Origin of the sequence: Musicola keenii (assembly GCF_014855505.1) — a bacterium.
Taxonomy (GTDB): Bacteria; Pseudomonadota; Gammaproteobacteria; order Enterobacterales; family Enterobacteriaceae; genus Musicola; species Musicola paradisiaca.
Genome location: NZ_JAAWVW010000003.1, coordinates 57,672 through 115,342, shown reverse-complemented (window position 1 = coordinate 115,342; position 57,671 = coordinate 57,672). Strand labels below are relative to the sequence as shown.

General features: G+C 53.7%; 53 protein-coding genes, 1 pseudogene and 1 other annotated feature (2 of these 55 cut by a window edge). Of the genes and pseudogenes, 31 read left to right on the top strand and 23 right to left on the bottom strand.

The window, feature by feature from the left end; translation table 11 throughout:
- A protein-coding gene (gene tus / locus HEP82_RS04240; RefSeq protein WP_192456945.1) for a DNA replication terminus site-binding protein crosses the window boundary here: on the top strand, positions 1–81 show its 3' portion. Its footprint begins 843 nt before the window's first position; 81 of the gene's 924 nt are visible here — the last part of the coding sequence; its start codon lies beyond the left edge, outside the window; the stop codon is at positions 79–81.
- A 20-nt stretch (positions 82–101) separates the two neighbouring features.
- On the opposite strand, the gene fumC is transcribed toward tus, so the two are convergent.
- A complete protein-coding gene (gene fumC, locus HEP82_RS04235; RefSeq protein ID WP_192456944.1) occupies positions 102–1,505 on the bottom strand; it encodes a class II fumarate hydratase in 1,404 nt (467 codons plus the stop codon).
- Between the two features lie 178 nt (positions 1,506–1,683).
- Between fumC and manA the strand changes: the two genes are divergently transcribed.
- The 3 genes from manA to add all read left to right on the top strand — a co-directional run bounded on the left by manA (position 1,684) and on the right by add (position 5,667).
- Positions 1,684–2,868 (top strand): mannose-6-phosphate isomerase, encoded by a 1,185-nt coding sequence (manA, locus tag HEP82_RS04230; protein ID WP_192456943.1) that lies wholly within the window; start codon positions 1,684–1,686, stop codon positions 2,866–2,868.
- Between the two features lie 57 nt (positions 2,869–2,925).
- Positions 2,926–4,470 carry a YdgA family protein gene (locus HEP82_RS04225; RefSeq protein ID WP_192456942.1) on the top strand — a complete coding sequence of 515 codons (1,545 nt, stop codon included), beginning with the start codon at positions 2,926–2,928 and terminating at the stop codon, positions 4,468–4,470.
- 183 nt (positions 4,471–4,653) lie between these two features.
- Complete coding sequence (gene add, locus HEP82_RS04220; protein WP_192456941.1) at positions 4,654–5,667, top strand: adenosine deaminase; 1,014 nt, start codon at positions 4,654–4,656, stop codon at positions 5,665–5,667.
- 188 nt (positions 5,668–5,855) lie between these two features.
- Here add and HEP82_RS04215 read toward each other — a convergent pair whose 3' ends face one another.
- The 7 genes from HEP82_RS04215 to HEP82_RS04185 all read right to left on the bottom strand — a co-directional run bounded on the left by HEP82_RS04215 (position 5,856) and on the right by HEP82_RS04185 (position 13,883).
- Complete coding sequence (locus HEP82_RS04215) at positions 5,856–6,851, bottom strand: bile acid:sodium symporter family protein (protein WP_192456940.1); 996 nt, start codon at positions 6,849–6,851, stop codon at positions 5,856–5,858.
- 300 nt (positions 6,852–7,151) lie between these two features.
- On the bottom strand, positions 7,152–7,898 hold the full coding sequence (locus tag HEP82_RS04210) for a YnfC family lipoprotein (RefSeq protein ID WP_192456939.1): 747 nt from the start codon (positions 7,896–7,898) through the stop codon (positions 7,152–7,154).
- 106 nt (positions 7,899–8,004) lie between these two features.
- A complete protein-coding gene (locus HEP82_RS04205; protein WP_192456938.1) occupies positions 8,005–9,054 on the bottom strand; it encodes an oxidoreductase in 1,050 nt (349 codons plus the stop codon).
- 111 nt (positions 9,055–9,165) lie between these two features.
- The gene (araC, locus tag HEP82_RS04200; RefSeq protein ID WP_192456937.1) at positions 9,166–10,110 is read right to left on the bottom strand and encodes an arabinose operon transcriptional regulator AraC; all 945 of its coding nucleotides are present in this window, start codon (positions 10,108–10,110) and stop codon (positions 9,166–9,168) included.
- 100 nt (positions 10,111–10,210) lie between these two features.
- Entirely contained in the window at positions 10,211–11,197 is a 987-nt protein-coding gene (gene araH, locus HEP82_RS04195; protein WP_192456936.1) for an L-arabinose ABC transporter permease AraH, read from the bottom strand.
- A gap of 18 nt (positions 11,198–11,215) precedes the next feature.
- Positions 11,216–12,736 carry an L-arabinose ABC transporter ATP-binding protein AraG gene (araG, locus tag HEP82_RS04190; RefSeq protein WP_192456935.1) on the bottom strand — a complete coding sequence of 507 codons (1,521 nt, stop codon included), beginning with the start codon at positions 12,734–12,736 and terminating at the stop codon, positions 11,216–11,218.
- A 163-nt stretch (positions 12,737–12,899) separates the two neighbouring features.
- Positions 12,900–13,883, bottom strand: a complete 984-nt coding sequence (locus tag HEP82_RS04185) for an arabinose ABC transporter substrate-binding protein (protein ID WP_192456934.1) — start codon at positions 13,881–13,883, stop codon at positions 12,900–12,902.
- Between the two features lie 381 nt (positions 13,884–14,264).
- Here HEP82_RS04185 and HEP82_RS04180 point away from each other — a divergent pair, with 381 nt between their 5' ends.
- The 10 genes from HEP82_RS04180 to nth all read left to right on the top strand — a co-directional run bounded on the left by HEP82_RS04180 (position 14,265) and on the right by nth (position 24,913).
- Positions 14,265–15,956, top strand: a complete 1,692-nt coding sequence (locus tag HEP82_RS04180; RefSeq protein WP_192456933.1) for a ribulokinase — start codon at positions 14,265–14,267, stop codon at positions 15,954–15,956.
- 51 nt (positions 15,957–16,007) lie between these two features.
- Entirely contained in the window at positions 16,008–17,516 is a 1,509-nt protein-coding gene (gene araA / locus HEP82_RS04175; RefSeq protein ID WP_192456932.1) for an L-arabinose isomerase, read from the top strand.
- A gap of 774 nt (positions 17,517–18,290) precedes the next feature.
- Entirely contained in the window at positions 18,291–18,506 is a 216-nt protein-coding gene (ydgT, locus tag HEP82_RS04170; RefSeq protein WP_192456931.1) for a transcription modulator YdgT, read from the top strand.
- A 214-nt stretch (positions 18,507–18,720) separates the two neighbouring features.
- Positions 18,721–19,302 (top strand): electron transport complex subunit RsxA, encoded by a 582-nt coding sequence (rsxA, locus tag HEP82_RS04165; protein WP_012765523.1) that lies wholly within the window; start codon positions 18,721–18,723, stop codon positions 19,300–19,302.
- Positions 19,302–19,877: an electron transport complex subunit RsxB gene (rsxB, locus tag HEP82_RS04160; protein WP_192456930.1), complete on the top strand. Its 576-nt coding sequence runs from the start codon at positions 19,302–19,304 to the stop codon at positions 19,875–19,877. Before rsxA ends, rsxB begins: the two co-directional genes overlap by 1 nt.
- On the top strand, positions 19,870–21,891 hold the full coding sequence (gene rsxC / locus HEP82_RS04155) for an electron transport complex subunit RsxC (RefSeq protein WP_192456929.1): 2,022 nt from the start codon (positions 19,870–19,872) through the stop codon (positions 21,889–21,891). Before rsxB ends, rsxC begins: the two co-directional genes overlap by 8 nt.
- Positions 21,892–22,944, top strand: a complete 1,053-nt coding sequence (gene rsxD, locus HEP82_RS04150) for an electron transport complex subunit RsxD (RefSeq protein ID WP_192456928.1) — start codon at positions 21,892–21,894, stop codon at positions 22,942–22,944.
- Positions 22,945–22,953: 9 nt separating this feature from the next.
- Positions 22,954–23,589 (top strand): electron transport complex subunit RsxG, encoded by a 636-nt coding sequence (gene rsxG, locus HEP82_RS04145; RefSeq protein WP_192456927.1) that lies wholly within the window; start codon positions 22,954–22,956, stop codon positions 23,587–23,589.
- Complete coding sequence (locus tag HEP82_RS04140; RefSeq protein ID WP_225622312.1) at positions 23,586–24,281, top strand: electron transport complex subunit E; 696 nt, start codon at positions 23,586–23,588, stop codon at positions 24,279–24,281. The genes rsxG and HEP82_RS04140 overlap by 4 nt, the downstream gene beginning before the upstream one ends.
- The gene (gene nth, locus HEP82_RS04135; protein ID WP_192456926.1) at positions 24,278–24,913 is read left to right on the top strand and encodes an endonuclease III; all 636 of its coding nucleotides are present in this window, start codon (positions 24,278–24,280) and stop codon (positions 24,911–24,913) included. The genes HEP82_RS04140 and nth overlap by 4 nt, the downstream gene beginning before the upstream one ends.
- Before the next feature lie 114 nt (positions 24,914–25,027).
- Here nth and cysB read toward each other — a convergent pair whose 3' ends face one another.
- From cysB to topA, 3 genes are all read right to left on the bottom strand, one after another.
- Complete coding sequence (gene cysB, locus HEP82_RS04130) at positions 25,028–26,002, bottom strand: HTH-type transcriptional regulator CysB (RefSeq protein WP_192456925.1); 975 nt, start codon at positions 26,000–26,002, stop codon at positions 25,028–25,030.
- Positions 25,971–26,297 carry a hypothetical protein gene (locus tag HEP82_RS04125; protein ID WP_192456924.1) on the bottom strand — a complete coding sequence of 109 codons (327 nt, stop codon included), beginning with the start codon at positions 26,295–26,297 and terminating at the stop codon, positions 25,971–25,973. The genes cysB and HEP82_RS04125 overlap by 32 nt, the downstream gene beginning before the upstream one ends.
- A gap of 104 nt (positions 26,298–26,401) precedes the next feature.
- Positions 26,402–29,008: a type I DNA topoisomerase gene (gene topA / locus HEP82_RS04120; RefSeq protein ID WP_192456923.1), complete on the bottom strand. Its 2,607-nt coding sequence runs from the start codon at positions 29,006–29,008 to the stop codon at positions 26,402–26,404.
- A 428-nt stretch (positions 29,009–29,436) separates the two neighbouring features.
- Here topA and HEP82_RS04115 point away from each other — a divergent pair, with 428 nt between their 5' ends.
- On the top strand, positions 29,437–29,703 hold the full coding sequence (locus HEP82_RS04115) for a YciN family protein (protein ID WP_192456922.1): 267 nt from the start codon (positions 29,437–29,439) through the stop codon (positions 29,701–29,703).
- Between the two features lie 86 nt (positions 29,704–29,789).
- Here HEP82_RS04115 and sohB read toward each other — a convergent pair whose 3' ends face one another.
- A complete protein-coding gene (gene sohB / locus HEP82_RS04110; RefSeq protein WP_192456921.1) occupies positions 29,790–30,836 on the bottom strand; it encodes a protease SohB in 1,047 nt (348 codons plus the stop codon).
- Between the two features lie 290 nt (positions 30,837–31,126).
- Here sohB and HEP82_RS04105 point away from each other — a divergent pair, with 290 nt between their 5' ends.
- Together HEP82_RS04105 and cobO are read left to right on the top strand one after the other, a co-directional pair.
- Positions 31,127–31,888 carry a YciK family oxidoreductase gene (locus HEP82_RS04105; RefSeq protein ID WP_192456920.1) on the top strand — a complete coding sequence of 254 codons (762 nt, stop codon included), beginning with the start codon at positions 31,127–31,129 and terminating at the stop codon, positions 31,886–31,888.
- A gap of 30 nt (positions 31,889–31,918) precedes the next feature.
- Positions 31,919–32,509 (top strand): cob(I)yrinic acid a,c-diamide adenosyltransferase, encoded by a 591-nt coding sequence (cobO, locus tag HEP82_RS04100; RefSeq protein ID WP_192456919.1) that lies wholly within the window; start codon positions 31,919–31,921, stop codon positions 32,507–32,509.
- A gap of 45 nt (positions 32,510–32,554) precedes the next feature.
- On the opposite strand, the gene rluB is transcribed toward cobO, so the two are convergent.
- From rluB to rnm, 3 genes are all read right to left on the bottom strand, one after another.
- Positions 32,555–33,424, bottom strand: a complete 870-nt coding sequence (gene rluB, locus HEP82_RS04095; protein WP_192456918.1) for a 23S rRNA pseudouridine(2605) synthase RluB — start codon at positions 33,422–33,424, stop codon at positions 32,555–32,557.
- Between the two features lie 279 nt (positions 33,425–33,703).
- A complete protein-coding gene (locus tag HEP82_RS04090) occupies positions 33,704–34,324 on the bottom strand; it encodes an L-threonylcarbamoyladenylate synthase (RefSeq protein ID WP_192456917.1) in 621 nt (206 codons plus the stop codon).
- Positions 34,325–34,407: 83 nt separating this feature from the next.
- Positions 34,408–35,301 carry an RNase RNM gene (gene rnm, locus HEP82_RS04085; protein ID WP_192456916.1) on the bottom strand — a complete coding sequence of 298 codons (894 nt, stop codon included), beginning with the start codon at positions 35,299–35,301 and terminating at the stop codon, positions 34,408–34,410.
- A 269-nt stretch (positions 35,302–35,570) separates the two neighbouring features.
- Positions 35,571–35,672, top strand: a sequence feature (Trp leader region).
- A 22-nt stretch (positions 35,673–35,694) separates the two neighbouring features.
- Between rnm and HEP82_RS04080 the strand changes: the two genes are divergently transcribed.
- The 6 genes and pseudogenes from HEP82_RS04080 (at position 35,695) to HEP82_RS04050 (ending at position 43,517) form a co-directional block, all read left to right on the top strand.
- The gene (locus HEP82_RS04080) at positions 35,695–37,257 is read left to right on the top strand and encodes an anthranilate synthase component 1 (RefSeq protein WP_192456915.1); all 1,563 of its coding nucleotides are present in this window, start codon (positions 35,695–35,697) and stop codon (positions 37,255–37,257) included.
- A pseudogene (trpD, locus tag HEP82_RS19925) lies at positions 37,257–38,848 on the top strand (bifunctional anthranilate synthase glutamate amidotransferase component TrpG/anthranilate phosphoribosyltransferase TrpD). The gene HEP82_RS04080 and the pseudogene trpD overlap by 1 nt, the downstream one beginning before the upstream one ends.
- Before the next feature lie 7 nt (positions 38,849–38,855).
- Positions 38,856–40,241, top strand: coding sequence for a bifunctional indole-3-glycerol-phosphate synthase TrpC/phosphoribosylanthranilate isomerase TrpF (trpCF, locus tag HEP82_RS04065; RefSeq protein WP_192456913.1), 1,386 nt, complete (start codon positions 38,856–38,858; stop codon positions 40,239–40,241).
- 13 nt (positions 40,242–40,254) lie between these two features.
- A complete protein-coding gene (trpB, locus tag HEP82_RS04060; RefSeq protein WP_192457098.1) occupies positions 40,255–41,448 on the top strand; it encodes a tryptophan synthase subunit beta in 1,194 nt (397 codons plus the stop codon).
- Complete coding sequence (gene trpA / locus HEP82_RS04055; protein WP_192456912.1) at positions 41,448–42,257, top strand: tryptophan synthase subunit alpha; 810 nt, start codon at positions 41,448–41,450, stop codon at positions 42,255–42,257. The genes trpB and trpA overlap by 1 nt, the downstream gene beginning before the upstream one ends.
- Positions 42,258–42,788: 531 nt before the next feature.
- Entirely contained in the window at positions 42,789–43,517 is a 729-nt protein-coding gene (locus tag HEP82_RS04050) for an oligogalacturonate-specific porin KdgM family protein (protein WP_192456911.1), read from the top strand.
- A 219-nt stretch (positions 43,518–43,736) separates the two neighbouring features.
- Here the strand turns inward: HEP82_RS04050 and ompW are convergent, their stop codons facing one another.
- A complete protein-coding gene (ompW, locus tag HEP82_RS04045) occupies positions 43,737–44,369 on the bottom strand; it encodes an outer membrane protein OmpW (RefSeq protein WP_012765546.1) in 633 nt (210 codons plus the stop codon).
- Positions 44,370–44,652: 283 nt separating this feature from the next.
- Here ompW and HEP82_RS04040 point away from each other — a divergent pair, with 283 nt between their 5' ends.
- The 4 genes from HEP82_RS04040 (at position 44,653) to yciA (ending at position 47,064) form a co-directional block, all read left to right on the top strand.
- On the top strand, positions 44,653–44,988 hold the full coding sequence (locus HEP82_RS04040) for a YkgJ family cysteine cluster protein (protein ID WP_192456910.1): 336 nt from the start codon (positions 44,653–44,655) through the stop codon (positions 44,986–44,988).
- Positions 44,989–45,096: 108 nt separating this feature from the next.
- Positions 45,097–45,849, top strand: a complete 753-nt coding sequence (locus tag HEP82_RS04035) for a YciC family protein (RefSeq protein WP_192456909.1) — start codon at positions 45,097–45,099, stop codon at positions 45,847–45,849.
- 181 nt (positions 45,850–46,030) lie between these two features.
- Positions 46,031–46,591, top strand: coding sequence for a septation protein A (locus HEP82_RS04030; protein WP_192456908.1), 561 nt, complete (start codon positions 46,031–46,033; stop codon positions 46,589–46,591).
- Between the two features lie 53 nt (positions 46,592–46,644).
- Entirely contained in the window at positions 46,645–47,064 is a 420-nt protein-coding gene (gene yciA / locus HEP82_RS04025; RefSeq protein ID WP_012765550.1) for an acyl-CoA thioester hydrolase YciA, read from the top strand.
- A 65-nt stretch (positions 47,065–47,129) separates the two neighbouring features.
- On the opposite strand, the gene tonB is transcribed toward yciA, so the two are convergent.
- A complete protein-coding gene (tonB, locus tag HEP82_RS04020; RefSeq protein WP_192456907.1) occupies positions 47,130–47,840 on the bottom strand; it encodes a TonB system transport protein TonB in 711 nt (236 codons plus the stop codon).
- Positions 47,841–48,043: 203 nt separating this feature from the next.
- Here tonB and HEP82_RS04015 point away from each other — a divergent pair, with 203 nt between their 5' ends.
- Positions 48,044–48,340 (top strand): YciI family protein, encoded by a 297-nt coding sequence (locus tag HEP82_RS04015; protein ID WP_192456906.1) that lies wholly within the window; start codon positions 48,044–48,046, stop codon positions 48,338–48,340.
- 270 nt (positions 48,341–48,610) lie between these two features.
- A complete protein-coding gene (locus HEP82_RS04010; RefSeq protein WP_192456905.1) occupies positions 48,611–50,353 on the top strand; it encodes a methyl-accepting chemotaxis protein in 1,743 nt (580 codons plus the stop codon).
- A 66-nt stretch (positions 50,354–50,419) separates the two neighbouring features.
- Here HEP82_RS04010 and HEP82_RS04005 read toward each other — a convergent pair whose 3' ends face one another.
- Positions 50,420–50,596, bottom strand: a complete 177-nt coding sequence (locus tag HEP82_RS04005; RefSeq protein WP_012765554.1) for a YciY family protein — start codon at positions 50,594–50,596, stop codon at positions 50,420–50,422.
- A 206-nt stretch (positions 50,597–50,802) separates the two neighbouring features.
- Here HEP82_RS04005 and cls point away from each other — a divergent pair, with 206 nt between their 5' ends.
- Both cls and HEP82_RS03995 read left to right on the top strand, forming a co-directional pair.
- The gene (gene cls / locus HEP82_RS04000) at positions 50,803–52,263 is read left to right on the top strand and encodes a cardiolipin synthase (protein WP_192456904.1); all 1,461 of its coding nucleotides are present in this window, start codon (positions 50,803–50,805) and stop codon (positions 52,261–52,263) included.
- Between the two features lie 48 nt (positions 52,264–52,311).
- Positions 52,312–52,641, top strand: a complete 330-nt coding sequence (locus HEP82_RS03995; RefSeq protein WP_243061603.1) for an HI1450 family dsDNA-mimic protein — start codon at positions 52,312–52,314, stop codon at positions 52,639–52,641.
- 84 nt (positions 52,642–52,725) lie between these two features.
- Here HEP82_RS03995 and oppF read toward each other — a convergent pair whose 3' ends face one another.
- The 5 genes from oppF to oppA all read right to left on the bottom strand — a co-directional run.
- Positions 52,726–53,730 (bottom strand): murein tripeptide/oligopeptide ABC transporter ATP binding protein OppF, encoded by a 1,005-nt coding sequence (gene oppF, locus HEP82_RS03990; protein WP_192456902.1) that lies wholly within the window; start codon positions 53,728–53,730, stop codon positions 52,726–52,728.
- Positions 53,727–54,716: an ABC transporter ATP-binding protein gene (oppD, locus tag HEP82_RS03985; protein ID WP_192456901.1), complete on the bottom strand. Its 990-nt coding sequence runs from the start codon at positions 54,714–54,716 to the stop codon at positions 53,727–53,729. Before oppD ends, oppF begins: the two co-directional genes overlap by 4 nt.
- 15 nt (positions 54,717–54,731) lie before the next feature.
- A complete protein-coding gene (gene oppC / locus HEP82_RS03980; RefSeq protein WP_192456900.1) occupies positions 54,732–55,640 on the bottom strand; it encodes an oligopeptide ABC transporter permease OppC in 909 nt (302 codons plus the stop codon).
- Between the two features lie 12 nt (positions 55,641–55,652).
- Positions 55,653–56,573: an oligopeptide ABC transporter permease OppB gene (oppB, locus tag HEP82_RS03975; protein WP_012765560.1), complete on the bottom strand. Its 921-nt coding sequence runs from the start codon at positions 56,571–56,573 to the stop codon at positions 55,653–55,655.
- A 289-nt stretch (positions 56,574–56,862) separates the two neighbouring features.
- Positions 56,863–57,671, bottom strand: the end of a protein-coding gene (oppA, locus tag HEP82_RS03970) for an oligopeptide ABC transporter substrate-binding protein OppA (RefSeq protein WP_192456899.1). Its footprint extends 835 nt past the window's final position; 809 of the gene's 1,644 nt are visible here — the last part of the coding sequence; its start codon lies beyond the right edge, outside the window; its stop codon occupies positions 56,863–56,865.

The window sequence follows — 57,671 nt, the reverse complement described above, 5'->3', positions numbered from 1 at the left end:
ATCCGACATCGACATAAACCTCAGGCGAAACCGTTGCGGCTTATCATTCCCCGGCTGCATCTCTATGTTGACGAGAGCTAGTTAGGGCAGGCCTTCATCCTTTACTGTCCACGCTTCATGCTGCCGACCATATTTTCCGGCCGAACCCATTCATCAAACTGGGATTCCGTCAAATATCCCAGTTTCAGTGCCGCTGCTTTCAACGTCAGCCCTTCATGATGCGCGCGCTTGGCAATCTCCGCCGCTTTGTCGTACCCGATGTGCGGATTTAGCGCAGTCACCAGCATCAGGGAATCGTTCAACAAGTGTTCGATACGCACCAGATCCGGTTCAACCCCCACGGCGCAATGGACATTGAAACTGTTCATACCGTCGGCCAGCAGGCGGATTGATTGCAAAAAATTATGAATAATCATGGGCCGGTACACATTGAGCTCAAAATTACCGGAGGCCCCCCCCATGTTGATCGCGACATCATTCCCCATCACCTGGCAGCACACCATGGTCAACGCCTCGCACTGCGTCGGATTCACTTTGCCCGGCATAATTGAACTGCCGGGTTCATTTTCCGGAATACGCAACTCGCCGATACCGCATCGCGGCCCGGAAGCCAGCCAGCGCACATCATTCGCGATTTTCATCAATGAAGCGGCCAGCCCCTTCAACGCGCCATGTCCTTGCACCAGCGCATCGCACGTCGCCAGCGCTTCAAATTTATTGGGTGCCGAGACAAACGGATGCCCCGTCAATTCAGCCAGCGCCTCCGCTACGCGGCGCGCATATTCCGGATGCGTATTCAGGCCGGTACCCACCGCCGTTCCTCCTAACGCCAGCTCACATAAATGGGGAAGCGTGTTTTCGACATGCCTGCGGCTGTGTTCCAACATCGCGCACCATCCGGATATTTCCTGCCCCAGGGTTAATGGCGTGGCATCCTGTAAATGGGTACGGCCGATTTTCACAATATGCCGAAACTGCCCGGCCTTATTGGCCAACGTATGCTGCAAAGCCGTCAATTGCGGAATCAAATGTTCCCGCACGGCCGATACGGCGGCAACATGCATGGCCGTCGGGAAAACATCATTAGAACTCTGGCTCTTATTGACATCGTCATTGGGGTGAACCCGCCTGTCGCCGCCACGAACGCCCCCTAACAGTTCGCTGGCTCGGTTGGCCAGCACTTCATTCATATTCATATTGGTTTGCGTACCGGACCCAGTTTGCCAGATCGCCAGCGGGAACTCGGCACCGTGCGTCCCAGCTAAAACCTCGTCAGCGGCATGAATAATGGCGTCGGCCCGATCCGTCGGCAGTAATCCCAGGTCACAATTAACACGCGCAGCCGCCCGTTTGGTTAGCGCCAATGCGGCAATCAGAGCGGCAGGCATTTTCTCTTCAGAAATACGGAAGTGCTCCAGCGAGCGCTGGGTTTGTGCCCCCCACAATCTATCAGCGGGGACAGACACTTCGCCCATAGAATCTTTTTCCACTCGAGTTATAGACACGGTTTTCTCCTTCACAATAAACATCATTTCATCAGGCTGACGGATTTTATCCTTCTGGAATCATGGCTTATAAAGCATTACCATGGCCGTTATCGATAAATACGACACAATATTTCTCTGATTGAACCCTCGTATTCATGGCCAAATTTAACAGTTAATTTAACAATGAGAAGCCGTCATGCAAAAAATGCGCAACAACATCCAACACTATGCCTGGGGCAGCAAACACGCTTTGACCGAGCTCTATGGCATTGCGAATCCTGATGGGTTGCCGATGGCGGAGCTGTGGATGGGCGCACATCCTAAAAGCAGTTCTTTCGTCCTTGACGACAATGGCGCCGAACACAATCTACGCGATCGCATCACTGCGGATTTATCCGCGTCGCTGGGTGACGCCGTGGCGCGTCGCTTCGGCGAATTACCATTTCTTTTCAAGGTACTCTGCGCCGAACAGCCGCTCTCTATTCAGGTACATCCTTCCAAATCCGCAGCCGAAGAAGGTTATGCCCGTGAAAACGCCGCCGGCATTCCATTCGATTCACCTGAACGCAATTACAAAGATGCCAACCACAAACCCGAGTTGGTATTTGCACTGACGCCGTTTCTGGCCATGAATGGCTTCCGGGAGTCATCGGACATGATCAGCCAGTTCACCCCATTGGCCGACGCGCATCCGGCTATCGGCGCGTTTCTGCAACAGCCTGACAGTAATAATCTGTCCATTCTGTTCTCAAGCTTGCTGAATATGTCAGGCGAGGAAAAACGCCGGGCGCTTGACATGTTGTTTGATTCGCTGGAGAAAAACCGGGGTGAACCCTGGGATACGATACGTTTCATCGCACAGTTTTATCCCGACGACAGCGGGCTGTTTTCTCCATTGCTGCTGAATGTTGTCCAGCTCCAGCCAGGCGAAGCCATGTTCCTGCATGCGGAAACGCCGCATGCCTACCTCCATGGCGTTGGTCTGGAAGTGATGGCTAATTCCGACAATGTGCTACGCGCCGGGTTAACCCCCAAGTACATCGATATCCCCGAATTGGTTGCCAACGTTAAATTTGTCGGCAGAACGGCGGAAAGTTTGCTCACCCGACCGATAAAAAACGCCAGCGAATTGCGCTTCCCGATCCCGGTCGATGACTTTGCTTTTTCCCTGCACTCTCTGGATCAGCAAGCCCAAACCATCACGTTGTCCAGTGCGGCGATTATTTTCTGTATCAACGGGAAAGCGCTATTGGATAATGGCCACCAGACGGTAATGCTGTCGCCGGGCGAGTCCTGCTTTATTCCGGCTAATGATGCAGCAGTCAGCGTTCAGGGTGAGGGGCACATCGCCCGCGTTTATAATCAACCGTTAAGTGTATAACGGCTGCCTCTTTCTTCGCCGGAGTGCAGGCATCATTCATCAACAAGGAACTATACCGTGGCAAAAAAGACCGTAGTGGCAGTTGGCGTTATCATTGCACTTGGCGCTATCTGGACCGGTGCCTCTTGGATAACGGGGCAGCAAATTGAAAAGCACATTGGTGAAGCCACCGATAGCCTCAATAACGTATTAAAAACCAACTACCCCAATTCCCGCCTGAAAGTGGCCTACCGTGACTACCAGCGTGGCGTGTTCACCAGCCGGCTGGCTCTGGTGGTTCAGACAGAAGGCGAGCCGGCCGCAGATAAAGAGATCGTCGTCAACGCCGAGATATCCCACGGGCCATTCCCAATTCGGCCGTTCTCGCTGGCGCCGGTCATGGCATCGGTACATGCTGAACTGGCGAATACGGAAGCCGTAAAGCCGTTGTTTGAGATGACCAGCAACAAACCCTTTATCTCGGTTGATAGCCGCATCTCATATAACGGTGATACTCATTCCACGGTGATGCTGCTTGCGCTGGATACACAATCCCCCGATACAAAACTCAATTTCAGCGGCGCCAGTCTGCAACTGAATCTCTCCAGCGATCTACGCGCCGCCGAGATCTCCGGAACCCTCGGCAGCCTGCTCATGGAGAAAAATCGGATTGACGGGGTAACGGAAAAACTGTCTCTGCAGGACATGGCGCTGTCCAGCAATACCCACAAAGGGAAGTTCGATATTGATCTGGGCGACAACACACTGACGCTGAAAAAACTGGCGTTGGATATTCAGGAAGGTGACAGCGTCACTATTAACGATTTAGCGCTGACAAGCCAGGTATCGGAAGACACCACCAATCTGGCTGGCAAGTCCGCGCTGACGCTCGGTTCCATCATGTGGCGTGATCAAAATCTGGGTAGCCTGATGATGAATATCAACTTCTCAGGCTTCGACGGCAAGGGCACCAAGCAGTTTGCCACCGAGTACCATAAAACGTATCGCGAGATGCTGAGAAACATCGACGACAACACGACGGCGGATACCTATACCCAACAATTGTCATCCGTGGTATTGCACAATCTGCCCTTGCTGCTAAAAGGCAATCCGACCATCAGCGTCGCGCCGCTGAGCTGGAAAAACGCCAAGGGCGAAAGTACCTTCACTTTCGCGATCGATATGACGGATCCGCTGCAAAAAGCCGCGGCGACGTCAGCCGCCCCCGCCCAATCAGACGAAGAAACGCTGTTCCGCAATTCGGTGAAGAAGGTAGACGCCAAGCTGAACGTACCGCTGGATATGATCACGGAGCTTATGGTGCAAACCGCGCCCAAAGCCACATCCGACGAGCAGAAAAAACAGACGGAGACCATGGCCCGGCAACAAACACAGCTGATGGCCAATATCGGCCAGATGAGTCAAGTAACCGTTACCCAGAATAACGCCATCACCAGCTCACTGCAGTATGCGGACGGCTTCGTAACGTTCAACGCGCGTAAGATTCCGCTGGCGGAATTCCTCGCACCGTTCATCAGCGTACCGACGCAGGAAGGAACGGAAGAAGAAGGCGACGATGACACGCAGACTCCAGCGGAACCATCAACGCCGACAGCTAAATAATCAATGTAAGGCACCCAAATGGGTGCCTTTTCATAACCGCCATCAATGGTTAATACTTATCCCATCAAGCGTCGATTCCAAGGATTAACACTCTCTTTTCGGTTTATTCGATGGCAAACCGCAAGGTTTTATTCTTATACTTGACAGTAACTTAATTGATGGATTTTTTATAAAGAGCATAACATGATCGATCCGCGTATTCCTTTGACGGATATCCATCGCCACCTTGATGGCAACATCCGCCCTCAAACCATTCTTGATCTGGGCCGCCAATTTAACATTTCCCTCCCCGGAAAAAACGTCACTGCACTCTTGCCGCATATTCAGGTTGTCAACAATGAACCCGATCTGCTGCGTTTCCTGCAAAAACTTGACTGGGGCGTTGCCGTCCTCGGCTCGCTGGATGCCTGCCGACGCATCGCTTATGAAAACGTCGTGGACGCTATTCACGCCGGGCTGGACTATGCGGAGCTGCGCTTTTCCCCCTATTACATGGCGCGCAGCCACAATCTGCCGTTGCAGGGCGTAGTCGAAGCCGTGATTGACGGTATCGCTGCCGGTTGTCGCGACTACAACCACCATGTTGACATCAACCTGATCGGCATCATGAGCCGCACCTTTGGTACCGAGGCTTGTCAACAGGAACTGGATGCGTTGCTGGCGTATCGGGATCAGATTGTTGCGGTCGATCTGGCGGGCGATGAGCTGGGCTACCCTGGTTCGTTATTCACCCGTCATTTCAAGCAAGCGAAAGATGCAGGTTGGCATATTACCGTGCATGCCGGCGAAGCCGTCGGGCCGGAAAGTATCTGGCAGGCGATTGAACATCTGGGCGCCGAGCGCATCGGCCACGGCGTTACCGCCATTATTGACAGCACACTGATGGAATATATGGCGGAGTACCAAATCGGCATCGAATCCTGCCTGACCTCCAATCTGCAGACCAGTACCGTCAAAGAATTGGCTGAACATCCGTTGGTGCATTTTCTGCACCACGGCATTCCCGCCACCATCAACACTGACGACCCTGCGGTTCAGGGCATTGATATTGGCCATGAATATGAAGTGGCCGCGCCACTGGCCGGGCTGACACAAGAAAATATGCGACAGGCGCAGGAAAACGGTCTGAACGTTGCCTTCATTTCCGAAGAGGAAAAAGCGCGTATCCGCCAGCGAGTCCTCCAGCGCCAGGCCTAACGCCTCACGACGTAAACCAAAGCGGATACCTGGGGTATCCGCTTTGATTATTCTGTCTCAACAGCAAAAAAGTTATTCTGCAGGCAGCACCGACCAATGGTGGTGAGTGATCAGCCATTGGCTGCCATTCCAGGCATAAAATAAACTCAGCACAAGCGATTGCATCATTCGAACTGAGTAATGCAATCTCAACCGGTCTGCTTTTCGCTTTTCTGTGCCGAGGCCTTTTTCGCGTAACGCTGGGCTAGCGTCGCACATACCATCAATTGGATTTGATGAAAAATCATCAGTGGCAGCACCATGGTGCCCACCGCCGCAGCCGGAAACAACACATTCGCCATGGGGATACCGTTGGCCAGGCTCTTTTTGGAACCGCAAAACACAATGGTAATCTCATCCTCAGTATCGAATCCCAGCTTGCGGGCGGCCAGCGTCGTTGCACAAATCACTATCCCCAGCAGTACCAGCGATACCGCAACCACCGCCAACAGCGACCAGCCATTGATCTGATGCCATATCCCCTGCACCACCGCTTCGCTGAACGCCACATACACCACCAACAAAATGGATGACCGGTCAGTGATATTAATCAGTTTACGATGACGATCGACCCATTTGCCGATCAGCGGGCGGGACAGATGACCAATAACGAAAGGCACCATCAACTGCATGATAATAGCGCCGATAGCATGCAACGTGTCGGTCTGCGCCCCCTGGGTATTCATCAGCAGCCCCACCAAAATCGGCGATAAGAACACGCCAAGAATGCTGGAAGACGACGCGCTACAGATAGCTGCCGCCACATTGCCGCCCGCCATGGAGGTAAACGCAATGGCGGACTGAACAGTAGCGGGCATCGCACACAAATAAAGAAAACCAAGATACAGGCTCGGCGTCAGCACTTGCGGCGATAGAAAGGACATACCTATGCCGAGCAGAGGAAACAGAATGAAGGTACTGGCGAAAACCACCAGATGAAGCCGCCAGTGCCCCATCCCTGCGGTAATGGCATCGCGGGACAGCTTGGCGCCGTGCATAAAAAACAGCAGCGCGATGGCCGCCGTCGTCAGGTTTTCGAAAAAGACTTTGATAACCCCTTCACAGGGAAATATCGATGCGGTGATCACCACGCAAATCAAAACCAGCAAAAATTTGTCAATCTTCAAGCGCTGAAACCATGTCATAACGTACTTTCATCCTCTGCCACTAAAAATACAGGCGATCCTGGGATCGCCTGTCGAAAACATTCGGCTATTCGGGTGTATCCATTATTGCCGCAAAGCGTGCGGCAAAACATCAACATAAACACAACCTCTAGCGCTATCAACTTATTGTTGCTGCCCGGCTATTGTTGCCTGACGTTACGCGGCGCCTGAACGATCCATCTCGTGCAATACAGCTTACGCCTCAAAGACTGAACACTTATTCAACCGCCGCCTCTAAACCTGGCGAATCGGTAATGTCAGCGCGGACAATCCTTGGGTTTATATGATGTCGGTACGGGGATAATACGTCACCGTAGTGCTGACGCGCTGTTTGCGGAGTTTTTGCTTCTCACCGCGCCCCAACACAGAAAGCATGTTGCACTGATATGCCAGCCCATTATCATCGTAGTCGCAATTCATTTTGATGGTGGCAACCGTTATCCCCTGAACCCGCGTCATGGACAGGCAATCAAAGGGTTTATCCCCAGCAACATCGCACTGGAGCCGATTTTGCAGGAAAGTCTTCCCGTTCATGAACGTCTCAACCCCTGCCAGCATGCCGAACGTATCATACTGATATGTCATCACCGTCTGCCCGGTCTTCGCGGAAGAGACGGATGTGATCAACCCGTTTTCGCCATAGGTAAATTTGGCCGTTCCGGTGGAATCCGTTTTTGTGACGAACCGACACTTATCATCAAGAGTCAATGTCACCTCGCCACGCTCATCCTTGCCTTTCAATGCGTGATCTTTTCGGAATAACTCGGTGAACTTCTTGTCCGACACGTTCTTCGCGCCGAATGCCGTCACGCAGCCCTGACGATCCATCAGCAGATTCATTTCATAGTCCAGCGAGCCATCGTCATTGTAGATTCTGCTGGTCAGCGTCCGGATATCACCCCGTGCCGGATTGAAATCAAACAATACGGACATATTCGAAATAACCGGGTTGAACGCATCCAACGCATTGGCGCAAGGCGAGATGATGGCGGCGAGCGAGAATGCAATGCCGGTTTTTATATTCATGAACAGCGTCTCCTGGTGGATCGAAAAAACCGACGGAAAATACGTCGGCGGCCCCCCATAATGGCTGTAGCTCCCGCTAACGGCAACACCGTTAGCGGGCATCCGGTCAATGGTTCTTCAATGTCATGGCCTTTTTCTGCTCCCAAGACTCCAGCCCCAGTTCAATCAACTCCATCACTTTGATTGCCTGCTCAGCGGGTACCGGGTTTTCGCCATCACCTCGTATTGCATCGCGGATCCCCGCATAGTACGCCTGATACTGACCGGGGATAGTGGGTATCGTCTGCTGCGCGAGAACGCCGTTCTGGCACACCGTCAGCACACCGTCGCGTTGATCCTGGCCCCACTCGGCGTGGTCGTCCGGACGCTGCCCTTCTTTCAGTAGCCCCTCCTGCGGATCCAACCCGAACTTCACGTAGCTGCCCTGCGTGCCATGAACGACAAAACGCGCGCTTTCTGCCGCCGCCAGCATGGTGCTATGTAGCACCACTCGCCGCAACGGATAAAGCAGCGTGGCATGAAAATAGTCGATCGATTTGCTGCCCGGCCGCAGTTGCGCCATATCCACCTGGATAGATACCGGTTGACCGAACAGTTGCAGAACCTGGTCAATTAAATGAGGCGCGAGATCGTACCAGATGCCGCTGCCGACGCTGCCATCTTCGCGCCAGCGTTTTCTCACCTCCGGCCGGTAACGGTCAAAGTGTGATTCCATATACACCACATCGCCCAATACGCCGGTGCTCAACAATTGCCGCAACGTCAGGTAATCGCTATCCCAACGGCGACTATGGAAGACGGAGAGTAATTTTCCCCGGCTCTGCGCCAACCGGTTCAGCTCGTTAGCTTGTGACAACGTCACTGTGAATGGCTTATCCACCACCACATGTTTGCCGGCTTCCAGAGCCTGTTTCACCAGCGGGAAATGGGTATCGTTAGGCGTGGGGATCACAATCAGATCGATATCAGGATCGTTGAACAACACTTGCGGCTCGCGTTCGACGCGGACAGACGGCAAATCGGCATGAACCTTGTCGGCATCGCTGCTGGACACCGCCACCAGCATCAGGCCGGGAGTAGAAATGATCAGCGGTGCGTGAAACGTCTTACTGGCATAACCATAGCCTAGCAACCCGACTCGGAGAGTTTCTGCCATACATATTTCCCCTCAGTAACCGGGCCTGAATATCAGGCCCTCTATCGTCATGGAAAAATGAGTATAGCACCGCACCCGGTCAACTCTCAGTGGGCTTACCGTGAATCGTGCTCAGGAACCGACCACCAGCCGCGGGCTCTCCGCGGCATCCTCGCGCCATCTGCCATCCGACGACGGCTCCGTCGGCCGGTGGATTTCACTGTGCCGGCGCCGAAAATCGCTTGGGCTGACGCCAACACGCTTACGAAAGACGCGGGAAAAGTACAGTTGATCGTCATAGCCCACCACCCGGCCAATGGTGGCGATGGACTCCTGTGTCGTCTGCAGCAACAGCTTGGCACGTATCACCCGCTGATCTTCGCGCCAGCGCAGAATATTCACCCCGACTTGCTCCCGGAACAGATGCGCCAACCGCGACGGCGACAAACAGACATGGCGCGCCACCTCATCGATACGCAGTTCACCCGCCAGATTACCCGTTACATACTGACAAGCTTCAATAATGCGGGGATCCATAATGCGCTCCGGGCTTTGTGGATCCTCTTCCATCGCCCGAATCAGCAACCGCTCCAACAGATTCATCGCCAGCTCCTCAGAAAACCGGCGGCCGGATCGATGCGTCTGTTCAATATGGACAAACAGCCGATCGAACTCCTGCAACAAGGTGGTGCTTGACAGCGTTAGCCGGCCGACATCGCATCCCCGGCTGTGCCATTCCAGCCAGTCTGCCCAGTAGGCGCGCGGTCGGAAATAGACCCAGCGGTGATACCAACAATCACTGCCGGGGGCGCGACCGTAGTAGTGGCGGGAACGCGGCGGAAACAGCAACAGATCGCCTGGGTTGCAATAAAAAGTTTCATCGCCATCCAACACTTTCCCCTGCCCCTTGATAGTCAGATTGATGATGTACCCCTTCATGCCATCGGGACGGTCGATGAAAAAATCCAATGGCCCGCCCGCCAAAATAGGCGTCAATCCGGCGACCAGATAAGCGTTGAATGCATAGCCGGGCAACAGCGGGTTGGACTGGGTTTCATGCGCCATACGGTGATACATTCGGCCTCCTGAAAAGCAATACGCATCAAGGCAAATTCATCAAGATAATGTTCATCTGCCCATTATCATCCTTCGTCCCATTCCTGGGGACTTCCCCTGATCAGACGGTTTTCTTTGCCAGTTGTTTGTAGCGGTCGAAAATGACCGCCGCCAGCAGGATCAGACCGCGCACCACATACTGGGCGAAGGGTGAAATATTCAGCAGGTTCATAGCGTTTTCCACCGTCCCCAGAATCAACACCCCAGCCACCACATAGGATATCTTGCCGATACCGCCTTTCAGTGACACGCCGCCCAGTACGCAGGCTGAAATCACGATCAGCTCATAACCAATCGACGTCATCGGCTGGCCGCTGGTCATCCGTGACGCCAGGATGATGCCCGCCGCTGCGGAAACCAGCCCGGACAGGCCGAAAATAATAATTTTGGTTCGCACCACTGGCACCCCGGCCAACCGTGCGGCTTCCTCATTACCGCCGATCGCCAGCGTGTTACGGCCAAAGGTCGTCTTATTTAACAGCAACCCGAACAGCACCATGCAGATAGCGGTTAGCCAGATCGGCGCCGGTAGTCCCAACCAGTTAGCATAGCCCAGGGTGAAAAAACGCTCGTCTTCAATACCTACCGCTTTACCATCCGAGATGATGTACGCCAGACCGCGTACAATCTGCATCGTGGCCAACGTAGTGATCAGGGCGTTAATTTTCAGCTGGGCGATAACAAACCCGTTGAGCAGGCCGAACGCCATCCCCAGCAACAGCCCGGCGCCCACGCCGATCCACAGGCTTTCACTGACGTTGATCACCACTGCGGTGGTCACGCCGGCACAGGCAATCACCGAGGCGACCGACAAGTCGAAATCACCGGAAGCCAGGCAGAACAACATACCGCAGGCCACCATGCCCGACATGGATATCGCCAAACCCAAGCCTTTCATGTTGACGAAGGTAGCGAAATTCGGCACGAATAACATGCAAGCCAGAAACAGCGCAGCAAACACCACCAACATGCCGTAGTTATCCCAAATGCGGGACAGACTCAGGCCTTGTGATTTGCTGGCGTGGGCAGGAGAACTCACTGTAGACATTTATCGACTCCTTGGCGGTCAGGCAACCGCGGGTTCAGTGGCGGTCGTTTTCAACATCGCCAGACTCAGGACCTTCTGTTCGCTGGCCTCATCGTGCGGTAGCTCGCCGGAAACGGCGCCCTCACGCATGACCACAATGCGATCCGCCAACCCCAGCACCTCAGGCAGGTCGCTGGAGGCAAACAACACCGCAATACCCTGACGGGCCAGTTCATAAATCACATGGTAAATTTCGTGCTTGGCGCCCACGTCAATGCCGCGCGTCGGCTCGTCCAACATGATGACTTTCATCTCCTCCGACAACCAACGCCCCAGAATGGCCTTCTGCTGGTTGCCGCCGGACAGATTCATGATCAATTGCTCCGCCGAGGGCGTCTTGATATTCAATGACTGGATATGACGCTCGGCGTTCGCTTCTTCCCATGACTCATTAATGATGAAGCCACCTTTGATATGCTTGCGACGGGCGCTGATGTTGATATTGTCCTGTACCGAGTGCACCGGAATGATACCGTCGGCTTTGCGATCTTCCGGGCACAACATCAGCCCGGCCTGGATCGCGGCGCCAGGCGTGCGAGCATGGAAGGGATGTCCATCCAGCAACACCTCACCGCCGGTAATGGCGGTGGCGCCGAATAACGCTTTCATCAATTCGCTGCGCCCTGCGCCCACCAGCCCGAACAGGCCGACGATCTCCCCACTGCGCACGCTGAGCGATACGGGCGATTTCACGCCTGTGGCCTTGACCTCGCGCAGTACCAGACGTTCTTCGCCATGCGGCCGCGCCGCATAACCGTAAATATCGCCGATATTGCGGCCGACCATTGCCTGCACCAATTGCTCATGGCTCACCTGCGCCACATCGTCGAAAGTATTCACATAGCGGCCGTCTTTGAACACGGTAATCGCGTCGCTGAGGGTGAAAATCTCCTCCATGCGATGGGACACGTACAGGATGACCCGGCCTTCGGCCCGCAACTCCCGGATCACACGAAACAACTGTTCGATCTCACGGGCGGAAAGCGAACTGGTGGGTTCGTCGAAAGCAATAATTTTGGCGTTGCGCGCCAGCGCCTTGGCGATCTCCACCATCTGCCACTGGCCGATGGAGAGGTATTTCAACGGGGTGTCCGGGTCGATATCCAGCCCCAGATGCTCCAGTTGCAGACGGGATTCGTAACGCAACAACGAATAATTCACGATGCCGCTTTTGTGCGGCAACTGCCCCAGATAGATATTTTCGGCCACCGTCATTTCCGGTACCAGATGCAGTTCCTGGTAGATAATGGCGACACCGGCGTTGAGCGCTTCCATAGTATTGTTGAAGCGCACCGGTTGCCCTTGGATATGAATTACTCCCTGCGAAGGGGCATAGTTGCCGCTCAGAATTTTCAGCAACGTGGATTTTCCTGCCCCGTTTTCCCCCATCAACGCATGAATTTGCCCGGCCTGGCAGTCGAAACTGATGTCATCCAGCGCCTTTACGCCGGGAAATGTTTTGCCTATGCCGTGAAACGATAAATAGGGCGATGCGGTCATTTCGGCTTCCTCGTTTTAAAGGGCGCATACTGCATGTCATCTTTACCCTGGCTGTACACAGAAAATAGGCTTATTCGTCGTCATCCGTGTGACGGTGTGCGAGCCCCCCGCACACCGATTTTCCGCGCTTTCGCGCCGCCACCCGCCGGTGACGCGACGCACCTTACATCAGGCCTTTTTTCTGCAGTTCCGTCTTAAAGTTATCTCGGGTAATCAGCACCACATCGGTTACTTCGGTGAACTTCGGTGGTTCTGCGCCTTTCGTCACCCAATTGAACAGCATCTGGATGCTCTTATAACCGTGGATATCCGGGCTCGGCAGTAGCGAACCATAGAATCCGGTCGGTTGAGCCTTGGACAGTTCGCTCACCGCATCTACCCCGTTGATGCCGATACCGATAACGTTTTCCGCCTTGAAGCCCTGACCTTCGGTCGCGCGAACGCCGCCCAGTACCGTGTTGTCGTTCATGCCGACAATCAGCCAGTTTTTCACTTTAGGGTGTTGCACCAACATCGAATTACCCGCGTCAAAAGCGCCGGGGATATCATTGGATTTGGTGGGAACCGGGTAGATTTGTTTTTCCGGGAAGCCGGCGGCTTTCAGGGCATCCATAGAACCGGTCGTGCGGCGGCGCGCGGTATCCAGTTCGTTGGCGGTGATCGCCATCACGGCAGTCTCTTCCAGTTTCCAGCCGCGTTTTTTCATTTCCTTCCACAGTTCCTGGCCCTGACGCTCGCCGATTTTGGTCGCCGCCATCATCACCAACGGCACCGTTTCCATCGGTTGCCCTTTGGCGTTGACGAATTGGTCATCCACCGTCACCACTTTCAGGTTATAGCTGCGGGCCTTGGCGACAATCGCCGGCCCCAGTTTCGGGTCAGGGGTACAGATAACAAAACCTTTGGCGCCGCTGGCCGCCAGACTGTCGATGGCGTTGAGGGTTTTCTCGCCATCCGGCACGGCGATTTTGATCACATCAAACCCCAGGTCTTTACCGGCCTTGTCCGCGAATCGCCACTCCGTCTGGAACCAGGGTTCCTCCGGTTGTTTGACCAGGAACCCCAGCTTCATCGTCTCGGCGATAGCCGATTGTGACATAACTGCCGCCAGTCCGACCGCCGCCAGCACCTTAGTGAATTTATGCATGGTTTTCTCCGCTCGTTGTTATCCTGCATGGGCCGACATCCGGTTGCATCGGCCTGCATGTAAACGTTTTCGGTAAGATTGCTCTTTTAACAGTTTAGTAAAAACAATAAGTTATCATTTTCACTCACTCTGCGTCCTCAGACGCGGTAAGTTGTAGCCGTTATTTTGAGCAGGAATAGAGAGCGTTATCACATTCAGAAACTACAGCCGATTAATACATATATTCAGCGAATTTAACCTGCCATTAACCTATGACTGCCATCACAAAAACCCTCGCCATGGCAGAAAGATGCATACTTCCAGCTAACCCTTCCTCACGACCTCACCACGGCCTGTCTATCGTAAACAGCATTACCTCCCATGACTTACAGGAGCAGAACGATGAGTGCGGGTGCGATTACTCTGGGCCTCGACTTTGGCAGCGACTCTGTCCGTGCGTTGGCGGTGGATTGCCAGCAAGGGCGGGAACTGGAAACCGAAGTTGTCTACTATCCGCGCTGGCGTCAGGGAAAATACTGCCATCCCGCCAGCAACCAATTCCGTCATCATCCCCTGGACTATATAGAAGCTATGGAACAGGCGATGCGCGCGGTGATCACCCGTTTGTCGGCGACGCAACGGCAGCAGATTGTGGCCATCGGCGTCGATACCACCGGTTCCACGCCTGCGCCCATCGATGATCAGGGAACAGTGCTCGCCCTACGACCGGAGTTTGCCGACAACCCCAACGCGATGTTCGTGTTATGGAAGGATCACACCGCCATCGAAGAAGCCGAGGCCATCAACCAGCACTGCCACGACGGCTCGTTCCCCGACTACACCCGCTATATCGGTGGCGTTTATTCATCCGAATGGTTCTGGGCCAAGATCCTGCATGTGACCCGCGCGGATCAGGCGGTGCGTCAGACTGCAGTGGCCTGGGTTGAATTGTGTGACTGGATCCCCGCCCTGCTTTCCGGCACTACCGCGCCGGATACCCTGAGGCGCGGTCGTTGCAGCGCCGGGCACAAATCGTTGTGGCATCCTTCCTGGGGCGGACTGCCGCCGCAGAATTTTTTGCAGGCGCTGGATCCCTGCCTGACGGAAACGCTGCGTTATCCGATGTTCACCGACACCTGGACCGCCGACCATCCAGTCGGCAAGTTGACGTCGGCCTGGGCGCAACGTCTGGGGCTATCCGAGCAGGTGACGATAGCCGGCGGCGCGTTCGATTGCCATATGGGGGCCGTCGGTGCCGGCGCACAGCCCTATACCCTGGTGAAGGTGATCGGTACCTCAACGTGCGACATCCTGATCGCTGATGATGCGCGTGTCGGCGACCATACCATTGCCGGGATCTGCGGCCAGGTCAACGGCAGCGTTGTCCCGGATTTTATTGGGCTAGAGGCGGGGCAATCGGCATTCGGCGACATGTACGCCTGGTTCGGCCGCCTGCTCAGTTGGCCGTTGCAGCAAGCAGCCGTCACATATCCGGAACTGGCGCCGCGCCTCGACACAATACAGAGCGGACTGCTGGCGCAATTAACACAGAGCTGGGCCGACAACCCAACGCTGGATCACCTGCCCGTGGTGCTGGACTGGTTCAACGGCCGCCGCACGCCGTTCGCTAACCAGCGGCTGAAGGGCGTGATTACCGATCTCAATCTCGGTACTGATGCGCCGACGTTGTTCGGCGGCTTTATTGCCGCCACCGCGTTCGGTGCCCGCGCCATTATGGAGTGTTTCGAATCGCAGCATATCCCGGTGGACAATCTGCTGGCACTGGGGGGGATCGCCCGGAAATCCCCAGCCATCATGCAGGTTTGCACTGACGTGATGAACCGACCGCTGCAAATCGTCGCGTCCGATCAATGCTGCGCACTAGGCGCGGCGATTTTCGCCGCCGTCGCGGCAGGCGTTCACGCCGATATTCCGACAGCACAACAGCATATGGCCAGTCGCATCGAACGGACGCTGACGCCGGATCCCGCTCGCGTCGCCTGTTACCAACAACTGTATGAACGTTATCAGTCCTGGTGTCGTATCGCCGAACCGGCCTATGACGCGGTCGCAACGGCGCCACGGACACATTGACAGCGAAGAATCCCGTTTACTTTCTCCCTGGGAGCCTACACAGGAGTTATCATGGAACAATTCAAGCAGCTTGAAGTCTGGTTTGTGATTGGCAGCCAGCATCTCTACGGCCCGGAGTCGCTTCGGCAGGTCAAGGAAAATGCGGAAAAGGTCGTCAACGGGCTGAACCGGGATGCCGGGCTGCCCGTCCGTCTGGTGCTGAAACCATTGGCGAAAACCCCCGACGAAATCACCGCGCTGTGCCGCGACGCTAATCATCAGGATAGTTGCATCGGTCTGCTGACCTGGCTACATACTTTTTCGCCATCAAAAATGTGGATCGGCGGGTTACGCATCCTCAACAAACCCTTGCTGCAATTCCACACCCAGTTCAATGCCGATATTCCCTGGGAAACCATGGATATGGATTTTATGAACCTCAACCAGACCGCACACGGCGGCCGTGAGTTCGGGTTTATCGGCGCCCGTATGCGGCTGTCACATCAGGTGGTAGTCGGCCACTGGCAGGATAGTCGTTCCCATGCGCGCATCGCCAAATGGATGCGGGTGGCGGCCGCTCAGCAGGAAAGCCGCCAGCTTCGCATCGCACGCTTCGGCGATAACATGCGCGAAGTTGCCGTCACCGAGGGGGATAAAGTCAGCGCGCAGATCCAGTTCGGCTATTCCGTCAGCGCCTGGGGGCTGGGTGATCTGGTTGGCGTGGTGGATGACGTCGGTCAGGGTGATATCGACACGCTGGTAGAAGAGTATGAAGCCAGTTATACCCTGACGGATGCGCTCAGGTTAAACGGCGCTAAACGCCAGAACCTACTGGATGCCGCGCGCATCGAGATCGGCCTGCGGCGTTTTCTGGAACAGGGGCAATTTCATGCCTTCACGACCAATTTCGAAAACCTCTATGGTTTAAAGCAACTACCCGGTCTGGCGGTTCAACGTTTGATGCAGCAAGGGTACGGCTTCGGTGCCGAAGGCGACTGGAAAACCGCCGCGCTGCTGCGCATCATGAAAGTCATGGCTGGCGGTTTATCCGGCGGCACCTCGTTTATGGAGGATTACACCTATCACTTCGAGCCCGGCAACGAAATGGTGGTGGGTGCGCACATGCTGGAAGTGTGTCCCAGCATCGCGAAAGAAGAAAAACCCCTGCTGGATGCCCAATACCTGGGTATCGGCGGTAAAGCCGATCCCGCCCGGCTGATTTTCTCCACACCGGCGGGGGCCGCGCTCAATGCCTCGCTGATCGATATGGGCGACCGCTTCCGTCTGTTGGTTAATCAGGTGGATACCGTCGAACAGCCGCATCCGCTGCCCAAACTGCCGGTAGCGCGTGCGTTGTGGCGCGCCCAACCGTCTTTAGAGGTTGCCGCTGAAGCCTGGATCATCGCCGGCGGCGCACATCATACGGTCTTTACCCAGGCGCTGGATCTTGAGTATTTGCGCTTATACGCGGAAATGAATCAGATTGAATTAACCGTCATCGACAAGGACACCACACTGCCGGCATTGCGTGATGCGCTACGCTGGAACGACCTCTACTACCGGCTGAATAGCCATAGCTAATCCTCGATACGCAGCACGGTTCCCGTGCTGCGCCCCCGTGCGGTACCCATCCTGTCCATCCGCGCCATGCCATTCGTCTCCTGGCAACATCCTCCGCCATTTCAGTTTGCCGGCAATAATGGCAATACGCATCAATGATGTTAACTGACGACCGCAGTCGAAATCATCGCACCATCATTTCATTCGCGATTGTTGCAGCAACATCCGTAAAGTTATTAAACGTGAAAATCGTAACACGGAAATGAATCGCCCAATTAACAGCGTTAATTAATCGAAAAGAAATATTCCCGTTATCGTTAGCTTGCAGACATGTTGATTTTTCATACACGGACTGGCTCGGCCTTTGAAAACAGCCAATACAGGCTATCTTCCCCAAACGACTATGTTATTTCAGATATTAATTACCATTAACTGTCTCGCTGATAAATCATATTAACAAACCCGCTCATAACATTGCGCAATGATTCACCAATAGCTTTTTTAATGATAAATCCGCCAGGAGAAATGTGGTTGAGAATAGACATAGTCAAGAAAAATCAATTTAATATCAAAAAATTGAGAAATAGCTCACTCTTTTTTTGATGATAGCGCTAAGCATTAACCCACCCCCTATTCTTGCCATTATATTCGGCACACCTATCGAGGTGCGGGGTATTATGCTTTCAGTCACTAACAGCCTGCCATAACCTTTCTTTTTGAATTTGGGTATGGACAGTTTTAAAAGGAAGAATATACTGATTTCCCTCTATCCTTTTATTTATTGATTGCTGCATAATGAGCGTCTACGAATATTTACTTAAATTCAGAAAAGTCAGTACACCAGAAAGTCTCGAAAAATTGTTCGACCACCTCAATTATTCTCTGACCGACAGTCACGAAATTATCAATATGTATCGAGCAGCCGATCACCGTCGCGCTGAATTAGCGTCAGGCGGAAAATTATTTGATGTCGGCTGCGTACCAAAATCAGTTTGGCATTTTGTCGTCTAGGCACTTTGTCGACTAAGCACGCAATGGACGCCGAACCGCATTTATCAGTGGCTCTGCGAGTAAAAAAACGCCGCCACACAATGTATTGATCGCTGAAAAACGCACCATGCAGGCTTCATACCTCAACAACGGCTCAATATCCCTACATCGGGTAAGTTGTCGAACCGACGACAATGCCGGATAATACGCGGGTTTTGGGTTGTTAGGCACTGCAATGAGCGAATACATACTGTTATTTGTTGGCACTATCCTGGTCAACAATTTCGTCCTGGTGAAATTTCTGGGACTCTGCCCTTTCATGGGCGTCTCCAAAAAACTCGAGACCGCTATCGGCATGGGGTTTGCCACCACGTTCGTCATGACCGTGGCGTCGGTTTTTGCGTGGTTGGTCAACGCCTATATCCTACTGCCGCTGAGCCTGGTTTATCTGCGCACGCTGGCGTTCATTCTGGTACTGGCGGTGGTGGTTCAGTTCACCGAACTGGCCGTTCGGAAGACCAGCCCAACACTCTACCGCCTACTCGGGATCTTTTTGCCGCTGATCACAACTAACTGTGCCGTTCTCGGCGTCGCACTGCTCAACGTGAACCAGTCGCACAATTTTCTGCAGTCCACTGTCTACGGTTTCAGCGCAGCGCTAGGTTTCTCTCTCGTTATGGTGTTGTTCGCTTCGTTACGTGAGCGCATCACCGTTGCGGATGTGCCTGCGCCGTTCCGCGGCTCCTCTATCGCTCTAGTCACTGCCGGGCTGATGTCGTTAGCCTTTATGGGCTTTACCGGATTGGTGAAATTCTGATGGATGCAATCTGGATCGCTATCACAGCGCTCTGTGCTCTGGCGCTGATTTCCGGGCTCATTCTGGGCTTTGCCTCACGTTACTTTCGCGTCGAAGGTAATCCCCTGGCGGAAGAAGTCGAAGCACTCCTGCCGCAAAGCCAGTGCGGTCAATGCGGCTACCCAGGATGCCGCCCTTACGCCGAAGCCATTGCACTGAATGGCGAACACATCAACAAGTGCGTACCGGGCGGCGAACCGTTGATGTTAAAACTGGCCGAGCGTCTGAATATTGACCCACAGCCGTTGTCGGACGATATTCCGCCGGAGCCGCAGCGGAAGGTGGCCTGGATCGATGAAAGTCACTGTATCGGTTGCACCAAATGCATTCAGGCTTGCCCGGTGGATGCGATTGTCGGCAGCACTCGCGCCGTCCATACCGTGATCAGAGATCTGTGCACCGGCTGCGATCTGTGCATACCGCCTTGCCCGACCGACTGTATCGAACTGCGGCCGCTCACGCCGACGATCGCCGACTGGAAATGGGATTTGGACACCATTCCGGTGCGCGTTATTCAGGTAGAAACCCATGCTTAATTTGTTGTCGATATTTCGCAAGGACAGAATCTGGGACTTTGCGGGCGGTATCCATCCGCCTGAAATGAAAACCCAGTCAAGTCGCATTCCTTTGCGGCAGATGCCGTTGCCGGATTATTTTATTATTCCGCTTAAACAGCACCTGGGGCCGGAAGGCGAACTGTGCGTAAAAGTCGGCGACCCGGTTCTGCGCGGTCAACCGCTGACCCGCGGCATCGGCCGGATGTTGCCGGTACACGCACCGACATCCGGCACGGTATTCGCCATCCGTCACCATATGTCTACCCACCCATCAGGCTTGACTGAGCTGAGCATTATCATCGTTCCAGATGGGCAAGATCGCTGGTGTGATCGGCAAACACTGCCGGATTACCGCCAGACCACGCCTGACCAGCTGCTCGCGCATCTCCATCAGGCAGGCATCGCCGGTCTCGGCGGTGCAGGATTCCCCACCGCCGCCAAACTGCAAGGTGGCCTGCGCGGTATCGATACGCTCATCATCAACGCCGCAGAGTGCGAACCCTACATTACCGCCGACGATCGTCTGATGCAGGAGCACGCAGCGGAGATCGTGCAAGGTATCGATATTCTCGACCACCTGTTACAACCGGGGCGCATTCTGCTGGGGATCGAAGATAATAAACCGGAAGCCATTACCGCATTAAAGCAGGCGCTGAAACCGTTGCCCCGGATACAGATGCGGGTGATCCCCACCAAATACCCATCCGGCGGCGCCAAACAGCTCACCAAAATTCTGACCGGTAAGGAAGTCCCGTTCGGCAAACACTCCGCATCGATTGGCGTACTGATGCAGAACATCGGTACCGTTTATGCCATTAAACGCGCGGTGCTCGACGGTGAACCGCTGACAGAACGTGTCGTGACACTGACCGGCGATGCACTGCGCCAACCCGGTAACGTCTGGGCCCGGTTGGGAACCCCAGTGCGTCACTTGCTGCGTCATGCCGGCTACCACGTCACGACAACACAGCCGATGGTGGTCATGGGCGGCCCGCTGATGGGTTTCACCCTGCCCGCGCTGGATGTCCCCATCGTCAAGATCAGTAACTGTATTCTGGCCCCGTCCCGCGACGAGTTGCAGCCGCCGGAAGCAGAGAAAGCCTGTATCCGCTGCAGCAAATGTGCCGATGCCTGTCCGGCAGGATTATTGCCGCAACAACTGTATTGGTTCAGCCGCGGTGATGAGCATGAGAAAGCGCGTCAACATCATCTGTTCGACTGCATTGAATGCGGGGCTTGTGCCTATGTGTGCCCCAGCAATATTCCATTGGTGCAGTATTACCGACAGGAAAAAGCGGAAATTCGGGCGTTAGATGTCGAAACACATCGGGCGAATACGGCTAAAGCCCGGTATGAAGCCCGGCAGGCGCGGCTGGTGCGGGAAAAACAGGCACGCGAACAACGCCATCAACACGCGGCAGCCACCCTTTCCGGTACCGATAAGGCGGCAGTGACGGCTGCGCTGGAGCGCGTGCGCCAGCGTCAGGCGGAAACCCCCTCACCGATTATCGCGATTCAGCCCGGACAACTGCCGGACAACAGTGCCGTCATCGCCACGCGGGAAGCCCGTAAAGCATTAACGCGAGAAAAACAGGCGGGAAAAACAGCGGATATGCCGGAGGATAATGCTCGCTCAGCCGTGGCTGCCGCCATTGAGCGTGTCAAAGCCCGCAAAGCACAGACGAGGGCTGCCGAACTCCATGCGCAAGCTCCCTTGCCTTCAACACCTGGCCCCACGGTGACACAAACCACAGCCACCTCGGATGACGACCCGCGCAAAGCCGCCGTCGCGGCGGCGATCGCCCGTATCAAAGCACGTAAAGCCGAGCAGGTGGCCGACGCAGACTCATCCACACCGTCAGCACCCGATACGGTAGCAAGTGGCGGCCTTCCGCCCACGGAAAACGAAGACCCGCGCAAAGCCGCCGTCGCGGCGGCGATCGCACGGGTTACAGCGCGCAAGGCAGCCGCGGCTGCGGCTCAAGAGGAATAAATGGCTTTCAGAATTGCACCATCGCCCTTCACACATAATCGACAAAGCACCCACAGCATAATGCGCTGGGTGATTGCGGCCTGCATTCCCGGCATGGCCGCGCAGGTCTGGTTCTTCGGTTATGGCAATCTGATTCAGGTGGCGCTGGCCTGCCTGACTGCGCTGATAGCCGAAGCAGTGACATTGTCACTAAGAAAACGCCCGGTAGGAGATGCGCTACGGGACAGTTCGGCGCTGCTGACCGCGCTGTTGCTCGGTATCAGCCTGCCGCCGCTGGCGCCCTGGTGGATGGTGGTATCAGGTACCGCGTTCGCCATTATTATTGCCAAACAATTGTATGGCGGTCTGGGGCAAAACCCATTCAATCCAGCCATGGTCGGCTACGTCGTTCTGCTGGTCTCTTTCCCGGTACAGATGACCAGTTGGTTGCCGCCGTCGGGATTACAGACGTGGCCAGTCGGGTTTGAGGAGACGTTGTTGACCATCTTGACCGGGCACAACACTTTAGGGTTGTCAGCACACCAACTGATTCAGGGGATTGACGGTATTAGCCAGGCTACCCCGCTTGATGCGTTTAAAACCGGGCTGCGTTCCGGGCATGAGGCAACGGCCATCTTGCATCAGCCGCTATTTCGCGGCCCACTGGCCGGAGAAGGCTGGCAGTGGGTCAACGCCGGATTTCTGGCCGGCGGCCTCCTGCTGATGCTACTGCGCATCATTCACTGGCATATTCCGTGCAGTTTGCTGTTATCTCTGGCGGGATGCGCCTTCATCGGCTGGACGCTGCACCCGGAGCACAATGCGCCGCCGTTGCTGCACCTTTTCTCCGGCGCCACCATGCTGGGCGCGTTCTTTATTGCTACCGACCCTGTCACCGCCTCAACCACCAACACCGGTCGGCTTATTTTCGGCACCCTGATTGGCGCGCTGATCTGGACCATCCGCACCTACGGTGGTTATCCGGATGGTGTCGCCTTTGCGGTCTTACTGGCCAATATTACCGTGCCGTTAATTGATTACTTCACCAAGCCCAGAGCTTACGGCCACCGCTGAGGAGTGAACATGCTGTTTACCACCATGCGCCGCCACGCCACGACGCTGGCGCTGTTCGCCGCCCTGACGACCGGATTGACCGCGCTGGTCAATGCCCTCACCCGAGACACCATTTCCGGGCAGGCGCAGGCTCAGCAGCGTGCGTTGCTGGAGCAAGTCGTTCCTCGTGATCGCTACGATAGCGACATGTTGAGTGCCTGTTATCTGGTCTCCGACCCTGAGCTCGGTTCTGCCGCGCCTCACCGGGTATTTATCGCGTTCAAACAGGGGAAACCGATAGCTGCCGCGCTGGAAATCACCGCGCCTGATGGCTACTCCGGTGCCATTCAATTGCTTGTCGGCGCCGATTTCCACGGCACGGTGTTGGGTACTCGGGTGACGGAACACCATGAGACACCGGGGCTGGGCGACAAAATAGATCTTCGTATTTCCAATTGGATCCGGCATTTCACCGGCAAAACAGTGCAAAGCCATGACGACGGTAGTTGGGCGGTGAAAAAGGACGGCGGCCAGTTCGATCAGTTCACTGGTGCCACCATCACGCCCCGTGCAGTCGTTAATGCTGTCAAACGTGCAGCGCTGTATCTGGAAAGCCTGCCGCCACGTATTACCACCCTGCCTGCCTGTGGAGTACAGCCATCATGACAATCCGGGAACTTATCCTTCAGGGCCTGTGGAAAAATAACTCCGCGCTGGTACAGCTATTAGGCTTATGCCCACTGCTAGCCGTGACCTCGACGGCGACTAACGCACTGGGGCTGGGGCTGGCTACCACGCTGGTCCTGTTTTGCACCAACGCGACGGTTTCTGCTCTGCGGCGATGGATGCCGGCCGAGATTCGAATCCCCATTTATGTGATGATTATCGCATCGGTCGTCACCATCGTGCAGATGCTGATGAATGCCTGGGCCTATGGTCTTTATCAGTCGCTGGGGATCTTCATTCCGCTCATTGTCACCAACTGCATCGTAATGGGCCGCGCTGAAGCTTTCGCCTACCAGAATGGCGTTCTACTCTCCGCACTGGATGGCTTATTCACCGGTCTGGGGGCGACCTGCGCCATGTTCATTCTGGGCGCGCTGCGTGAAATTTTGGGTAACGGTACGCTATTCGACGGCGCCGACCTGCTGCTGGGCTCCTGGGCCAGCGCGTTGCGTATTGAGATAGTCCATCTGGATTCTCCGTTTCTCCTGATGATCCTGCCGCCGGGCGCCTTTATCGGTCTGGGGCTGTTGCTGGCAGGGAAATATGTTATTGATGAAAAAATCCGGCAACGCCGCGCCAGCACCGTGCGTCCGGCGCCAATCCCTGGACATATCAACGGCGGAACCCAATGAATAAAGAAAAACGGATCAGTATTTTGACACGTCTTCGGGATAACAATCCGCACCCCACTACGGAGTTGAATTACAACACGCCATTTGAGCTGCTCATCGCGGTATTGCTATCGGCGCAGGCAACGGACGTCAGCGTCAATAAAGCCACCGCCACACTCTATGCCATCGCCAACACGCCGCAGGCTATGCTGGAACTCGGCGCCGAGGGGATTAAGGGCTATATCAAAACCATTGGGTTGTTCAACACCAAAGCGGAAAACATCATCAAGACCTGCCGTATCCTGCTGGAGCGACACCAGGGGCAGGTGCCGGAAGACCGCTCGGCGCTGGAAGCATTGCCGGGCGTCGGTCGTAAAACCGCCAACGTCGTGCTGAATACAGCGTTTGGCTGGCCCACTATCGCTGTGGATACGCATATTTTTCGCGTTTGCAATCGCACCCAATTTGCGCCGGGGAAAAATGTCGAACAGGTGGAAGAGAAACTGCTGAAAGTCGTACCCAATGAATTCAAGGTGGATTGCCATCACTGGCTGATCTTACATGGCCGTTACACCTGCATCGCCCGTAAGCCACGTTGCGGCGCCTGCCTGATTGAAGATTTGTGCGAATTTAAGGAAAAAGTCTACGAGTAACCGTAGCCGCTCCCCAACAACAAATCAGGGACACCCGATAGGGTGCCCCTGATTTTTATATAAAAATAACAACGCCCCTTTCACGGCGCTTACCAATAACAGTAAATATCCGCATCATTTAACCGGCAACGTGATATCCCGAAACATGGCTTCGATTTCCTCATTCGAACGTAGCGAAATCGCCGTGTCCACGACATCCCGAGTCAAATGGGGAGCAAAACGCCTAATAAAATCATACATATAACTACGAAGAAAGGTACTGCGGCGAAAACCGATTTTCGTGGTGCTATAACTGAACAGGTTGTCAGCATTGATAGTCACCAAATCGGGGTCGCTTATCGGATCTACCGCCATATTGGCGATCACGCCGACCCCCAAACCAAGGCGAACATAGGTTTTGATGACATCAGCATCGGTGGCGGTAAAAACAATCCGTGGCGATAACCCCGTGCGATTGAACGCTGTATCCAGTTCGGAACGCCCTGTAAAACCAAAGGTATAAGTGACCAATGGATAAGCCGCCAGCTCTTCAATCGACACATGCGCCTTACCGGCCAACGGATGATCGGGCTTCACAACAATAGCCCGATTCCAATGGTAACAAGGCAGCATGATTAAATCTTCGTACAAATGCAGCGCTTCGGTCGCAATAGCGAAATCAGCGGTGCCTTTCGCCACAGCCTCGGCAATTTGCGTCGGCGACCCTTGATGCATATGCAGAGAAACCCGTGGATAGCGCTCGATAAACCCCTTGATGACATCCGGCAGCGCATAACGCGCCTGCGTGTGAGTCGTCGCTACGTACAGAGAACCTTTATCAGGATAGGTATGCTCACCGGCGACGGCCTTAATGGCATCCACTTTCGACAACACTTCTCGGGCGATGCGGATAATCTCCTGCCCGGCGGGCGTGACCTGTGTCAGATGCTTTCCGCTGCGTGCAAAAATCTGAATGCCTAACTCGTCTTCCAGCATTCTGACCTGCTTACTGATACCCGGTTGCGAGGTATAAAGCCCTTCGGCTGTAGAGGAAACATTCAGGTTGTGATTAACAACTTCAACGATATAACGAAGCTGTTGCAGTTTCATAAGTTATCCCGTTCCAAATGGTGTAATGCGCGCGACATTTTTCATTATTTAAGGCTATCTGTTGTCGTCTGACTGCGGTTGGATACACGATGGTTTCTTTATCATTAAAATGACATTTAATCATAAAAAAATATTTTATATAACCATTTTCAATCAGACAGACCAGCCTTAGCTCAAAATCAATGACCTCAATATCTGTTATCGGCCGCCGGCGTACGAGATTCATTACCCAATGATAAAAAAGCCAGCCTGGATCAAAGGCTGGCTTTTTCACGTATTGATCAGATTGGCTCAATATCACCTTTTCTAATCTTTATCTGGTCGCACAATAAATATTCGCACGCATGGACTGCACTGGTTGGCCATTATCGCTATGCAACGACCTATGCGTCATACGGATTACTTCACGTTCTCCACCCACTTGCCGTCAACAAAAAAGGCCGACCATCCTGTCGCCTTGCCATCCTTTTCCGAGGCGACATATTGCTGCTTGGTTTTGCGGCTAAAACGCACCAGTGTTTTGTTTCCTTGCGGATCGCTAACCGGCGCCTCCGCCAGATAGCGTAACTTCTCCGGCAACCGATCATGAAAACGAACCAGCTCCTCCACCAACGGCGCCCGGGTTTCCCGGGATTTCGGGAACGTATTCGCCGCCAGAAACACACCCGCCGCGCCGTCGCGCAACACAAAATAAGCGTCAGATTTCTCGCACGGCAACTCCGGCAGCGGTACCGGGTCTTCTTTGGGGGGAGCCACTTCGCCATTACGCAGAATCTTACGAGTATTGCCGCAACCCTCGTTGGTACAGGCCATATACTTCCCGAAACGCCCCATTTTCAGGTGCATTTCAGAACCGCATTTTTCACACTCAACGATCGGGCCGTCATATCCTTTCAGACGGAATTCCCCTGCTTCGATTTCATAGCCATCGCAGGACGGGTTATTACCACAGACATGGAGCTTGCGCTGATTATCAATCAGATAGCTATCCATCGCCGTTCCACATTTGGAACAACGACGGCGTGCAAGCAGAGCATTGGTTTCCGCCTCATCCCCTTCCAGCACGTTCAGCACTTCTGCTTCGGGTATCAAGTTGATCGTCGTTTTACAGCGCTCTTTCGGCGGAAGCGCATAACCAGAACAGCCCAAAAATACACCGGTACTGGCGGTGCGAATCCCCATTTTGCGGCCGCAAGTCGGGCAGTCAATGCTGGTCAACACCATCTGGTTAGGCTTCATCCCCCCAGACTCCGGCTCCAGTTCGGCGGTTTCCAACTGGTTGCTAAATTCAGCAAAAAACTCATCCAGCACCGCTTTCCACTCGGCTTGGTTGTTGGCGACCAGATCTAAACTGTTTTCCATACGTGCGGTGAAATCGTAGCTCATCAACTCGCGGAAGTTTTCCTCCAACCGGTCAGTGACGATTTCCCCCATTTTTTCAGCATAAAAACGACGGTTTTCCACCCGCACATAACCACGATCCTGGATTGTGGAAATAATGGCCGCATAGGTGGACGGCCGGCCGATGCCGCGTTTTTCCAGTTCTTTCACTAACGATGCCTCGCTGTAGCGTGCTGGCGGCTTAGTGAAATGCTGGCTCGGCAACAATTTTTCCAACTCCAGCGACTGGCCGACTTCGATGGCGGGCAAGGTACGGTCTTCGTCGCTCTTGCGTAGTGCCGGCATTACTCTGGTCCAACCGTCGAAACGCAACGTGCGGCCCCTGGCGCGCAACTGGTAGTCACCCGCGCCGACCACCAGCGTGGTGGAATCATACTGTGCAGGTGTCATCTGACAGGCCACGAACTGACGCCAGATCAACTGGTACAGCTTCTGCGCGTCGGTTTCCATATCGCCCAGCTGCTCAGACAGCACAGTGACATCGGAAGGGCGGATCGCTTCGTGCGCTTCCTGGGAGTTTACCTTGCTGGCATACACGTTGGCGGTTTCCGGCAGATAACGCTTACCGAATTGATGACCAATATAATCACGCGCCATACTCAGCGCATCCTGGCTGAGGTTGGTGGAATCGGTACGCATATAGGTAATGTAGCCCGCCTCATATAGACGCTGAGCCATCATCATGGTTTTCTTGACGCCGAACCCCAAACGGGTACTGGCTGCCTGCTGTAACGTCGAGGTAATGAAAGGCGCGCCGGGCTTACTGCTGGTCGGTTTGTCTTCCCGCTCGGCAACCACGTAGCGCGCGCTCTCCAGCAAGCTTACCGCAGCCTGCGTCTGCGCCTGATTCACCGGTTTGAACGGTTTACCGTTGTGATGAGTCACCTGCATTTGCAGCGCGACATCCCCCGTCAGCAAATCGGCATGCAGTTCCCAGAACTCTTCCGGTACAAACGCTTTGATCTCGCGTTCGCGCTCAACAACCAGACGCACCGCCACCGACTGTACACGGCCGGCGGACAACCCACGGGCAATTTTCTTCCACAGCAGCGGAGAAACCATATACCCGACGACGCGGTCCATAAACCGACGCGCCTGCTGCGCGTTCACCCGGTCAATATTCAATTCACCCGGCTGCTCAAACGCCTGACGGATGGCATTTTTGGTAATTTCGTTAAAAACTACACGGCTGAAGCGTTTATCATCGCCGCCAATAATTTCCCGCAAGTGCCAGGCAATCGCCTCTCCCTCGCGATCAAGGTCGGTTGCGAGATAGACATGATCGGCATTCTGCGCCAGCGCTTTCAGCTCGGAGACGACTTTTTCCTTACCGGGTAGGATTTCATAGTGCGCTTTCCAACCACTATAAGGATCGACACCCATGCGATTCACCAGCGCGGACTTTTCATCCTTTTTCACCGGTTTCGTCGCTTTCTTCTTTTCTTTTTCTTCGCCGGCCTCAGCACTCTTCTTACTAGCAGATCCACTGGTCGGCAAATCCCGCACATGGCCGACGCTGGATTTCACCACGTAGTCATTGCCAAGGTACTTATTAATCGTTTTGGCTTTTGCCGGGGACTCGACGATAACGAGAGCTTTACCCATATATATTGTTACCTACTGAATTCTCTAAAAATAAATTTTCTTCAGCGACACAGTCCAAGATGACTCTATCGCATCCCAAGTCACTGAGGCTGGGAAAAAATCGTTCTATTATCACGGCAGATATTGCTGTCGCGTCACAACCTCATGATCACTCAGGAGTAGTCGTTTGTTACCCTTGCCGCATTGTAACCACAGCGCAACCCGTTCTGTCACGGCGTAAAGAAAATCTTCCGCCTTAAGATGCAAAGTTCCACACTCTACCTGATAAATAACGTCACGCAACCTAATTAGCATGTAACCCCGGATTTCGCCAACGCCGAATATCTTTCGTTATCGGCAGCCAATTATAAGAGCCGCGGGTTTGTTTGCCGTGAAATTATCTTGCGCGCTACAATAATTGAAAGCATGTTTGCAGGAGTAGATGTCAGATGTCCGATTTCAATTCAATTGATAAGAAAATGCCAATCGCCCGTGACGCCTTGCTGGCTAAGGCCAATACACTGATTAAAGATCATGAGGATTATTTGAACGGCATGTTTGCCAACGATGTGGAACAGAAAAACGGCGTACTGATTTTCCGGGGGGAATATTTTCTGGATATCGACGGATTGCCGACAACAAAGACAACCGCCGTCTTCAATATGTTTAAACATCTGGCGCATGTTCTGTCGGAGAAATATTACCTGACCGACTAACCATTGCCTTCTTAATCACCTGTCGTCAAAAAACGATATATTGCCAAGCGGCTCCCGCGGATAACAAAACCGCGGGAGCCGCTTTTTTATAGCAGAGGTCGATTACCCCGTTGCCACCAACGCAACATCAGCCGCTCAGCCGAATCCCCTGCGCTGCCGGTCAATCGATCCAGAAAACGCTTACGTCGGGTATAACGCACGGCCAGAACCTCGTGATTATCCATTTCAGCAATCAGCAAATCGTCGCTGGTGCCGATCACATCCACCAGCCCTAAATCTTTGGCTTGCGAGCCAAACCAGTGTTCCCCCGTCGCCACTGCCTCTATATCCAGCAATGGGCGCATCTGGCTCACAAACTGTTTGAACAAATCGTGCGTCTCATTCAGTTCCTCGCGAAACTTCTCGCGTCCCGCGTCGGTATTTTCGCCAAACAGCGTTAACGTCCGTTTGAACTGCCCGGCGGTGTGCAACTCCACATCAATATCTTTATTCTTCAGAAAGCGGTTGAAATTGGGGATCTGGGCTACCACGCCAATCGAGCCAATGATAGAAAACGGGGCGGCAACAATCCGGTCTGCCACGCAGGCCATCATGTAGCCCCCGCTGGCGGCGACCTTATCTACCGTGACGGTAAGCCGGATGCCCTTCTGTCGCAGGCGCTGCAACTGGGAGGCGGCCAGCCCGTACCCATGCACCACGCCGCCGGGGCTTTCCAGCCGCAATAACACTTCATCTTCAGGTCTGGCGACCGCCAACACCGCCGATATCTCTTCCCTCAGGGAGCTAACTTCGCCCGCATCCATGCTGCCATTGAAATCCAGCACGTATAGACAGGGCTTGAACCGTTTTTCCTCTCCGCGCTTAGCGCGCTTTTTATCCCGTTTAGCGCTCTCTTTCTCTTCTTTTTTCTGTTTCTTTTCCAGCAATTTGCGCTCGGCGTCACTCATGGCGGCGGACTGCATTTCCTGCTGCATCTCCCGGTACTGCTCGCCCAGATTAATCACCTGTAGCTCACCTTTACGGTGGCGTTTGCGCTGCGTCACACCCACCGTCAAGACTACCAATGCGCCAATCGCAACCACCAGGGTGACGACTTTTGCCAGGAATAAACCATACTGAGAAAGTAATTCCACAAATACCGCCTTCATTGACCAATATAAGATAGGGTGTTGATTAATCATCAACAATTGCGCTTACACACCGCGCGTTAAGTCTCTAACCTAACTGATGACGGCAGCAATAGCGATGATCTTCATATAGAAATTGCGCTTTGTGCCGCTTTTTACCGCATCGATGACACAACAGGCCAGATATCTGATTGAAAATGCCTATTCCATCAGGCATAAAATCGCTTCCGCCTTTTTTCATCATCCGAATGGCCAATGTACCGGATACGGGATGACGACATAACGAGGACTGTATTTTGCATTATCAACCTCCCAACGATTTGCTGAAACAACGCATTATCCTGGTCACTGGCGCCGGGGACGGCATTGGACGCGAAGCCGCGCTGACCTATGCCCGTTACGGCGCGAGACTTCTTTTGCTGGGGCGCACGGAAAGCAAATTGCACGATGTCGGGCGGCAGATCCTGCGGGAACAGGGCGTGCACAGCACTATCATCCCCTGCGATATGTTGACGGCGACCCACGAAAACTTCATGCAAATCGCCCGACAGATTGAGCAGGATGAGCCCTATCTAGACGGTGTACTGCACAATGCCGGGTTACTGGGAGAAGTCGCCCCGATGCCGGAACAAACAGTCGACAGCTGGCATCAGGTCATGCAAGTCAACGTTAATGCGACCTTCATGCTGACTCAGGCCTTGCTGCCGTTGTTGCTGAAAGCCGCATCGCCCTCCCTGGTTTTCACCAGTTCTAGTGTTGGTCGTCAGGGCCGTGCCAACTGGGGCGCCTATGCCGTATCGAAATTCGCCACGGAAGGCATGATGCAGGTTTTGGCGGAGGAATATCGCCATAGTCATCTGCGCGTCAATTGCATCAACCCAGGCGGAACCCGTACCGCTATGCGTGCGACAGCCTTCCCTGCAGAAGACCCTGATAAGTTGAAAACGCCTGCAGATATCATGCCGCTCTACCTGTATCTGATGGGTGACGACAGCCGCCGTAAAACCGGCATAAGCTTCGATGCCCAACCTGGCAGAAAACCTGGGGCAGCGCAGTAACGCTTTGCACTTTGCAGCAGGAGGCAAACAGTGAGTGACGAACGGCATCAACAACGACAGCAGCGCCTGAAAGAAAAGGTCGACGCCCGAATCGCTGCGGCGACCGATGTTCGGGGAATCATCATGGTGTTTACCGGTAATGGTAAAGGCAAAACCACCGCAGCATTCGGCACCGTCACGCGCGCCGTTGGTCACGGTCTGCGCGCTGGCATAATCCAGTTCATCAAAGGTGAATGGCCGAATGGTGAGCGCAATCTGTTGCAGCAACACGGCGTGGAATTTCAGGTCATGTCTACTGGTTTCACCTGGGAAACACAGAGCAGGCAAACAGATACACGGGCCGCACAGCAGGTTTGGCAACATGCCGAACGCATGTTGAAAGACAAAACCCTCGATCTGGTGGTTCTGGACGAACTGACTTATATGGTCAGCTACGATTATCTCCCGCTGGAGGCCATCACCACCGCGTTGCGTCAGCGCCCTTCGCATCAAAGCGTAATCATTACCGGCCGCGGCTGTCATCGTGAATTGCAGGAAATGGCGGATACTGTTACGGAAATGCGGCCGGTGAAACATGCGTTTGACGCGGGGATACAGGCTCAGCAAGGTATTGACTGGTGAACAGAACAGCCGGCATAGCGCAAGGCTGAGCCGGCAACAGGCAGATTATCCGTTACGTTTGGGCGCATTGCGGCGCGCGCCGACCAAACTATGTCGTTTAACCGCACGACGAATCTGGTTGGCTTTAAGACGACGGCGCTCACGCTCCACCGGCAGTTTACTGACGGTTTCCGGCGACAGTTGCACCAACTCGCGCAGGTAGTTGACATCCTCCAGACTCATTTCCGACCAGCCGCCGCGAGGCAACCCCTTCGGTAGTTGGATATCGCCATAACGGACTCGAATCAGGCGGCTGACCTGCACCCCGACGGCTTCCCACAAGCGGCGAACTTCACGATTGCGGCCTTCAGTCAGCGTGACGTTATACCACTGATTCAGCCCCTCGCCGCCCTGATGGCGAATGGAGCAAAATGCCGCTGGCCCATCATCCAGTTGAACACCTTTGCTCAACTGACGGATTTTGTCATCCCCCACCTCGCCAAAGACGCGCACGGCATATTCGCGTTCAACTTCACGGCTGGGATGCATCAATCGGTTCGCCAGTTCACCATCGGTGGTGAACAGCAACAATCCAGATGTATTAACATCCAGACGACCAACAGCAATCCAGCGAGCACCCTGAATGCGCGGTAAACGGTCAAATACCGTCGGACGCCCTTCCGGATCGCTACGAGTACAAAGTTCACCTTCCGGCTTGTAATACATCAATACCCGGCATACGGTTTCTTCCGTCTCGCGTACCGTAACGACATGACCGTCAATACGAATTTTCGTTGCACGGGTGACATCCACACGGTCGCCCAACGTGGCGATTTTACCATCCACACTGACACGGCCCTGCTGGATAATAGATTCAATTTCGCGGCGCGAACCATGACCGGAACGCGCCAGCACTTTCTGTAGTTTTTCGCTCATTGAGCAACCTCTGAGTGTCGCCTTCACAGGCGTCGAATGGATAAATATCTTTAAATTCAATAACTTAAATTTATTTTGCAGGCTATTATACCGTGTTTTGTCTACTCTGTAACCTCATTTGTCCTACCGCTCGTCGCACAACAACGGCAACGTGACAATCCCGTCATACACGGTCCATGTCGTCGCAAAACATTACTCTGCGATGCTGTATCGCACGACATTCCTAGCACAAACCGCCTCAATATCTCTCGTATCAACCGAATTGATACCCACCGTCAGTTACAGGAACGGCGTCACGTCACCGCTACCTTCTCGCACCACCTGCGGTGCCGGCTCGGTCAAATCGATCACGGTCGTTGGCTGCTGCCCAAGGAATCCGCCGTGAATCACCAAATCCACCTGTTTGCCCAGATGCTCCTGGATTTCTTCCGGATCAGATTCGGCAAAATCATTTCCCGGCAACATCAGCGTGGTCGACATCATCGGTGCATTGAGCGCGGCCAGTAGCTCCAGTGCGATCGGATTAGACGGCACGCGCATGCCAATGGTCTTACGTTTATCGTTCATCAGACGGCGAGGGACTTCCTTGGTGGCTTTCAGGATAAAGGTGTAATTCCCCGGCGTATTGTTTTTGATCAGACGGAATGCCGCGTTATCGACGTAGGCATAGGACGACAATTCCGACAGATCCCGGCACATCAACGTAAAATTATGGTGTTGATCCAGGTTGCGAATACGGCAGATACGTTCCATCGCCGTTTTATCTTCCAGCATGCATCCCAATGCATAACCGGAATCCGTGGGATAGACGATCACGCCGCCTTTACGCAGAATATCCACGCTTTGGCCGATAAGTCGCGGCTGTGGATTCTGCGGATGAATATAAAAAAACTGACTCATGACTCTCCCTCATATCGCCATAAACGCACAACCCGCTGGGCAAGACCACAACGGGTTGGGAGTAAAACCGCCGGAAGGGGATCTCAAATGTTTGCCCCGGTTAGCGCCGGGTGCGACCAGACCGGTTCAACTCCGCCAGGCAGCCATAGTTTACGGCCCAGTTCAATCCAGGCACAGGGCTGATGAAAATCCGATCCTTGAGACCCTAGCAAGCAGTAATCGTGCGCATAACGCGCCAGTTGCGTTCGTTCATCCGGCGCCTGTTGACACTGAGCGACTTCCATCGCCTCACCGCCGCATCCAGCAAACTGATCCAGCAGCCGTTTCAACCACTTAGGACTAAGATCGTAACGCCCTGGGTGCGCTAGCACCGCCACACCACCGGACTGGCGAATCGCGTCGACTGCCTGCGCTATTGTACACCACCGGGGAGGAACATAACCGGTTTTTCCTTTGGCCAAGTACTTTTTGAACACCTGAGAGAGGGTGTCCGCTTTACCCTGCTCCACCAGATAACGCGCAAAATGCGCCCGCGTCACCATACCGCCAGCGGCCAGACGAGAGGCGCCTGCCAGCGCACCAACGATATGCGCTTTTTCCAGACGTTGCGCAATCTCCTCAGCCCGAGCGCGACGGCATACGACCTGTTCTTGCAACAACCCCATCAAGGCTGAATGACCGCACTGGACCCCGAGCCCAACGATATGAATTTCGTGGTGTTCCCACAGAGTTGAGATCTCTACACCTGATATCAGTCTCAACGGTAATGACGACTGCCGAATGGTTTCCTCCGCTTCCTGCAGGCCGGCGATAGTATCGTGATCGGTAATCGCCAACACGCCGACCCGCATATCCACGGCCCGCCGCACCAGCGCGGCAGGCGTCAATACGCCGTCAGACGCTGTGGTATGGCTGTGCAAATCATAGACGGGAAAAGATAGAGAAGGCGTTGCATGTTCTGACACGGCGTTTTCCATTAGCAGGTGATTTCACTGAAGCTGGTCGGCATCATGCCACCAACTTTAACAAAAAGATAACCCGGTCATGAAATCCTGTTGCATCGTTCCACTGCCGGTGCGATGTCAACATCCGCGCATCATCGCCCCCAAAAAACCGTCAGAAAATAAATACCTGAATTGACTATTGACTTCGATTCACCGTTCCAGTTAACTAGTACGCAAGTTCAACACAACGGATGAGCATTAACATGGCAATGCACGCTGACAGCTTCATAACAAAGAAAAACGCAGGTTGGTGGCGCTTCTCCCTATCGCGGGCGGAGTGATTACGCATAGCCATTGACTGACATGCCAAACATCCCAAGCCCGCCAAGAGCGGGTTTTTTTATGGGTAAAAAACGGATAAACACCATGCAAACACCACAACCTGAACTTGAATTGCTGCGCGCAGAGGCTGAGTACCGCAACGACCCCAGCGCCACGTTCCACCAGCTTTGCGGATCGCGACCCGCCACACTGTTGCTGGAATCCGCAGAAATCGACAGCAAACAAAACCTGCAAAGCCTGCTGATTGTCGACAGCGCCTTGCGTATCACCGCGCTGGGGCAACAGGTATCCATTCAGGCGCTGACCGCCAACGGCGCCGCGTTGCTGCCGCTGCTGGATCAGGCATTGCCGCCAGAGATCATCGTCGAAACCCGCCCTAATAGCCGCGAGCTGACTTTCCCACCGGTGGATAGCTTGCAGGACGAAGACAGCCGCCTACGCTCACTGTCAGTATTCGACGCACTGCGCCAATTACTGACGCTGGTGAAATGCCCGGACAGCGAACGGGAAGCCATGTTTTTCGGCGGACTGTTCGCCTACGATTTGGTCGCCGGTTTTGAAAACCTGCCTGCGCTGACGCAACAGCAACGTTGCCCGGATTACTGTTTTTATCTGGCGGAAATCCTGCTGGTGGTCGACCATCAACAGCGCGCCACTCACCTGCAAGCCAGCCTGTTTACGCAAGACGCCGCCGAGCGTCAGCGTCTGCAACAACGGATAGAACAATTACAACATCAGCTACGCCAGCCGGCGCCGGCGCTGCCCAGCCAGACTGTGACCAGCATGTCCCTGAGCTGCAACCAGAGCGACGAAGACTACGGCGCCGTCGTCCGCCAGATGCAACAAGCCATCCGCATCGGCGAAATTTTCCAGGTCGTGCCGTCACGCCGCTTCTCGTTACCGTGCCCGTCGCCGCTTTCTGCCTACCAGACGCTCAAAGACAACAATCCCAGTCCTTACATGTTCTACATGCAGGATCAGGATTTCACGCTGTTTGGCGCATCGCCCGAGAGTTCGCTCAAATACGATGCGCAAAACCGCCAGATCGAAATTTATCCCATTGCAGGGACCCGGCCGCGCGGCCGGCGGGCAGATGGCTCGCTGGATCGCGATCTGGATAGCCGCATCGAGCTGGAAATGCGCACCGACCATAAAGAACTGGCGGAGCATCTGATGCTGGTCGATCTGGCGCGTAACGATCTGGCGCGTATTTGTGAGCCGGGCAGCCGCTATGTGGCTGATCTGACCAAAGTCGACCGTTACTCATTCGTAATGCATCTGGTGTCGCGCGTGGTGGGTACCTTACGTGCCGATCTGGACGTCCTGCACGCTTATCGCGCCTGCATGAATATGGGCACCCTGAGCGGCGCGCCCAAAGTTCGCGCCATGCAACTCATCGCCGACAGTGAAAAAACCCGACGCGGCAGTTACGGCGGCGCGGTCGGCTATTTCACCGCCCGCGGCGATCTCGACACCTGTATCGTTATCCGCTCCGCCTATGTCGAGGATGGCATCGCCACGGTTCAAGCCGGCGCTGGCGTGGTGTTGGACTCCAACCCGCAGGCGGAAGCCGATGAAACCCGCAATAAAGCCCGTGCGGTACTGCGCGCCATCGCCAGTGCCCACCATGCCAGGGAGGTCTTCTGATGGCCGACATTCTGTTACTCGATAATATCGACTCCTTTACCTATAACCTGGTCGATCAGTTACGCGCCAGCGGGCACCGTGTCGTGGTATACCGCAACCAGTTGCCGACCGACACCATCATCGCGCGGCTGCAGCACATGGAAAATCCGGTATTGATGCTCTCCCCCGGCCCGGGAACGCCGTCTGAAGCCGGGTGCATGCCTGAGTTGCTGCGCCGACTGCGCGGACAGTTGCCGATCATCGGCATCTGCCTCGGGCATCAGGCCATTGTGGAAACCTACGGCGGGCATGTCGGCCAGGCAGGCGAAATTCTGCACGGCAAGGCATCCAGCATTCAGCATGACGGCCAGGGGATGTTCGATGGTCTACCCAATCCGCTACCGGTCGCCCGTTACCATTCACTGGTCGGCAGCGACATCCCCGCTGAACTGACCATCAATGCCAGTTTCAATGGCATGGTGATGGCCGTTCGTCATGACGAACATCGGGTATGCGGCTTCCAGTTCCACCCGGAATCCATTCTGACGACCCACGGCGCACGCCTGCTCGACCAAACGCTGGCCTGGGCGCTGGCTTAAATAAGGACGCTCTTATGCAAAATACACTGGAAAAGCTGTATCGCGCCGAAACGCTCAGCAAACAAGAAAGCCACCAATTGTTCAGCGCGATCATTCATGGCGAACTGGAACCCACACAGTTAGCCGCTGCGCTGATCAGCATGAAGGTGCGCGGCGAACATCCGGATGAAATCGCCGGTGCCGCCAGTGCACTGTTGGAAGACGCCAAACCGTTTCCGCGTCCGGACTATCCGTTTGCCGATATCGTCGGCACCGGCGGCGACGGCTCCAACAGCATCAACATCTCGACGGCCAGCGCGTTCGTTGCAGCAGCCTGCGGTCTCAACGTCGCCAAGCACGGCAATCGCGGCGTTTCTAGCCGTTCCGGCTCGTCGGATCTATTGGCGGCTTTCGGCATCAAACTGGATATGCCGGCCGAAACAGCGCGTCAGGCACTGGATGATCTTGGGGTCTGCTTTCTGTTCGCCCCGCAGTATCACACTGGGTTCCGCCATGCCATGCCGGTTCGCCAGCAGTTGAAAACCCGCACGATTTTCAACGTACTGGGCCCGTTGATTAATCCGGCTCGTCCGCCGCTGGCGCTGATCGGCGTTTATAGCCCGGCGCTGGTGCAACCGATCGCCGAGACGCTGCGTGTACTGGGGTATCAGCGTGCGGCCGTGGTACACGGCGGCGGTATGGATGAAGTAGCCATTCATGCACCGACCCAGGTGGCCGAACTGCGCGATGGCCACATTGAAAACTACACCCTGACACATCGTGATTTCGGGCTGGACAGCTTCTCGCTGGATGCACTGCGCGGCGGCGCTCCGGAAGAAAACCGTGATATTCTGGCGCGCTTGCTGCAGGGTAAGGGTCAACCGGCTCACAACGCCGCAGTCGCCGCCAACGTCGCACTGCTGCTAAAACTGTTCGGCAACGAGAACCTGCAGCATAACGCGCAGCAGGCGTTGGAAGTCATTCACAGCGGCCGGGCCTATCAGCGAGTATTGGAGCTGGCCGCCAGAGGATAAGCGAGAAATGCAGGAAACCGTACTCACCAGAATTGTGCGCGATAAAGCGCAATGGCTCGCCGAGCGGCAGCAAAAACAGCCGCTGGAAAGCTTTCAGTCACAGATTGTTCCCAGCACGCGCCACTTTTATCAGGCGTTGCGGCAGTCCAGCCCGGCATTCATTCTGGAATGTAAAAAGGCATCGCCCTCCAAGGGGTTGATCCGTGCTGATTTTGACCCGGTCGCCATCGCCAGGGTTTACCAGGACTACGCCTCCGCCATTTCCGTACTGACGGACGAAAAATATTTTCAAGGCGATTTTGCGTTTCTGCCCAAGGTCAGCGCGGCCGTGCCGCAACCGGTACTGTGCAAAGATTTCATTATTTCGCCCTACCAGATTTACTTGGCGCGTTATTACCAGGCCGATGCCATCCTGCTGATGCTGTCCGTGCTGGATGACAATAGCTACCGTCAGCTCGCCGCTGTTGCGCACAGTCTGAACATGGGTATTTTGACCGAGGTCAGCAACGAGGAGGAACTGGCGCGCGCCATCGCACTGGAGGCGCGTGTGGTGGGTATCAATAACCGCGATTTGCGCGATCTCTCCATCGACCTCAACCGCACCCGCACGCTGGCGCCGCAGTTGCCTGCCGATGTCACCGTCATCAGCGAGTCCGGTATCAGCCGGTACGCCCAGATACAAGCACTCAGTCAGTATGCAAACGGCTTTTTGATCGGCAGTTCCCTGATGGCGGAAGATGACCTGACATTAGCCGTACGCCGCGTCGTGCTGGGCGACAACAAGGTCTGCGGGCTAACACGCCCAGAAGATGCGGCAACCGCCTTTCAGGCTGGCGTGGTATACGGCGGGCTGATTTTTGTCGCCGGATCGCCACGTTATGTGACAACGTCACAAGCTCAACGCATCATGGCGGCGGCGCCGCTGCGCTACGTCGGCGTTTTCCGCCTGGCGACCGTGACCGACATCGTAACCACCGCCACCGAGCTGCAGCTTGACGTCGTACAACTGCATGGCGACGAGGATGAGGCATTCATCGCCGCGCTACGTCAGCAACTGCCCGAACGGTGCCGAATTTGGAAGGCATTGAGCGTCGGCGCCGGGTTGCCACCGTTGACGCTGCCACACGTGGATCGCGTGCTACTCGATAATGCGCAAGGTGGCAGCGGACGCACTTTCGACTGGTCACTGCTTGACGGCCATTCGCTGGATCGCGTGATGGTGGCAGGCGGCCTCTCGCCGGAAAATACGCCAGCGGCAGCACGGCTGGGTGCCGCAGGTCTGGATTTCAATTCCGGCGTAGAACAGCAACCCGGAGTCAAGGATCCACAAAAAATCGCCGCAGTATTTCGTACGTTGCGCCAAGCGCAGCGGCACCGTACTTCACTGATATAACGAGAACAGGTTGATCATGACATTACTTAATCCTTATTTTGGCGAGTTTGGTGGTCAGTACGTACCACAACTCCTGATGCCCGCCCTGCGTCAGTTGGAAGAAGCCTTTGTCAGCGCCCGTCGCGACCCGGCATTCCAGCAAGAATTTAATGATTTATTGAAAAATTATGCAGGCCGCCCCACCGCACTCACGCTCTGTAAGAACCTGACCGCCGGCACCCGCACCCGGCTCTACCTGAAACGAGAAGATTTGCTGCACGGCGGCGCGCATAAAACCAACCAGGTACTCGGTCAGGCTTTGCTGGCGAAACGCATGGGCAAAACCGAAATCATCGCGGAAACCGGCGCGGGTCAGCATGGGGTAGCAACAGCACTGGCCTGTGCGCTGATGGGCCTGAAATGCCGGATTTACATGGGCGCTAAAGACGTGGAGCGGCAATCGCCGAACGTGTTTCGCATGCGGCTGATGGGTGCCGAAGTCATACCGGTGCATAGCGGCTCTTCCACATTGAAAGATGCCTGCAACGAAGCGTTACGCGACTGGTCAGGCAGCTATGACCAGGCTCACTATCTGCTCGGTACTGCGGCCGGTCCGCATCCCTTTCCAACTATTGTGCGTGAATTCCAACGCATGATCGGCGAAGAGACCAAAGCGCAAATGCGTGAAAAAGAAGGCCGGTTGCCGGATGCCGTGCTGGCCTGTGTAGGCGGCGGCTCCAATGCCATCGGTATGTTCGCCGACTTTATCGATGACCCCTCCGTGCGTTTGATAGGTGTGGAACCTGCCGGACTGGGCATTGAAACCGGTCAACATGGCGCGCCTTTGAAGCATGGCCGGGTCGGCATCTACTTTGGTATGAAGTCGCCCATGATGCAGACGGAAGACGGCCAGATCGAAGAGTCCTACTCCATCTCCGCCGGGCTGGATTTCCCCTCCGTAGGGCCGCAGCACGCTTATCTGAACAGCATTGGCCGGGCGGATTATGTATCGATTACCGACGATGAGGCGTTGAACGCTTTTCGCGAACTCTCCCGCCATGAAGGGATCATCCCTGCGCTGGAATCATCGCACGCGCTGGCTCACGCACTGAAAATGATTAAGGCTGAACCGGAGAAAGAACAAATTCTGGTGGTTAACTTGTCTGGCCGCGGTGATAAAGACATTTTTACGGTTCACGATATTCTGAAATCCCGGGGAGAAATCTAATGGAACGTTACCACGCGCTATTCAAACGTTTGGCGGACAAACAAGAAGGGGCTTTTGTCCCCTTCGTAACGCTGGGCGACCCCTCCCCTGAGCTTTCATTACGTATTATTGACACACTGGTGGCTGCCGGTGCCGACGCGCTGGAACTGGGGATCCCGTTTTCCGATCCGCTGGCGGATGGCCCGACGATCCAGAATGCGACCCTGCGGGCCTTTGCTGCGGGTGTCACGCCTGATGTCTGTTTTGAAATGCTGGCCGCCATTCGACAGAAATACCCTGACCTGCCGATCGGGCTGCTGATGTACGCCAATTTAGTGTTCAGTAATGGCATTGATGCGTTTTATCAACGCTGCGCGGCCACCGGCGTAGATTCCGTTCTCGTGGCCGATGTGCCGATTGAAGAGTCGGCGCCATTTCGTCACGCGGCTATGCGCCACGGCATCGCGCCGATCTTCATCTGCCCGCCGAATGCCGATGACGATTTACTGCGAGAACTCGCCTCTCACGGCCGCGGCTACACCTATCTGCTCTCCCGAGCCGGTGTAACCGGCACGGAAACACGGGCGCAGTTGCCATTGCATCATCTGTTGGAAAAACTGCAGGAATACCATGCAGCACCGCCGTTGCAAGGCTTTGGCATTTCTGAACCTGGACAGGTCCGTCAGGTGCTGGACGCTGGCGCCGCAGGGGCGATTTCCGGTTCGGCTATTGTCAATATCATTGAGCAATATCATGCCCAACCGGAAGACATGCTGCGGCGCCTGGCTGATTTCGTCAGCCAGATGAAAGCCGCCACGCTTCCTCGCTAGACCCTGTTCTTCCCATTCATCCAACTCTTTCTCATCCCGGCCATTCGGCCGGGAATTTCCGCTCCATGTCCGTTCATCTATGTACTTTCACCAAGGTATTTTCATCACGCCGCCTGATGAGTCCCGTCCGTTTTTGATTGCCTATCTCTTTCATTTTTTGTTTCAAGGAAATCAAAAATCACAATTGTGATTTTTTTAAGAAAAATGAAAAACGATAAAATCAAATTAGAAATAAATAAATCAATTTTTTTTGATATAAAAATATCAAATATTTGTAATTTTAAATTTCAATTCATTCACAAAGACACAAAATTAAGCCGCCAGATAATTGAAATGACGTTTCAATGCCAAGCATAGATTTTCACTATGGTAAATAGACACAAATCACATAAATGAAATGGTTTTTCATTTTTTAAATATGGAGATCTCGTGCACATATTTGTAAGTGAATACAAATAAAATTGAATTGTGTGACGGTTCTGAGGTCACGCAATCTTAAAAAATAAATGAGTGTCACTGAGGGTTATAACAATGAAATTTAAAATTTTGACGATGATGGTAGCTTCTCTGGTCAGCATGAGTTCAATGGCTGTAACAATCGATTACCGCCATGAAATGAAAGATACAGCTAAAGCTGATCACAAGGATCGTTTGCTAATTTCTCATCGTTTTGACAATGGCTTCGGCTTGTCTTCCGAAGCTTCATGGAAGAATGGCGCTTCTACCAACCAAACTACACCCAACAAACCCTATAATGAGATGGTCAGCAATGAAACTGAAGTCATTGCCAGCTACCTGTACAACTTTAACAAGACCTTTTCTCTGGAATCTGGTTTGTCTTATGTAACCAGTTCTAGCAGCGCCAATTACCGTCCTTATGTTCGTGCGAAAGCGAATGTAATCAACGACCTGACCATGTCTCTGCGCTATCGCCCGTATTTTAAGCGTTACAGCAGCAATATTGGTGTTAGTGGAAAGGACACCAGTGAATCTGGTTATACCTTTACGGGAAATATTGATTACACCTTCCTGAAGGACTACACCATTGGTTATGAGCTGGAATATGCCAAGACAACCAAAGCTGGCGTGAGCTATTACCGTTACGACAATGACAGCGATAACTTTGATCATAACGTGAAGCTGTCCTACAAATGGGATAAAAACTGGAAACCTTACATGGAAGTGGGCAATGTGGCACAAGATGGCACCAGCGATCATCGCCAGACCCGTTATCGTGTCGGTGTACAATATAACTTCTGATAGAACCCGGCATATTTAGCCGGATGCTATTTGTAAAAGAAAGACCCGTGTAAAAGAAAAGGCGGAATAATCATTCCGCCTTTTTGCTATTGAAATTCACCGATGTCGACACCGCATTTATTATTACGATCACAATCGGTTCGCCATTAGCATAACAATTTATCAACACTGTTCGCTAACAGCGAAAATAGCTTATCGCTTTATCCCATAATCTGACGATCAGAATTTATAACCGAATCCAAACATAAATACCCAGGGATCCAGGCGTGTTTTAATACTCTGTTCCGAATCACCCGCTTTGAATTTAACAGTGGTGTCGATATCCATCCACCATACTGACATGTTCAACAACCAGTTTTTATTCAGGTTGTAATCCAACCCAGCCTGGGCCGCTACACCCCACGAGCTTTTCAGACTCAGGTCGCTCAACCCGGCATTCTCACCGGTCTGATTAAATTTCTCACCAAAGAATGTGGTGTAGTTAACGCCAAGCCCCAAATAAGGACGCAGCTTATCCGCGCTCTGTCCGAAATAATACTGAGCCATCAGCGTCGGAGGCAGATGTTTGACTTCGGCGATAGTGCCAACACTTCCCACACCGACCTTGTGTTTGAAAGGTGTCGCCGCCAATAATTCAACCCCGATATTATCGGTAGCCATATAACCGAGCGTCAGCCCTAATTGGGTATTGTCGTTAACATTGAAGGAACCCAGCCCTAACACATTATCTGAGCTTTCCATCGGATGTACCGTTGCCGTCCCCGCACGAACAATTACATCCCCAGCCTGATGAGCCTGTGCCAGAGTTGGCAGTAAAGCTGCCGCCATCAGTACCAAAGAGGTCTTTTTCATTACCCACTCCTTTTATAAGGTTAATGTTCCGGCGAACTATACCCACCCAGGGGTATTTTTATTTGAAGCAAGATCACAGAGCGACACAATTCTTACCCATTTATGGCATTACTCAAATCACAATAACTCTTCAAAAAACAAATAATTGATTCAGATCAAAATCAGTGCCAGCGGGCATTATGCGTGCATCTCATTCACCCAGGACGGCGCGACGACGCATTCGGGAGTACATTTTTATTTACAGCGTGATGCGAACCAATAGTGAATGATGGATTAACCAATCATGAGTAGAAGCGTAAATCCCTGTATGCAATGTGGCGCTTGCTGCGGTTATTTTCGTGTTTCATTTTACTGGTCGGAAGCCGCTGATGGCGGCGGGTGCGTTCCTGTCGAATTAACGCAGCAAGTTTCCCCGTTTCTACGCTGTATGGAAGGCACCAACTGCCGGCAACCGCATTGCATCGCTCTGGAGGGGGAGATTCGTCACGCCGTCCGCTGCCGTATTTATGAACAGCGTCAGAGCCCATGTCGCGAACTCAGTCAGCCTGGTGAGCACCGCCGGGCGTATTACGGCCTACCGCCGTTAACGCAGGAAACATTACCGGATGCCGTGACATAAAACAGAGTAAAAATAGCCAGATATCGATCATCACAGGCGGGGTGCCACACATGGACGAACAGGTTACAATAGCGCGATATTTTGTTGCCAATCCTCCAAGGAGTCTTCATGCCTATCACGGCCAGCAGGTTGTACCGTGACACCCTGAACTTTACCCGTAACCAGTTTCTCAGCATTCTTCTGTTGTCTTTGTTGACCGCCTTCATCGCCGTTTTCCTCGGATATGCTTTTATGCCCGGTAGCGAACAGTTGCAGATGCTCAGCAACAGCAATATCGATCTTTCGGCGATTGAACGCCCGGATATCGGGGACATCATTCAGCAGATGTCCCCGGAACAACAGTGGGTATTGCTCCGGGCTTCCGCTGCGGGAACATTTTCCTCCTTGCTGGGTAACGCCGTTCTGACGGGCGCCATGCTGATCCTGCTGCATATTGTTTCCGCCGGACAACACACCAGCGCGCTGCGAGCCATTAGCGCATCCGTTCCGTTTTTGCCTCGCCTTTTCGGCCTGATGCTGGTCTGCACGCTATTGATACAGTTAGGTATGTTGTTGCTGGTGGTTCCTGGCATCCTATTAGCCATCGCATTCAGCCTGTCGCCCATCATCGCCGTCACGGAAAAAAGTGGGGTCTTCGCATCAATGCGTGCCAGTAGCAAACTGGCGTTCGTACACTTCCGCCTGACCACGCCGGCGATCATTCTGTGGCTGCTGGTAAAAGTGGCTTTGCTGATGTTGATAGCCAGATTGCCAACGATGTCGCCGACAGCCATGGCGATTATCCTGAACAGCATAAGTAACCTGTTATCCGCGATGCTGCTGGTTTATTTATTTCGTCTTTATATGCTGATCAGGTCATAAACAGCACATACCTAGGCTAGACAGGTGGTGACAATCTGTTGACCAAGGTAATTTTCTGCAAATTGTTATGATTAATCGGGAATCCGACGGTATAAACAGCGATAATCAGCGCTTACTGAGATCGCTCGCCGCCACACCGGTGGCGAGATAATGATGCAAGATCAGGCAACGGATAGATGTAATGAAGCAACTTATTGATTTTATTCCACTTGTCGTATTTTTCGTTTTTTATAAACTTTACGATATCTATGTCGCCTCTGGTGCTCTGGTGGCGGCTACAGCCGTCGCGTTAATCCTGAGCTGGGCTATCTATCGCAAAATCGAGAAAATGATGCTGCTCACCTTCATCATGGTGGCCATTTTTGGCAGCCTGACGCTGATTTTCCATAACGATCAGTTCATTAAATGGAAGGTGACTATTATTTACACGCTGTTTTCCGCCGCACTGTTATTCAGCCAATTCGTTATGAAAAAACCCTTGATCCAGCAAATGCTTGGCAAAGAGCTCGTGCTCCCGCTACAGGTCTGGTCCCGGCTGAACGTCTCATGGGCGATGTTCTTCCTGCTTTGCGGAATGGCCAATATCTATATTGCATTCTGGCTACCGCAAAGTATCTGGGTCGATTTCAAAGTATTTGGCCTGACTGGTATGACGCTGGTATTTACTCTACTGTGTGGCATCTACATTTATCGCCACCTCCCTGTCGAACAGGAAAAGGCAAAGAGTGAAAGCGATAAATAACCACCCTGTTTTGACATGGGATTTCTTTACTCACAACCAGGTTCATTAATCTTATGAGCAAACAAGACGTATTCCCTCATGGAGAGCTGGTGTTGCGCACGTTGGCGATGCCAGCAGATACCAATGCGAACGGCGATATTTTTGGCGGATGGCTAATGTCTCAGATGGACATCGGCGGCGCCATACTAGCGAAAGAGATTGCTGAAGGCCGAGTTGTAACCGTCAAAGTAGATGAAATGACTTTTCTCAAACCTGTTGCGGTGGGGGATGTCGTCTGCTGCTACGCCCGTTGCGTCCGTACCGGGCGGACATCAATGAGTGTCAATGTAGAAGTGTGGGTAAAAAAGGTGTCATCCGACCCAATCGGGCATCGCTATCGTGCAACAGAAGCACTGTTTACGTATGTGGCGATAGATGAGGACGGGAAACCACGGGAACTGCCCGAAGGTAAAAGTCATTTTACGCCGCTGTGATAATGACTCCCTTTTAGACGAAAAAGGCGCCTGCGGGCGCCTTTTTACGTTGTTGGACCGGCTCGCTATTCCATCGCTGCCCCGCCGTTGATTCTGAAAACGATCGTCACCACCAGGCCGGTCGCGGGTTTATTTTCTTCATAACGCCACTTACGCATCGCCTGTTTGATATCGCGTTCGAACATATTTCGTGGTTCGGCAGACAAAATTTGAACATTATCAATGCGACCGCTCGAATCAACATCAAACTGAACTCTGACTTTACCCTCAATGCGCAATGCAAACGCCCGCGCCGGATACTCCGGTTGCGCACGGCTTAACGGACGCGGCCCAGAAGGCTGAGGATTAGGCGGCGGCGCCTGATGAACCGGCGCCGTATTCTGCACGACGGGTTGCGTCGGCGCCGGTGTCGACGTTTGGGGTGTCTCTTTGGGCGGTTCGATTTTTTTAACCGGTTTCGGTTTTGGCTTAGGTTGGGGTTTGGGCTCCGGTAACGGTACAGGCACAGGTTTTGGCAACGGCGGCGGCTCCGGCTTAACCTCCGGCTCAGGCGGCGGCTCGGGCACTTTTTCCGGCTCTGGTTGCGGCGCAGGAGCAGCCTCTTCCGGCGCGACATTGACCATCATCACCTTCATTGGCGGCGTTTCCGCCGGAATTTGTACAGAATTCAGGAATGATGCGTATAACAGCCCGGCAATCAGCGAACCGTGAACACCCACGGAAACTAGCAATGGCCATGAATAACGCCGAGTCAGGAAAAAAGTTTTTTGCGGCATAGTTGTATAGTGTCCTCTCTCGCCGCGATTTTAAATGCAAATAGCAATCATATTCAATACCAAATTAGCGATTAACCCACTCACAAGATCATGATTCCCTAGCCAGATCAAGATAATGGCGCATCAGGGATTGTGCTTCCATGGCTACTGCGTATGATGAAACGGTCGTACCATTCATTATTCTCCCTAGTATGAGGTTTAGCATGCTGTACGTTATTTATGCCACTGATGTGCCGAACACGCTGGCTCAGCGCCTTGAAGCCAGGCCCGCACACCTTGCTCGCCTGCAAACCCTGCGCGATCAGGGCCGTTTACTGACCGCCGGCCCGCTACCCGCGGTTGACAGCGAGGCTCCAGGTTCGGCCGGTTTCACTGGCTCCGTGGTTATCGCTGAATTCGCTTCGCTGCCGGAAGCTCAACGTTGGGCTGACGCGGATCCTTATGTTGCTGCTGGAGTCTATGCGTCTGTTGTGATCAAACCGTTCAAAAAGGTATTTTAATACCTTGTTTTAAAGAAACTTTCCGCATCACATAGAACCAACAAGCATAAATAAAAAGGACACATTATAAATCGTGTCCTTCACTCCCGCGCCCAAATTGCCGTCCGTATTTTCCCCTCAAGCTCATCCGCTGTATCCCAAATGATGACATCGTCATCCATGGCACCGTCAAGGAATCGGTGGGTTTCCCACCAGAGGACTTCCACTGAAATATTTCAGTCATTTGTCAGTGTTATGTTGGCCGCAATTTCGCTTCAGAGAGTCATTATTATGTCGACACGTCCCCATTTTCTTCGCAGATGCCGCCAGTACCGTCTGAGTTTTCTGTCCGGTTTGCTACTGATTATCGGGCTCTTTTCCCTGCTGCAATTACTATCGGTAGGGATGATCTCAAGAACCATGGTCGAACTGAGGCAGGACAATGCCGCCAATGAAATACTGAGGCAGCAACAAGCATTGATGGATCAGGCTCGCATGGAAGTCATGAATGCCAGTGACAAACTTAACCGCGCCGGCATCTATCTGATGTTTGATAAAACTACCGGCTCCGTCGGCAGTTGGAACAGTTTGATGAGCGAAGCCGAAGCATCGCTGAAACGCTCGCAAGAGTATTACCAACGGCTCGGCGGTCTTGCGGCTGCTGATACCACCACTCCCGCTTTCACCGAACTGCGCAACAGCTACCAACAGTTGTACAACGGTTTGGTTGAACTGGCGGACGGCATCAAAAAAACCAACGATACCGATATTTTCTTCGCCATTCCCATTCAGGCGTATCAAACGCTGTTCACGCAAAAGTATGCCCGTTATCTGCAGGAAAATGATGCCCGGTTGACACAACATACCCAAAGCCTGATCAGTCGGCTCGATGCCACCCAGACCATGTTCATTACTATTCTGGGGTTATTGCTGTGTATCTCGCTGATCGTCTGGATTAGCGTCAGTAAAGTGATTATTCGTCCCCTTAAGCGCATCACTGAACATTTACAACTGATTGCCGCAGGCGACTTGTCTCACGATATCGGCGTCGAAAAGCGCACCACCCGCGAGATAGATCAGTTGAATCAAAGCGTCATCCAGATGCAAGGCGGTTTGGTCGCGCTGATAAGCCAGGTACGCCGGGGAATGGAAACCATGATGAACAATGTCAATGATGTGGCGACCGATAACCAGACCCTGTCATTGCAGGCGCAGAAGCAATCTCAGGAACTAAAAGTCACCACCGAACACATCATGCAGCTCAGCCAGCATCTGGAACAAAACGCTCGCTATACCCAGCAAGCTGGCCATCATGCCGGTGAAACCAGCCATATCGCCGAACAGGGCGAGACCATGATGAACGACGTTCGCCAGGCGATGACCGCCATCTCCGGGCGCAGTAAAGAGATGACAGAAGTCATCAGTCTGATCGAAAACGTGGCATTCCAGACGCACATTTTATCGTTGAATGCTTCTATTGAAGCAGCTAGGGCCGGCGAACTTGGCCGTGGATTCGCGGTTGTAGCACGAGAAGTGGGCTCTCTGGCCTCACAAAGCAGCCATTCCGCCCAAAACATCAATACGCTGATACGTGAATCCAATAACAGCGTGACGACGGGCTCCCAGCTGGTAGAACGCCTCAATGACAGTCTGCAGGAAATCATTCAGGCATCCCGAGGTACCAGTACCTTCCTGAATGAGATTACCGATATTTCACTGCAGCAGAACGACAGCATCCATGAAGTCACCGGGCGGATACGCACACTGAATGAAACCGTCATGCAGAATGCGCTACAAGTAGAAGCGTCCGCCGATACCTTTAACCATTTGCTGGAACAGGCGGAGCAATTGAATATATCGGTCGCACAATTCAGATTGCCGAAACAGCTGCAGGATGATGATACAGACCAACGGCCCTCACTATCCAACGTCACACCGTTACCGGCCGACGCCGGCGATTATGCCAAACCGGCATCCTACAAATCTTCTCATTGGGCGTCGATTTCCGCACCACAGGTAAAAGTGGCAAGTTAATTGTTTTAGGCGTGGGCGGGGTTGCCATTCATCGTGTTAACAGCGAGATGGCCCCCGCGGGTACCATCACCACTCGTAGACAACCGCATAGAGATGGGAACGACGATGCAGTTTTTCCTGCAACAAACGGATATGACGGATATGGCGATAACTGCGGGATTGCGCTTCCAACCAACGGGCCCGACGGCGCTGAACCTGGCGCAACATACGCCAACGGCTGACTTCATTGCGACTGCGTTTCATAGCTGACTCTTGTGATTAAAATCGTGATTATAACGACGTGCGCCGCCATTATATCCCCTTGCTTCTGACCGCCAAACCATCCAAAGCGGAATTTCTCTCGATAGACGTCGCTATTTTATTCAGACAGAAGGACTTTCACCTTTTGACAATCTATGCATACACTTTGAAAAGAACTATTTAGCCAAAGGGATCTGCACATCGCGACTATGACAGCATTTTATACCGTGTTGAGTGGTTTGCTGGTTTTCAGCTACTGGCTGCTGATTGCCGGCATCACACTGCGAATTCTGATGAAACGACGTGCAGTTCCCTCGGCCATGGCCTGGTTGCTGGTCATTTATATTCTGCCGCTGGTCGGCATTATTACCTATCTCTTACTTGGCGAGCTGCATCTCGGTAAACAGCGTGCCGAACGTGCTCGTCAGATGTGGCCGGCAACGGCGCAATGGCTGCGCGAACTGAAAGGATTCCAGCGCATTTTCGCCACTGAACATAGTGAAGTAGCCCGGTCTCTGTTCCAGCTATGTGAGCGCCGTCAAGGGGTTGCCGGGGTAAAGGGTAATCAGTTGCAGCTGCTGACCTCGTTCGATGACACGATAAAAACTCTGCTCCGGGATATCGAACTGGCACGCAACAATATCGAGATGGTGTTTTATATTTGGCAGTCAGGCGGGCTGGTTGAGCAGATTCAGGCAGCCCTGCTGTCCGCCGCGCAGCGCGGCGTTAAATGTCGGATCCTGCTGGATTCTGCTGGCAGCGTAAACTTTTTTCACAGCACTCAGCCGACACTCATGCGCAATGCGGGTATTGAGGTGGTGGAAGCCCTGCAGGTCAATATCTTGCGGGCCTTTCTGCGACGTATGGATTTGCGCCAACATCGTAAAGTCATATTGATCGATAATCGCATCGCCTATACCGGCAGCATGAATATGGTTGACCCGCGCCATTTCAAACAAGAGTCCGGCGTCGGCCAGTGGATTGATCTGATGGTTCGCACCGAAGGCCCGGTCGCAACCACGATGGGCATTATCTACAGCCAAGACTGGGAGATGGAAACCGGTCAACGCCGGCTCCCCCCAGCTCCGGATGTAAACATCATGCCGTTCGAGCAGGAAAGCGGCCATACCATCCAGGTCATCGCTTCCGGCCCGGGATATCCTGAAGATATGATCCATCAGGCGCTGCTGACGGCGGTTTACTCCGCCCGTCAGCAGTTGATCATGACCACCCCGTACTTCGTTCCCAGCGATGACTTGCTGCATGCTATCTGCACTGCCGCCCAGCGCGGCGTGGATGTCAACATTATCGTGCCGTACAAAAACGACTCCATGATGGTGGGATGGGCCTGCAAAGCCTTCTTCAGTGAATTACTGGCGGCAGGCGCACATATTTATCTGTTCAAAGACGGCTTGTTGCATACCAAAAGCGTGCTGGTTGACGGTCAACTTAGCCTGGTCGGTACCGTCAATCTCGACATGCGCAGCCTGTGGTTGAACTTCGAAATCACGCTGTTGATCGATGATGCCGGTTTTGGCCGTGATCTGGCCTGTATACAGGAGGACTACATGCTCCGTTCTGAACGTTTACAGGCGGGAAAATGGCAAAAACGCCCGTATTGGCAGTTGATCGTGGAGCGATTGTTCTACTTTTTCAGCCCGCTGCTGTAATCCTTTCCGCCTTCATGCTCTAATACCGCATCATGTTTTAACAGGGACATCGTTATGGATTTGAATAATCGCCTGACCGAAGATGAAACGCTAGAACAGGCCTATGACATTTTTCTGGAGCTGGCGCCGGATAACCTGGATCCTGCGGACATTCTGCTGTTCAATCTGCAGTTTGAAGAGCGCGGCGGCGCAGAGCTGTTCGACCCGGCCGACGATTGGGCGGAACACGTTGATTTTGATCTCAATCCTGACTTTTTCGCTGAAGTGGTGATCGGCCTGGCGGAAAAAGACGGCGATGAAATTACCGATATCTTTGCTCGCGTGCTGATTTGCCGCGAGAAAGACCACAAACTTTGCCATATCCTGTGGAAAGAGTGACTCCCTCACTTAACGTCTTCCCGCCCTGACGACACAAACGCCCCTTTCGGGGCGTTTGTGTTTTTTCGACGGGCAATCATTACATTACGCCATCGGCTCTACCTTCAGGCAAGATACCGCATGGCGGAAACTGCCCTCCAGCACCGGCCGGATTTTCACACATTCAGGCCCGACGACCGGGCAGCGCGTACAGAAGACACAACCGCTGGGCGGATTGATAGGCGACGGCAAATCCCCCTCCAGCAACTGAATCTGCTTATCGCGCTCCTTATCCGGATCGGGAATCGGAACCGCCGACATCAGCGCCTTGGTGTATGGATGCTGGGGATTATGGTACAGCTCGTCATAGGTTCCCAGCTCCACTGCATGGCCCAGATACATCACCAGCACGCGATCGGAAATGTGCTTCACGACGGACAGATCATGTGCAATGAAAATCAACGATAGCCCCATCTCCCGCTGTAACTGCTGCAACAAATTCACCACCTGAGCTTGAATGGACACATCCAGCGCCGATACCGGTTCGTCGCAGATAATCAGCTTAGGCTCCAGAATCAGCGCACGCGCGATACCGATACGTTGGCACTGCCCGCCGGAAAACTCATGCGGATAACGGTTGATCAGGTTCGGCAACAGCCCAACCTTCATCATCATCGTTTTGACTTTATCCTTCACATCCTGACGCGACATTTGCGGATGGTAAGTATGCAACGGTTCAGCGATGATTTCGCCTATCGTCATGCGTGGGTTCAGCGACGCCAGCGGATCCTGGAAAATCATCTGAATATCACTACGGACATCGCGCCACTGTGCATCACTCATGCCGAGCAAATCTTTCCCCAGCCAGCTGATACGCCCGCTGGTTGCCTTAACCAGACCGATAATGGCACGGGCCAGCGTGGATTTGCCGCAGCCGGACTCACCGACGACGCCCAGCGTTTCCCCTTCGTACAGACGCAACGTGACGCCATCCACCGCTTTGAGTTTTTTGGCCGGTTGCCAAAACCACTGTTTGTCGTCGCGAATATCGAAATGCACTTTAAGCTCGTCGACTTCCAGCAATACCTTCGTATTTTCCTGCTGACTCATGCCAATTCCTCCACGCTGCGGAAACAGGCGCGCAGGCGCCCCTGACCAAACGGCGTCAATGTAGGCGCCTGATGGCATTGCTCCTGGGCATACGGGCAACGCGGCTGGAACGGACATCCGGCGGGCAAACGTAGCAGGTTAGGCGGATTGCCTGGGATAGTCGCCAGTTCCTCGTTTTCTTCATCCAGTCGCGGCACCGCTTTGAGCAGGCCGATGGAGTAAGGATGGGTCGGTTGGTAGAAGATTTCCTGCGCGGAGCCGTATTCCATCGTTCGCCCGGCATACATCACCAACACTTTGTCGCAGATGCCGGCAACAACGCCCAAATCATGGGTGATCATGATGATGGCGGTATTGAATTCGCGCTTCAGTTCGTTAAGCAGCGTCATAATCTGCGCCTGAACCGTAACATCCAGTGCCGTGGTGGGCTCATCGGCAATCAACAACTTCGGACGGCACAACAAGGCCATCGCTATCATCACACGCTGCCGCATACCGCCTGAAAACTCATGAGGATACATACGCATCCGCTTTCTGGCTTCCGGCATTTTCACCGCATCCAACATGCGCACCGACTCTTCGAATGCTTCCGCTTTGCCGAGCTTTTTGTGCAGCATCAACACTTCCATCAGCTGCTCGCCGACCCGCATATAAGGGTTGAGCGAAGTCATCGGATCCTGAAAAATCATGGCGATTTCCTCTGCCCGCAGCAGGTTGAGCTCACGCTCCGGCAGATTCAGAATTTCACGCCCATTGAACCGCGCCGATCCGCCGATCCGACCATTGGCCGCCAGCAGCCCCATCAGCGCAAATGCTGTTTGCGACTTACCCGACCCGGATTCACCGACAATCCCCAGCGTTTCGCCGGCGCTCAGTGAAAAGTTCAGGTCGTTGACCGCGGTGACATCACCGTCCGGCGTAGCAAAGGTGACTCGTAAATCGTTGACGTTAAGCAGCGCTTCGCGATTTTCTGACGTATTCATCATGGTTGAAGCGTCTCCTTAGCGATCTTTCGGGTCGAGGGCATCACGCAAGCCATCGCCGATAAAGTTGAAACAAAACAGCGTTACCACCAGAAAAACAGCGGGAAACAACAACAGCCAGGGAGAAACTTCCATCGAGTTGGCGCCGTCATTCAGCAATGCGCCCCAGCTACTTAAGGGTTCCTGGGTTCCCAATCCCAGAAAACTGAGAAACGATTCAAACAGAATCATGCTCGGCACCAGCAATGAAGCGTAGACCACCACCACGCCCAGCACATTGGGCACGATATGTCGCAACACGATATTACGGGTAGACACGCCGCACACCAGCGCCGCTTCAATGAACTCCTTGCGTTTGAGGCTCAGCGTCTGGCCACGCACAATACGGGCCATATCCAGCCAGGACACCATACCGATGGCCACGAAAATCAACAGAATATTTTGACCGAACAGAGTGACCAGCAGGATGACGAAAAACATGAACGGAAAAGAGTTCAGGATCTCCAGCAGACGCATCATGACGGAGTCTGTTTTTCCCCCGATATAACCGGATAACGCCCCGTACAGCGTACCGACGACAACGGCGACCAACGCCGCCGCCACCCCGACCATCAGGGAAATCCGGCCGCCAATCGCCACTCGAACCAGCAGGTCGCGACCGGAAGAATCGGTGCCAAAATAGTGTTTGGACACCATATCAGGGGCATTAGACATCATGCCAAAATCAGTATCGGCATAGTTGAAAGGCGCCAGCATCGGGCCGAAGACGACAAATAGCGTAATCAAAGCCAGCACGCACAGGCTGGCCAGCGCCGCACGGTTATGCATAAAGCGGCGGCGCGCGTCCTGCCACAGGCTGCGCCCTTCAACTTCCAGTTTTTCGCTGAAATTATCCAGCGCTTCGCGGTTGCGTTTATTCGAAAACATCAGGCCACTACCTCAGTAACGGATCTTCGGATCGATGACGGCGTACAACACATCAACGACCGCATTGAACAGAATAGTCAGCGCCCCGACCAGAATAGTCAGGCTAAGCACCAGCGAGTAATCACGGTTCAGCGCACCATTCACAAACAATTGACCAATACCGGGCAGGCCAAAAATCGTTTCGATCACCATAGAGCCGGTGATAATGCCGACAAATGCGGGCCCCATATAAGACAGCACAGGCAACAACGTCGGTTTCAGCGCGTGTCGCAGAATAATGCGGCGCAGAGGCAGCCCTTTTGCCCGCGCGGTGCGAATGAAGTTCGAATGCAGCACCTCAATCATGGAACCGCGGGTAATACGCGCAATGCTGGCGATATAGGACAGCGACAACGCCACCATCGGCAAAATGATGTATTTCGGTGCGCCGCCATTCCAGCCGCCGCCCGGCAACCAGCGCAACGTAATGGCAAAGACCAGCACCAGCAACGGCGCCACCACAAAGCTTGGGATCACCACGCCGGTCATGGCAAACCCCATCACCGTATAGTCCCACTTGCTGTTTTGATTCAACGCGGCGACTACGCCGGACGTCACCCCCAGAATCACCGCCAACAGAAACGCGGCCGCCCCGAGTTTGGCAGAGACCGGAAACGACCGGGATACCAGTTCGTTAACCGAGTAATCTTTGTATTTAAACGAAGGCCCAAAATCGCCCTGCAGCAACTGAACCAGATAGTTGCCGTACTGTTTCATCATGGGATCGTTGAGATGATACTTAGCTTCAATATTCGCCAGCACTTCCGGCGGAAGGGTACGCTCTCCGGTAAACGGGCTTCCCGGCGCCAGACGCATCATGAAGAACGAAATGGTGATCAGGATAAACAGCGTCGGGATGGCTTCCAAACAACGACGGAAAATAAATTTTAACATTGACCTTACCTATAACACCGGTCTGACATTCTCTTCCATACCCGTCATGCTTCAAGTGGCAGATGTGTTGCTTTATTACCCGGTTCCCGGCAGCGTTATCGCTCACGGGAATCACTTACCCGAGTAAGCGCATCAGGCTTGCCGCGTGACCAAGCTCATCATGAGCCTTGCCCTGGAGGGCCAATACATTGCGTTGTTCAACACTAACGTGTTGGCCTGCAACTCGAATTATTTAGGGTATATTATTCAGGCAACATCGGGCCGCGCGATAATACGCGGCCCGTTATCATTAGTGCTTGATAATATAGAGATCTTTATCTTTGAGATTATCCAGCGGATCTTTGCCGGTAAAACCGCCGACATAAGGTTTCACCAGCCGGGTGTTGGCATAATAATAAACCGGAACGATCGCCCCCTCTTTCTCCAACAGGGTTTCCGCCTGTTTATAGGCATCGGAACGTTCAGCATCGGTCTTCGCTACCAACGCTTTGGCCATCAGTTGATCGAAAGCCGGGTTTTTGTAGTGCGCAGTGTTGCTACTGCTGTCGGAAATCATGATGTTCAGGAAGGTTGACGGCTCGTTATAGTCAGCACACCAACCGGCACGCGCGATGTCAAAGGCCCCCTGATGACGACTGTCCAGGAAGGTTTTCCACTCCTGATTTTCCAGTTTGACATCCACACCGATATTGTTTTTCCAAATGGATGAGGCCGCAATCGCCAGTTTCTTGTGCAGATCAGAGGTGTTGTACAACAAATTGAAAGTCAGCGGTTTCTCTGCGGTAAAACCCGCTTCAGCCAGTAATTTCTTTGCTTCCGCATTGCGTTTCTCACGCGACCAGCTTACCCACTCCGGCGCGGCCAGCTTGCCGTCCAAACCATCGATATACGGTGGAGTGAAACCAAATGCCGGTGTATCGCCCTGGCCCTTAACCTTGTTGGTCAAAATATCCTGATCCAGCCCCAGAATCAGAGCCTGACGGACACGGGCATCGGTAAACGGCGGTTTCTGGTTGTTGATCTCGTAATAGTAGGTGCAAAGGTAAGGATTGACCTTAACTTCATTCGGGATCTCTTTTTTCAGCTTCTGGAACAGCT

What these genes read in the sequence shown, in the direction of transcription:
- manA (WP_192456943.1), top strand. Translation starts at nt 1,684, where the DNA reads ATGCAAAAAATGCGCAACAACATCCAACACTATGCCTGGGGCAGCAAA.
- add (WP_192456941.1), top strand. Translation starts at nt 4,654, where the DNA reads ATGATCGATCCGCGTATTCCTTTGACGGATATCCATCGCCACCTTGAT.
- HEP82_RS04215 (WP_192456940.1), bottom strand. Translation starts at nt 6,851, where the DNA reads ATGACATGGTTTCAGCGCTTGAAGATTGACAAATTTTTGCTGGTTTTG.
- HEP82_RS04210 (WP_192456939.1), bottom strand. Translation starts at nt 7,898, where the DNA reads ATGAATATAAAAACCGGCATTGCATTCTCGCTCGCCGCCATCATCTCG.
- HEP82_RS04205 (WP_192456938.1), bottom strand. Translation starts at nt 9,054, where the DNA reads ATGGCAGAAACTCTCCGAGTCGGGTTGCTAGGCTATGGTTATGCCAGT.
- araC (WP_192456937.1), bottom strand. Translation starts at nt 10,110, where the DNA reads ATGTATCACCGTATGGCGCATGAAACCCAGTCCAACCCGCTGTTGCCC.
- araH (WP_192456936.1), bottom strand. Translation starts at nt 11,197, where the DNA reads ATGTCTACAGTGAGTTCTCCTGCCCACGCCAGCAAATCACAAGGCCTG.
- araG (WP_192456935.1), bottom strand. Translation starts at nt 12,736, where the DNA reads ATGACCGCATCGCCCTATTTATCGTTTCACGGCATAGGCAAAACATTT.
- HEP82_RS04185 (WP_192456934.1), bottom strand. Translation starts at nt 13,883, where the DNA reads ATGCATAAATTCACTAAGGTGCTGGCGGCGGTCGGACTGGCGGCAGTT.
- HEP82_RS04180 (WP_192456933.1), top strand. Translation starts at nt 14,265, where the DNA reads ATGAGTGCGGGTGCGATTACTCTGGGCCTCGACTTTGGCAGCGACTCT.
- araA (WP_192456932.1), top strand. Translation starts at nt 16,008, where the DNA reads ATGGAACAATTCAAGCAGCTTGAAGTCTGGTTTGTGATTGGCAGCCAG.
- ydgT (WP_192456931.1), top strand. Translation starts at nt 18,291, where the DNA reads ATGAGCGTCTACGAATATTTACTTAAATTCAGAAAAGTCAGTACACCA.
- rsxA (WP_012765523.1), top strand. Translation starts at nt 18,721, where the DNA reads ATGAGCGAATACATACTGTTATTTGTTGGCACTATCCTGGTCAACAAT.
- rsxB (WP_192456930.1), top strand. Translation starts at nt 19,302, where the DNA reads ATGGATGCAATCTGGATCGCTATCACAGCGCTCTGTGCTCTGGCGCTG.
- rsxC (WP_192456929.1), top strand. Translation starts at nt 19,870, where the DNA reads ATGCTTAATTTGTTGTCGATATTTCGCAAGGACAGAATCTGGGACTTT.
- rsxD (WP_192456928.1), top strand. Translation starts at nt 21,892, where the DNA reads ATGGCTTTCAGAATTGCACCATCGCCCTTCACACATAATCGACAAAGC.
- rsxG (WP_192456927.1), top strand. Translation starts at nt 22,954, where the DNA reads ATGCTGTTTACCACCATGCGCCGCCACGCCACGACGCTGGCGCTGTTC.
- HEP82_RS04140 (WP_225622312.1), top strand. Translation starts at nt 23,586, where the DNA reads ATGACAATCCGGGAACTTATCCTTCAGGGCCTGTGGAAAAATAACTCC.
- nth (WP_192456926.1), top strand. Translation starts at nt 24,278, where the DNA reads ATGAATAAAGAAAAACGGATCAGTATTTTGACACGTCTTCGGGATAAC.
- cysB (WP_192456925.1), bottom strand. Translation starts at nt 26,002, where the DNA reads ATGAAACTGCAACAGCTTCGTTATATCGTTGAAGTTGTTAATCACAAC.
- topA (WP_192456923.1), bottom strand. Translation starts at nt 29,008, where the DNA reads ATGGGTAAAGCTCTCGTTATCGTCGAGTCCCCGGCAAAAGCCAAAACG.
- HEP82_RS04115 (WP_192456922.1), top strand. Translation starts at nt 29,437, where the DNA reads ATGTCCGATTTCAATTCAATTGATAAGAAAATGCCAATCGCCCGTGAC.
- rluB (WP_192456918.1), bottom strand. Translation starts at nt 33,424, where the DNA reads ATGAGCGAAAAACTACAGAAAGTGCTGGCGCGTTCCGGTCATGGTTCG.
- HEP82_RS04090 (WP_192456917.1), bottom strand. Translation starts at nt 34,324, where the DNA reads ATGAGTCAGTTTTTTTATATTCATCCGCAGAATCCACAGCCGCGACTT.
- rnm (WP_192456916.1), bottom strand. Translation starts at nt 35,301, where the DNA reads ATGGAAAACGCCGTGTCAGAACATGCAACGCCTTCTCTATCTTTTCCC.
- HEP82_RS04080 (WP_192456915.1), top strand. Translation starts at nt 35,695, where the DNA reads ATGCAAACACCACAACCTGAACTTGAATTGCTGCGCGCAGAGGCTGAG.
- trpCF (WP_192456913.1), top strand. Translation starts at nt 38,856, where the DNA reads ATGCAGGAAACCGTACTCACCAGAATTGTGCGCGATAAAGCGCAATGG.
- trpA (WP_192456912.1), top strand. Translation starts at nt 41,448, where the DNA reads ATGGAACGTTACCACGCGCTATTCAAACGTTTGGCGGACAAACAAGAA.
- HEP82_RS04050 (WP_192456911.1), top strand. Translation starts at nt 42,789, where the DNA reads ATGAAATTTAAAATTTTGACGATGATGGTAGCTTCTCTGGTCAGCATG.
- ompW (WP_012765546.1), bottom strand. Translation starts at nt 44,369, where the DNA reads ATGAAAAAGACCTCTTTGGTACTGATGGCGGCAGCTTTACTGCCAACT.
- HEP82_RS04040 (WP_192456910.1), top strand. Translation starts at nt 44,653, where the DNA reads ATGAGTAGAAGCGTAAATCCCTGTATGCAATGTGGCGCTTGCTGCGGT.
- HEP82_RS04035 (WP_192456909.1), top strand. Translation starts at nt 45,097, where the DNA reads ATGCCTATCACGGCCAGCAGGTTGTACCGTGACACCCTGAACTTTACC.
- HEP82_RS04030 (WP_192456908.1), top strand. Translation starts at nt 46,031, where the DNA reads ATGAAGCAACTTATTGATTTTATTCCACTTGTCGTATTTTTCGTTTTT.
- yciA (WP_012765550.1), top strand. Translation starts at nt 46,645, where the DNA reads ATGAGCAAACAAGACGTATTCCCTCATGGAGAGCTGGTGTTGCGCACG.
- tonB (WP_192456907.1), bottom strand. Translation starts at nt 47,840, where the DNA reads ATGCCGCAAAAAACTTTTTTCCTGACTCGGCGTTATTCATGGCCATTG.
- HEP82_RS04015 (WP_192456906.1), top strand. Translation starts at nt 48,044, where the DNA reads ATGCTGTACGTTATTTATGCCACTGATGTGCCGAACACGCTGGCTCAG.
- HEP82_RS04010 (WP_192456905.1), top strand. Translation starts at nt 48,611, where the DNA reads ATGTCGACACGTCCCCATTTTCTTCGCAGATGCCGCCAGTACCGTCTG.
- HEP82_RS04005 (WP_012765554.1), bottom strand. Translation starts at nt 50,596, where the DNA reads ATGAAACGCAGTCGCAATGAAGTCAGCCGTTGGCGTATGTTGCGCCAG.
- cls (WP_192456904.1), top strand. Translation starts at nt 50,803, where the DNA reads ATGACAGCATTTTATACCGTGTTGAGTGGTTTGCTGGTTTTCAGCTAC.
- oppF (WP_192456902.1), bottom strand. Translation starts at nt 53,730, where the DNA reads ATGAGTCAGCAGGAAAATACGAAGGTATTGCTGGAAGTCGACGAGCTT.
- oppD (WP_192456901.1), bottom strand. Translation starts at nt 54,716, where the DNA reads ATGATGAATACGTCAGAAAATCGCGAAGCGCTGCTTAACGTCAACGAT.
- oppC (WP_192456900.1), bottom strand. Translation starts at nt 55,640, where the DNA reads ATGTTTTCGAATAAACGCAACCGCGAAGCGCTGGATAATTTCAGCGAA.
- oppB (WP_012765560.1), bottom strand. Translation starts at nt 56,573, where the DNA reads ATGTTAAAATTTATTTTCCGTCGTTGTTTGGAAGCCATCCCGACGCTG.